Raw genomic sequence first — 46842 nt, forward strand, 5'->3', positions numbered from 1 at the left:
CACTAGGAAAACTCCAGGCATGCGCACGGAGTGCCCGCAAACCGCGGAAGAAAAAATATACTGTACGAAATTACAGCACTCTGAGCGGGGCGCAACATCTTCGCACCAGCCGCTGGCTGTTCTTGCCGCCCATGCAAGCGCTCCATACAACCGCTCCATGCAACCGCTATCACCCTGCCCCAAAACCTACGGGCAAAGAGGCCGCCATGATCAAGCCGCTGCCGTCAGTCAAACCTCGCCGCGCCCGGCAAAGGGTATCGCCTGCCGCCCATCGCCGCCATTTGTCCGCAAGTTCTTGCATACGCAGCCGTGATGACCTCTCGTTTACCCGCCGGGATGCCAGCGGCCGCCTGGTCAACTGGATGGTGCCGCAACGTGCCGGGGAATGGCATGTGCACTATGGCATAGGGGAAAGCTGGTTCGACGAGGTCGTGCAACTGGCGCGCCATGACCCGGAGGAAGCCTACACAGCGTTGCGCATGGCTGGGCCTTTGTTGCTGCCTTATATGAATGTTGGCCACGCGGAAGGTTTCTTCAACCGCATGGCGCAGTGGGCAGTAGGCGGCATACTGGCCGCCGATGGTCAGCTTGCCCTGCCCTTCGAACTGCCCTCACTGGGCGAAGCCGCGCACCCCGGGATGGCGTTTTATCGTCAGCCGCCGCCAGATCCGAGCATCGGATAGCACGCCTGGCACTTCCGCTTGCCGGGCTGGCCTAGCTGTTTTTATCGGTGGTCGCGCTTGCGACTGCCGCAACCAGGCCGTCCACAATCCCGGCCAGTGATCCCGCCCATTCCGGCAACGGTTCTTTCGAGCGCCGCAATACCAGTTGCGCCAGCTTGCGCTGCGCTTCACTGGCGCTGTCGTAATGATCCAGCAGATCATCTTGCTCAGGCGTCAACGGGAACCGGCTGCTGGCGCTGGCTTCCTCATGCTTCACGCCGTGCAGCAGCCAGCGGATCGGGACCCGGTACAACTCCGCCAGACGAGGAATGAAAGTGGATGTCGGCTGTTCGCCAGTTTCCAGCGCAGACAGCGTGGATTGCGCCATGCCGGCCCGGTCGGCTGCCTGCTTTTGCGAATAGCCCGCTTCCAGCCTGGCGTCGCGCAGGCGTTGTCCAAACTTGGTCATATCGGAATCCTGATCGAAATTTCCGAAATCATTGATATCGGGATTCTGATAGGAACAAAAGCCGCAATGGCGATTGGATGATAATCATTATTCCGATAGCATGGGGAACGCAATTCAGTTAGAAACCGTTCCGGGCCACCATGTCATCCACTTCTTCTCTGGCGATGTCTGCCGCTCCCCTGTTCAAATCCCTTGCGGCGCTGACAACCGCCGCGCTGCTCGGCGCGCCGCCACAGGCACGGGCGCAAGCCGCCGCACCCGGCCACGCCGGTGATACGGGCTTGAGCTCGCCCGCCACTCCTGCCCCGGCGCCAGGCAGCAGGACACCTGCTGGCGCATCCGCCCGCTCAACAGACTCTGGCGTGACGGAACTGGACAGCGTCACGGTCGAAGGTCTCTATGAAAAGCGGCAAACAACCGGGCAATCGGTGATTTCCGCAAAAGACATACGCAAGATGCCAGTGACCAATGACCTGGCTGAAATCATCCGCAAGCAACCCGGCGCGGCGCTGACCACGGCCTCAACCTCGGGCCAATACGGCAACAAGCGGCAGATCTCCTTGCGCGGCATGGGCCCCGAAAACACGCTGATCCTGATAGATGGCCGCCCGGTGCTGAGCCGTAATGCCGTGCGCATGGGCTGGCGCGGCGACCGCAATACCCGGGGCGATACGAACTGGGTGCCGGCGGAAATGGTCGAATCCATCCGCGTCGTGCGCGGGCCGGCCGCCGCGATTTATGGCAACGGCGCCGCAGGCGGTGTCGTGAACATCATCACCAAGAAAGCAGGCGACGCCTGGAATACCTCGCTTTCCACCACGCAAACGCGGCCTCAGGATGGCAAGGAAGGCAATGGGCAACGCTACAACCTGAGCCTGATGGGGCCGCTCTCAGAGACGGTATCGCTACGCCTTTACGGCAACTACAACCGCATCGAGGAAGACGCCTGGGATATCAATCGCGACCATGAAGGCGACCGCAGCGAATTGCTCAGCGGTTCACATTGCGATGTCTATGGCAATCATTGCCGCACCGGCTATTACTCCTACGTCAAAACCTTTACCGCTGGCCGGGAAGGCCTGGTCAACAAGGATGGCGATATTCTCTTGAGCTGGCGCCCTTCCCCGCAGCAGACGCTCTCCGCCGGTTTTACCTATGGCCGCCAGGATAATCTGTACTCCGGGGAGTCGGCCTACAACAATATTCAGAACGGCCAGATTGTCATCGACGGCTTCAAGGACCCGCGTTATTCCCAGTATGGCGGCAAGCAAGTCTATTACATGGGCACGGATGTGTCCGAACTACTGGGCAAAACCACCAACAGCACGACGCGCAAGGCCTATTCGCTGAGCCACGATATGCATTGGGATCGCGCCAGCCTGCGCAGTTTCATCCAGCTGGAAGACACCGGCATCGACCGGCTGGTCGAAGGACTGGCTGGCGGCGGCGCCGGTTCACTGCTATCCAGCACGACCAGCATCAGCCAGAAAGCGCTCAGCTCGCATACCCGGAGCAGCCTGCGCAGCACGACGCTGAAAAGCGAGTGGTCCAGGCCTTTCGCTTTGCTGGGCATGGGGCACTTTCTGACGGCAGGCATTGAATACCAGCACAGCCGTCTCAGCGACCCGGAATCCATGTCGCAAAGCCTGCAGAGTCTTAAATTCAGTTTCAATGTGCCTGGCTTCGATCCTGATAAGGCCCGCAGCCCGCATAGTTCAGCATCCATCTGGTCCGTTTTTGTCTCCGACGAAATCGAACCCTGGGCAGGCGCCTTGCTCACCCCGGCAGTGCGCTATGACCATCACAGCCTGATCGAAAGCGCCATCAGCCCGTCACTTAATTTGCAGCAGGAAATCGGCGGCGGTTTTACCTTGCATACGGGGGTCGGCCAGACTTACAAGGCCCCCAATCTGTACCAAATGAATCCCGATTACCTGCTCTACAGCAATGGCAATGGCTGCTTCCATCTGCAACGGCGCTCTTACGCCGGCCAGGAGCAAGTTTACCGCTCGCCCTGCTTCCTGCAGGGCAATGACAAACTCAAGCCGGAAGCCAGTATCAACATGGAGCTTGGCCTGGAATACCAGGGCGAACGCCTGGCCGGCACACTGACCTATTTCCGTAATGACTACCGCAACCGCATTGAGGCCGGCACCAATCGGCGCCACTCCGAAAATACCTACACCCCGGATGGCCTGCTCGATACGCTCAGCATAGATATCTACCGCTGGGTCAATGTCCGCAAGACCTTGCTGGAAGGCCTGGAAGGCTCCTTGCAATGGGATATCACGGATAGCCTGCAATGGAACAATGCATTCAGCTACATGCATCGCTTCGAAACCTTCGATAAGGACTTGAGCAATGCCTACTACACCGCAGCGATAGAAAACACCGCCAATGAAGCCCGCGTCTCGGACCTGATTGCTGTCTTGCCCAAATACACCCTGGTCAGCAATCTGAGCTGGCAAGCCACGCCCGCGCTGATGCTGTCCGTGACAGGCAGCTTCTATGGCAAACAGAAGCCGGCGCAGCTCAATGAACATAATGTCGCAGAAGGCTTCTTCGCCAGAGACCTGGGCCGGGACGACCGCGGGGCGTACATGATTCTGGATATCGCAGCCTCTTATGACTGGAACCGCTACATGACGATTTCCGCCGGCATCAAGAATCTGCAAGATCGCCGCCTGTACCGCCTGGGCAATGCCAACAGCTATAACCTTGCGTCAGTGCGCGGCGCCGGGGCCAATACCTATAACGAACCGGGCCGGGCTTTCTATCTGGGTGTGAACGCGCAGTTCTGAAGCATGGCCCTGCCACGCGCCAAGACGGTGCCGAATGCGCACGGAATCCGTGCCGCATTGCCGCATCCTGGTGCCTGGCGGGGAATTTGCTGCGGCCGCGCCGGAATGTGCCGGATTGCGCCGAATCACGTCATACCCCGCCCGGCGCACTGCTTTATGATGACAGGCATGTCGCGCCCGGAATCTGCCACCATGCCTGCCCAGCCAGACCTGTCACCCATCAAAACACGCCTGCTCGCCCGCCGGGCCGCCGCGATTGCCTCTTACCGCGAACACCGCCGCCCCGACGACCTCTTGCATGAATTGCGGCTGATTGTGGACCAGGCGTTGCGGGCGTTGGCGAAGGTCTGCCCTTTGCCTGCCGACGCAACCCTGGCCGCCGTCGGCGGCTACGGGCGTGGCGAACTCTACCCATTTTCGGATGTGGACCTCTTGCTGCTATTGCCCCAGGCAGCCGGCGCGGAAGATGAAGAAAAGCTCGCGCATTGGGTGGCCGCGCTGTGGGATATCGGCCTGGAGCCCGGCCATAGCGTGCGTACGGTCGAGGAGTGCTGTAAAGAAGCCGCCAGCGACATCACGATTGAAACGTCGATGCTGGAATCCCGCTTCCTGCTGGGCAGCCGCACGCTGATGCGCCGCTTTGAAGAAGCGATTCAGCGGCAACTGGATCCAGGCCGTTTTTTCCAGGACAAACAGCTGGAAATGGAGCAGCGCCACAGCCGCTATCAGGACACGCCTTATGCCCTGGAACCCAACTGCAAGGAATCCCCTGGCGGCTTGCGTGATCTGCAAGTGATTCTCTGGATGGCCAAGGCTGGCGGCTTTGGCGACAACTGGCGCGCCATTGCCCGCAATGGCCTGCTGACCGACACAGAGGCCCGCGATTTGCGGCGTGCGGAACTGGCCTTCAAGGAACTGCGCATAGAACTGCACCTGATCGCCGGGCGCCGGGAAGACCGCGTACTGTTCGATTACCAGGCCAAGCTGGCAGAAGCCTATGGCATTGGCCCCAATGGCATGCGTCGTGCCAGCGAAGTGCTGATGCAACGTTATTACTGGGCCGCGCGCCTGGTCACACAGCTCAACACCATCCTGGTGCTGAATATCGAACAGCGCCTCTTTCCGCCGGCCAGCCAGGTTTCCATTCCGATAGACGAAGACTTCAGTAATGAGAACGGGCGCCTGGCGATGCGCCGCCACGACGCTTTCGAACGCAAGCCAGCCCTGCTGCTGCGCGCTTTCCTCTGCCTGCAGCAGCACCCCGAGCTCAATGGCATGACAGCAGCCACGCTGCGGGCAATCTGGCACAACCGTGACCGCATAGACGCGCAGTACCGGCGCAATCCGGTTAACCGCCGCCTGTTCCTGCAGATTCTGCAACAGCCCCGCGGCATCGTGCATGCGCTGCGCGCCATGACCATGCTGAATATCCTGCCGCGCTACTTGCCGGTATTCCGCCGCATCGTCGGGCAAATGCAGCATGATCTTTTCCACGTTTATACCGTTGACCAGCACACCCTGGCCGTGATCCGCTATGTCAGGCGTTTCACCATGGCCGAGCATGCCCAGGAATATCCGCTGGCCAGCCAGTTGATCGCCACGCTGGACCGGCACTGGCTGCTATATGTCGCGGCCCTGTTTCATGACATCGCCAAAGGGCGCGGGGGGGATCACTCCGAACTGGGCGCTCGCGATGTCCGGCGTTTCGCCATCGATCATGGCCTGGAATCCGAGGATGTGGATCTGGTGGAATTTCTGGTCAAGCAGCACTTGCTGATGTCCACCGTTGCACAGAAACGCGACCTTTCCGACCCGGACGTCATCCGTGACTTCGCCCAGCAAGTCGGCTCCGTCCGGCGTCTCAAGGCGCTCTATCTGCTGACGGTTGCCGATATCCGCGGCACCAGCCCGAAAGTCTGGAACGCATGGAAAGGCAAGTTGCTGGAAGACCTCTATTACCGTACGCGCGAAGCCTTGGGCGGCAAGGATCCTGGCGACCTGGACGCCGCCCTGGCGCGCCGGCGCCAGACCGCCATCAGCATGACACAGGCAGCCGGGCTGGCCGATGCCTCCCGCGAAAACTTCTGGCGCCAGCTGGATGTCGCCTATTTCCTGCGCCACGATGCCGATGAAATTGCCTGGCACGCCATTCAGCTGCACAACCATGTGACACAGACGCACAGCATTGTGCGAGCACGCCCGGCAACGGGTGATGAAGGTCTGCAAATTCTTGTTTACACCCCAGACAGCAATGACCTGTTCATGACCTTGTGCGCCTATTTCGATGCCAGCAACTTCAGTATTCAGGATGCGCGCATTCACACCACACGCCAAGGCTGGGCCCTGGACAGTTTCATCGTGCTGTCCGCCTTCCCGGAGCATGACCTGCAGGCCCAGGCCAAACATGTGGAAAAGGAACTCTCGGCCTGGCTCTCGCGCCGGCGTCACGAAGACCTGGCCGCGCCCTCATGTTCCCTGCATGGCAGCCTGCGGCAATCACGCCGCTCACAGGCGTTTCCGCTGCGGCCCCATATCGAGTTGCAGCCGGATGAACGCAGTCAATCCTGGCGCTTGAGCCTAGTGGCGGCAGACCGCCCCGGCCTGCTGCATGACTTGGCGCAGGTGTTCAGCCGCCATGAAATCAATCTGCAAACCGCGAAAATCATGACGCTGGGGGAACGTGTGGAAGATATCTTTGTCATTGACGGTGCGGCGCTGGAAAGCCCGCGCAGCCAGATGCGCTTCGAACGTGATTTGCTGGATATGCTGGGCGGCCGCCCACATACTCCGTCACAGGAAACCGCGCTGCATCAGCCTGACACACGTTAAGCTGCATCCTTGATCCGCTGTCTGGCCTGCCACCGTCTTGTGACTGGCGCCTATCCACCCAACTTTCGTGAACTATGAAACTCTCCTCGCGCTGCCTTCTGCTTCTTGTGGCCTTGTTATCGTTTGCCGCGATCGGCGCCGCGCTGATCGCGCAATACCTGTTCGATCTGCAGCCTTGCGCCTGGTGCTCCATGCAGCGCCTGATTTACCTGGTAGTGGGTGTCTTTGCCCTGATCGGCGCCGGCATGCCCGGCCAGGGCGCGGGGCGCCGTCTGGCCGCCACGGCCGCCGCGCTGCTCAGCATTGCCGGCATCGTGGCAGCCTGGTATCAGCACAGCGTGGCGGCGCAAATGTTTTCCTGCGACCGCACCTTTGCCGACCGCCTGATGATTGAATCTGGGCTGGAAGAAGGCGCCAGCTGGTTGTTCGGCATTTATGCCAGCTGCATGGATGCGACCGCCTATATCTTCGGTATCGAGTTCTCGCTCTGGAGCTTGGGCCTGTATATTGTGCTGGCGCTCGCGCTGCTCTGGGCCATTTTCAAGCGAAATTGATCAGGCCTTGAGCGGAATCTGCAAACCCAGCTTCAGGCAGCCTAGCGCCACCGATGTCCGGAAACGCCGCACGTTTTCATCCCCATCGAACAGACGGCTGCTAATCGCCTCATAATCCGCCATGGTTGCCGCCGTCAGCACCAGCAGATAATCCGCTTCCCCCGTGATGCTGTAACACTGCTGCACCGCCGGTTCCGCCTGGATCCGGCGGCGCAGGCCGGCAGTGCGCGAGGGCTGCTCATCATGGACATGAACCTCGACCATGATAGTCAGCGGCCGCCCGAGCAGGCTGGCATTCAAGACTGCCGTTTCCGACAGGATCATGCCGCTTTCACGCAAACGCTTGATGCGCCGCTGCACCGCCGGTGCAGACAAATTCACGGCCTGGGCGATTTCACGCTGCGCGGTCGTATTGTCGCGCTGCAAAATATCCAGAATGGCAAGATCGAAGCTGTCCAGAACGGGGCTGGCGCTTGCCTTGGCAGCCGTGTTCAAGGCGTCTTGCCGCGCCGCCGCGGAAGCGCGCGCAGAACCATTGCGTATAGTGGCCATAATCGAGTGAAAGTTGCGTTATGCAGCCGTAATAAGAGCCGATATTTCCATTATGACGCAATAAAATTGCATCATGTCTTCATCCCGTTATTCTGCCCTATTCCCCTTGCTGGCTATTCTGGGCTCTGTCGCCTGTCTGGGCATAGGCACCTCATTGGCCAAGCGTACCCTGTTTCCGCTGATAGGCGCCCAGGGAACTACCGCCATCCGCGTGGGTTTTGCCGCGATGCTGCTGCTTTTGTTCTGGCGCCCTTGGCGCTGGAAACTGAACCGCCATGATACCCGGGCCATTGTGTTGTACGGCGTAGCGCTGGGCGCCATGAATCTGTGCTTTTACCTGGCCCTGCGCAGCATTCCATTCGGCATTGCCGTCGCCATTGAATTTGCCGGCCCGCTGACTATTGCCCTGCTGGCCTCACGGCGGCCCCAGGATTTCTTCTGGGTCGCGCTGGCAGTCGGCGGCCTATGGCTACTGCTTCCGCTGGGGCACGAGGCCAGCACCCTGGACCCCGCCGGGGTGCTGTATGCCCTGGCAGCCGCTTTTTTCTGGGCCAGCTATATTCTTTTTGGCAAGCGCGTCAGCCACTTGCACGCAGGCCTATCCGTGCCGCTGGGGCTCGCAGTCGCCACGCTGCTGGTCGTTCCCGTGGGCGTTTCCCATGCGGGTATGGCGCTGCTTTCACCCTGGGTTTTGCTGGTTGGACTCGGTGTCGCGCTGATTTCCAGCGCTATTCCCATGATGCTGGAAATGGTCGCGCTCAAACGGCTGCCCTCCCAGGCCTTCGGCATCATGATCAGCATGGAGCCCGCTGTCGCGGCATTGCTGGCGCTGATCCTGCTGAACGAGTATTTGACGGCCGCCCAGTGGCTGGCCATTGGCATGATTATGGCTGCATCCATGGGATGCGCCTATTGCGCCCACCAGCAGCGGCGCAAGCCCATGCAAACGCCGGGCCTGTCAGCCCCTTAACCTTAATGGAATCAAAACAAAACCCGGCAAGACTAGGCAGCCTTGCCGGGTTTTTTGTGCCGCGCCGTGATGCCGCGCTGCCTTGCGGCGCAACAGCACAACAGCACAACAGCGCGGGCCAGAGCGGTATCAGGCAGCCAGCGGCGCCGGTGCCAGGGACACCAGCAATTCACGCCAGGCAGCCAGTTCGGGCTTGCCCGGTTTGCGGGCGCCGAAGAACTGCGCAATGATTTCGCCGTTGTCTGCGTACAGTTCCAGCGAAGTAACCCAGCCATCGCTGGTCGGCTTGTTCACGATCCAGGCCGAAGCAATCGCCGAGGTCTTCAGGTGCAGGTTGAAATCGGGATCCAGCACGTTGTACCAGTCGCCCATCGTTTTCAGGTTCTTCACCGGGCCGCTATGGATCTGGATCATGCCGTGGTTGCCCACGAAACACATGATTTCCGTCCCCGCAGCTGCCGACCCTTCCAGCACGCGCTGCAAGGTGTCGGCCGGCACTTCCTGGGCCAGGTCATTGCCAGCGGCGCGCAGCGCGCCCAGACGGCTGACCTTGAAGCGCTTGAGCAAGGGGAAGAATTCGTGCGTATCCTTCATCGCCAGCCAGGCGCTGCGCAAGGCGGCGGCATCACTGACGGTTTCCGGCTCAACCGGCGTTTCAATGGCGGACAATTGCGGCCAGACCGGCTCGGCGGCGCGGAACTTGGCAACCAGCGCCTCATAGGCTGGCACGTCGCTTTGCGCTTGCAGATAAACCTTGTGCACCGCAACGCCAGCGCGGTCAAAGAATTGCAGGCTGCGCAACTCACCGTGCTTGACGTCCCAGGCAGATGCCCAGTCCTTGAAAAAGACGCGCAGGTCGATATCGGGTCCAAGCACCAGGCCAACCGGGCCCTCGGCCTTGACATCCAGGTAGCTGCCCTTGCGCTCGTGGACGCACCAGTCATTGCGTGTCAGCGCCATGACGCGGCCCAGGCTGCCCAACTCGCGGAAAATATCTTGCGGGCGCTCATAGGACAGCATGGCGCTTTCAACGCCACCGGCGCCCGCAGCAACCAGCTCGACTTCGGTCACGCCCAGCTCGGCCGCCATATCACGCGCGCGCAATTGCGGCCGCGCCTGTTTGAGTTCGTCGTAACGGGCACGCAGCGCCTGGGCGCGTGAGGAAAAATCAGTATTGGTCATAGGATTTCCTGAAACAAACACAGCGGGGATGGGCGGGACACCGGCATGCCAATGCCCCGCTTCCGGCCCATGCCCTGAAGATGGCATGGCAGCATTCTACCCAAGTAATCAGCACCGGCGGCGTTCCTGATGAACCGCGCGTCCGATACGGCGAACCCGGCAAGGCATCCGGCCGCAAAATCGTCCGTGGCCAGCCTGCACGGGGATGGCCGCCTCCTTATTCCCTGCGGGCGCCGTCCGACTCGGCGTTGATGGCGGTAGCCTGCGTGATATTGCTGCCTGGCGGCACGCTGTGCGTCAACCAGACATTGCCGCCAATCACAGAGGCCCGGCCCACGGTAATCCGCCCCAGCACGGTGGCGCCGGCATACACCACCACATCATCTTCCAGAATGGGGTGGCGCGGCAGGCCTTTCTTAAGCGCGCCGTCCGGGGTGGCCGGAAACCGCTTGGCGCCCAGCGTTACCGCCTGATAAAGCCGTACCCGTTCACCAATGATGGTGGTTTCGCCTATGACGACACCCGTGCCGTGGTCGATAAAGAAACTGCCGCCTATTCTGGCGCCAGGATGAATATCTATGCCGGTATCCGCGTGCGCGATCTCGGCAATGATGCGGGCGACCAAGGGGGCATCCAGGCTATACAGCACATGGGCCAGCCTGTGGTGAATGATGGCCTTGACCCCCGGATAGCTCAACAGGACTTCGTCCACGCTGCGCGCTGCCGGGTCGCCCTGATAAGCGGCGATGACATCGGTATCTATCATCCTACGCACCTCTGGCAGGCTGGCCGCGAACTTGCGGGCAACATGATGCGCCTGATGCGCCAGCTCTTCACAGGGCGCATGGCGTTGGCGGGCCAGATAGCTCAATTCCAGCAGTACCTGGCGCTCCAGCTGTCGCATGGCATTGGCCAGCGTCAGCTGGACATAGGCATCTTCATTGTCTTCATGCAGGTCCAGCGGCCCCAGGCGCATGGGGAACAAGGCGCCGCACAGCATGTTGACGATGCCGCGGATTTCTTCCACAGAGGGGAATTCCCGTGCCCCGCCCACTTCGCGCAGGCGGCCGCTGCGGCTGCGCCAATCACGGCGCGCATCACGCAGGCTGGCGACAATACCCTGCAACTCCCAGCCAGCATCTTCCTGGCAGGGTGATGGCCGGATATCCTGTTTATCGGTCGATACACTCATGGGTATATCGTGCTCCCTATTCTGCAACTCGGGCCAGTCGGCCATTATGGATTACCGCTTGCCAGGCCGAAGCGGGCAAGCGGCCGGAACAGCCATCGTAATGACTCCCCTGCCGCCCGAGGTTTGAAACCCTGCCGCCGGCAAGGACAAGCCGCCCGCATCAGGCCCCTAGATAAGCTTTGCGGACCTCATCGTTGGCAAGCAAATTGGCGCCGCTATCCGCCAGCACGATACGGCCGTTTTCCAGGACATATCCGCGATCCGCAACCTGCAGCGCCTTATTGGCATTTTGCTCGACCAAAAAGACGGTGATGCCTTCGTCGCGTATGGTACGGATGATGTCGAATATCTGCGCAATAATCAATGGCGCCAGGCCCAGCGTCGGCTCATCGAGCAACAGCAATTTGGGGCGCGACATCAGCGCCCGGCCAATCGCCAGCATTTGCTGCTCGCCGCCAGACATCGTGCCAGCGCGCTGGCTGGCCCGCTCTTTCAGGCGGGGAAACAGCTTGAATGCGTGTTCTATGCCTTCCTGCATCTCATCGCGGTTGGAAAAAAAACCGCCCATTTTGAGATTATCCAGCACACTCAGGTCGGGAAAAACGCGCCGCCCTTCCGGGGAAATGGCGATGCCGCTGCGCATGATCCGGTGCGTCGCATCCTTGCTGATATCGCGGCCTTCAAACAGCACCTTGCCCGAGCTTGCCCTGGGCGTGCCGCAAATCGTCATCAACAGCGTTGTTTTACCCGCCCCGTTGCTGCCGATCAGGGTAACGATCTCCCCCTGGGCCACTTCGACACTGACTCCATCCAGGGCCTGAATAGCACCATAGTGAGTATGAATATTTTCAAGCTTTAACATCATTCCTCACCCAGATAAGCCTTGATTACCCGCGGGTCATTGCGAACCTCATCAGGCAGCCCGGTCATGATGGGCTTGCCGTGCTCCATCACCAGAATACGGTCCGACACACCCATGACCAGCTTCATGTCGTGTTCGATCAGCAGTACCGCCACATTGAACTCGCGGCGCAAACGGTTGACCAGGCCTTGCAATTCCACTTTTTCCTGCGGATTCAGGCCGGCAGCCGGTTCGTCCAGCATCAGCAGGCGGGGCTTGGTAATCATGCAGCGCGCAATCTCCAGGCGACGCTGGTGGCCATAGGCCAGATTGCCTGCTTCACGGTTGGCATAAGGCAGCAGGCCCATGAAGTCCAGCCAGTAAACCGCTCTTTCCTGCGCCTGCAATTCGGCGCGCCGGTAGGATGGCAGTTTCAGCAAACCTTTCAGCAGGCCGTTTTCCACTTGGGTATGCTGCGCCACCAGCAGGTTTTCCAGTACCGTCAATTGCTTGAACAGACGCACATTCTGGAACGTGCGCACCAGTCCATGACGGGCCACCTTATGGCTGGGCAAGCCTGCAATTTCCTGCCCCAGCATGCGCACACTGCCGCCAGACGGCCGATAGAAACCGCCGACGCAATTGAAAACCGTTGTCTTGCCTGCGCCGTTCGGGCCGATGATTGCAAACACTTCATCCGGCTGAACATCGAAGGCCACGCCATCGACTGCCAGCAAGCCGCCAAAGCGCATGCTCAAGTCTTGGACACTCAACAGGGGCGCGCTCATTTCTGCAACTCCACATGCGGACGCTTCACCGGCAGCAAGCCTTGCGGACGCCATACCATCATCAACACCATCACCAGACCGAACAACAGCATGCGGTACTCGGCAAACTCACGCGCCACTTCCGGCAGAATCGTCAGAATGATGGCTGCCAGGATGACGCCGATCTGCGAGCCCATCCCGCCCAGCACGACCACCGCCAGAATCAGCGCGGATTCGATGAAGGTGAAGGATTCCGGGTTGACCATCCCTTGGCGCGCCGCGTAAAACGCCCCGCCAAAGCCAGCGAATGCCGCGCCCAGTGTAAAGGCCGACAACTTGATGCGCGTCGGATTCAAGCCCAGCGAACGGCAGGCGATTTCATCTTCGCGCAAAGCTTCCCAGGCGCGCCCAACCGGCATGCGGACCAGGCGGTTGGAAACATACAAGGTGATCAGTGCCAGCACCAAGGCCATGAGATACAGATAGATCATCATGTGCTGCGAGTCGAAATCCCAGCCCATCATCTGATGAAAACTCTGGCCCTCGCCCTTGACCCGGCGCGTCATTTCATAGCCGAAGACGGTAGGTTTGGGGATGCCGGAAATACCATCGGGGCCGCCGGTGAGGGTCGTCATATTGACGAGCAGCAGGCGGATGATTTCCCCGAACCCCAGCGTAACGATGGCCAGGTAGTCGCCGCGCAGCCGCAGTACCGGAAAGCCCAGCACAAAACCGAACAAGGCGGCCATCAAGCCGGCAAAGGGCAAGGCCTCCCAGAACCCCCAGCCATAGAAGTGATACAGCAAGGCGTAGGTATAGGCGCCCACGGCATAAAAGCCGACAAACCCGAGATCCAGCAGGCCAGCAAAGCCCACCACAATATTCAGGCCCAGACCGAGCATGATGTAGATCATCACGACGGTACCGATATCCACCTGGCTGCGGTTGCCGAAGAACGGCCAGACAATGGCCAGAAGAATCAGCAGAATCCCCAGCCAGCGCTGGCTGCCGGCGGGCAGCGCTGGCATATCAGGAGTCTTGATGCCGCCAAACAAGCGGGCCAGCAGCGGCTTGAACAGGTGAAAGACGAAAACAATACCGCAGCCCAGCAGAACCAGGTCCCACTGCGGGTCCAGCGTCATGCTGGCCCCTTGCCGTACCAGTTGCAGGCCAAATACCGGCGTAATAATGACCGCCGTCATCAACGCCGCAATAATTGCGTTCTTGAAAGAGTTTGCCATCAGACTTTTTCCACTTCCGGTTTACCCAGCAGTCCGGTAGGACGGAACAGCAACACCAATACCAGCAGTCCGAAAGCGACAATATCTTTGTACTGCGACGACAGGAACGCAGCGGCAAAAGTTTCCGCCAGCCCCAGGATGACACCCCCCAGCATGGCGCCAGGAATACTGCCGATTCCGCCCAGCACGGCCGCCGTAAACGCCTTGATACCGGCAATAAAACCGATATAGGGATTGAGCTTGCCAATGGTAATGGCGATCAGCACACCGCCGACGGCGGCCAGCATGGCCCCCAGCACGAAGGTGAAGGAAATGACCCGGTTGGTATCTATGCCCAGCAGATTGGCCATGCGCATATCTTGCGAGCAGGCGCGCGACGCGCGGCCCATGCGGGAATGCTTGATGAAGAGCGTCAAGCCGACCATCATCACAACCGTGACCACAATGATCAGGATGCGTGAGTACGGCAACATGACATCGAAGCCGGACAAATGGAACTCCAGGCCGCCGGATATCAGCGACGGCACCGCCATATCGCGCGACCCCTGCCCCAGCGCTACCCAGTTCTGCAGGAAGATGGACATACCGATCGCGGAAATCAGGGCCACCAGCCTGGGGCCGCCGCGCACGGGGCGGTAAGCGATACGCTCGACGGCAAAACCGTAGGCGCCCGTCACCGCAACCGACACGATCAGCATGATGGCGATCACCAGATACAGGGGCATGCCTGTCTGTGTGCCAATGGCCGTCAGGGTGACCAGACCGACATAGGCGCCGATCATATAGATTTCGCCATGGGCGAAGTTGATCATGCCGATGATGCCGTACACCATGGTGTAGCCGATGGCGATCAGGGCATAGATCGCGCCCAGCGATAAGCCGTTGAACAGCTGCTGGACAATTTGTGGAAGAAGGTCGGACATAGGATAACACTCAGCCTGCGCAAGCCCCGGCACAGTGTTGCGCCACAGCTTGCGTGCAGATGGAAACGATTGGAAGCAACGCCTGCGGCGCTGCCAAAACGGCAATTCTACATTCCCCTACTATCATTGCCGTCTTTCAAACGGCCTCTGGCGCGCAGGTTTAGTAGAAACCCTTAAACAAACGTTCCCTAGGCACCCTGGCTGAGCTCTTCGGCGCGGCGGGCGGCTGCCGCCATGGCCTCGGCAACAATCGCCGGCAAGCCGCGCTGCTCAAAAACCTGCAGCGCCGCCGCCGTCGTGCCGCCAGGCGAAGTCACCCGCTGACGCAATACCGCAGGGGTCTCGCTGGAGGTTGCTGCCAGTTGCGCCGCGCCACGCACTGTCTGGATCGCCAATGCCTGGGCGTCTTCCGGTTTCAGCCCCAGGCGCTCACCGCCGGCTATCAGGGCTTCGATCAGCAGAAACACATAGGCCGGGCCGCTGCCCGACAAAGCCGTGACGGCGTCCAGCTGTTCTTCTTGCTCCACCCAGGTGACAGTCCCGACAGCGGCCAGGATGGCTGCGGCCAGCTCACGCTGGGCCTGCGGCACAGAGTCTGCGGCATACAGGCCTGCAGCCCCCATCCCCACCAATGCCGGGGTGTTGGGCATGCAGCGCACCAAACGCGGCGCCTGGGCACCCGCCAGCCATTGTTCAAAACGCGCCAGAGGAATACCGGCAGCAATACTGATTACCAGCGTGTCCGGCGCCATCCAGGGGCGGGTCGCTTGCACGACTTCCGCCATGACCTGCGGCTTGACGGCATACAGCCACACATTGCAGGCGCGCAGGGATTCATCGGCGCTGGCTGCCGCCGTACTGCCCTGGGCTTGCCAGCGCGCGCGGATATCCTCATTGATATCGACAATATGAATCTGTTCCGCCGGGCACAGTTTTCCCGCCAGGCCTGCGCCCAGCGCGGCTGCCATATTTCCGCCGCCGATAAAGGCAATTCGCAAATTGCTAAACATGAAACACTCCCCCTCTTCCTGCCCCCTGGCAGGCGCTGGTGTTATCCCAGCATGGTTTCCAGGAAAATCCCGGCAAAGACAGCAAAGCCGAACCAGGTGTTATTGAGAAACGCCCGGAAGCAAGCCGCGCGATCGCGATGGCGTATCCAGATCAGGTGCCGCAGGGCGATCATCGCCGCGACCGCCAGGCCGGCCCAGAACCAGCTCTGGTAGCCCAACATGCCGCCAAACACACCCAGCAGTGCCAAGGTTGCCGCGTAAAAAAAGGCCACCATGGCGACATCCCAGGAGCCAAAGGTGACAGCCGATGTTTTCAGGCCCAGCTTGATGTCGTCTTCACGGTCCACCATGGCATATTCGGTATCGTAGGCAATCGCCCAGCAGATATTCGCGCCCAGCATAATCCAGGCTTCCAGCGGCAGCGCATTCAGCACGGCGGCATAGCCCATGGGAATGCCGAACCCGAAGGCGATGCCCAGATAGGCCTGAGGAATCGCGAAAAAGCGCTTCATCAAGGGATAGGTCACGGCCAGGAACACGGCAGGCAGTGACAGCCAAAGCGTCAGCGCATTCAGCGGCAGGATCAGGATCAGAGAAACCAGCGCCAGTGCGGCAGCCACCAGTAAGGCTTCCTTGGCGCTGATCTGGCCGGTGGTCAGCACGCGTGCCTGGGTGCGGTCAACATGCAGGTCGTAATCGCGGTCAAAGTAATCATTGATGGCGCAGCCTGCCGAACGCATCAGCACCGTGCCGATAATGAATACCACCAGGATGTACCACGAAGGCCAGCCTCCGCTGGCGGCCCAAAGCGCCCAAAGCGTTGGCCACAATAACAGCAACGAACCAATCGGTTTGTCCAGACGCGTCAGGCGGGCGTACAGGCGCAGCCGCTGGAAAAAGTCAGGCTTCAAGGCTTCCATGGTCATCGAATCAATTTCCCTTCGGCGCACCACGGCCCGCAGCGGTAAAGTGCTGCCCCGTGCGGCCCGTCTTGGCGAATCGCACATTGTAGCGGTTGCCCGGCAATCGTTCAGCCCCGGGCCAAGGTGCGCCAACGCGCGCCAACGCGCAGATTGACGCGGCGGCAGCCGCGCCCGGCAGGCGCAGTTGCGCATTTCACCGGCCAGAATCGGCCACAATCCAGGGCATAAAGAAAGGCCGGCACACCTCAGACAGGCAGCGTGCCCGGCCCCCGACCAGGAGAGAGATAGATGTCCAGACTGCCCACCCTATTTGACCGGCTGCGCCTGCCCGTCATTGCGTCACCCATGTTTATCGTCAGCACGCCCAAGCTGGTCATTGCGCAGTGCAAAGCCGGCATCGTCGGTTCCATGCCAGCGCTCAATGCCAGGCCGGCCAGCCAGCTGGATGAGTGGCTGGCGGAAATCACCGAAAGCCTGGATGCCTACAATCAGGCTCACCCCGACTGCCCGGCGGCGCCATTTGCCATCAATCAGATTGTCCACCGCAGCAATCAGCGGCTGGAGCACGATATGGCGCTGTGCGTGAAATACAAAGTCCCCATCATCATCACTTCGCTGGGCGCGCAGCCTGAAATCAACCAGGCCGCACACCAGTATGGCGGCATCGTCCTGCATGATGTCATCAATGACACCTATGCCCGCAAGGCCATCGCCAAAGGCGCGGATGGCCTGATCGCTGTCGCCAGCGGTGCCGGCGGCCACGCCGGTACCAAACATCCCTTTGCGCTGGTGGAGGAAATCCGCGCCTGGTTCGACGGGCCGCTGGCGCTATCAGGCGCCATTTCCACCGGCAATGGCATTCTGGCAGCGCAAGCCATAGGGGCGGATTTTGCCTATATCGGCTCAGCCTTTATCGCCACGGAAGAAGCCCAGGCATCAGCCGCCTATAAGCTGGCCATTGTGGAGGGCAGCTCCGACGATATCGTCTATACCAATTTTTTCACCGGCGTCCATGGCAACTACCTGAAGCCTTCCATCATTGCCGCCGGTTTCGATCCCGACCACCTGCCCGTCAGCGATCCGGCGCAGATGAATTTCGGTGAAGACCGCGCAGCCAAGGCCTGGAAAGATATCTGGGGTTGCGGCCAGGGCATCGGGCCCGTCGGGCGCATTCAGCCTGCGGCGGACTATATCGCCCAACTGCACCGCGAATACACCCAGGCGCGCCGCCGACTGGCCCTCTGACGCCTCCGGCCGTGCTGGCCGCGGGCAGCACGGCCAGCACGCAGGCCGGTCATCTCGCCCCAGCCTGCGCCGGTCTCACTTCAGCCTCTGCTGAGCGCCGTTTGCCCGCCGTCGGCCAGCAAATGGCCAGTAAATGGCCAGTAAATGGCCACCAAACGGCAGCAAATGGCAGACCGGAGCCTGAGTATTCCAGAAAACTATTGCCTGGCCAGCAAGCCGCGCAGCAATAGCTCCAGTGCGGCACTGCCCCGCGCCAGCCGCTCATTGCCATCCTCGCCATCGGCGATCCAGAAGGCCGCTTCGGCCAGGCTGCCGTAAATCAGCGATGCCAGCGCCTGAGCATCGGCTTCAGCCACTATGTTTTGCTGAATAAGGGTGTCGATCAGGCGCCGCATCGACTCAACGCAATGGCGTTGCGAGTCGGGCGACGCCCCGCCCAGCACCGCTCTGGCGTCACGCAGCACGATGCGCTGAATTTCAGGTTCCAGCGCCATTTCCAGATAGGCATGACAGCGTTTGCGAAAGCCTTCCCATGTGTCTGTCGCGCTGTCCGAAATCGCTTGCAGGCGTTGATCCATCTCGGCATCTATCTGATCCACAACGGCCGCCAGCAATCCCTTCTTGTCGCCGAAATGATGGTAAAGCGCGCCGCGGGTCAGGCCCGCCTTGGCGGTGAGTTCGTCCATCGCGGCGGCAGCGTAGCCGTGCTCTGCAAAGCACTGCCGCGCAGTTGCCAGCAATACGCTGCGGGTTTCTTCCATCTCGGCGCGAGTGCGGCGAACCATTCCCCTCTCCTTACATACGAAACGTATGATTATTTACAAACATAACGTATGAATATATGATTCTATTCATACGCACTGTTTGTATTGTCGCCGCGCCACCTTGCCGTGGCAAGCCAATGCTGCCGAATTTCCGTTCCTCCGGTTCCGCCCATACACCCGGTGTCTTCACCTCAAGGATTCACGCCATGCCTGCCCCATCACCCATGCCCGCCAGCCCATCGGCACGCCACCCTTGGCTGGCGGTGGCTGCCGTCGGCCTGGCCATTTTCTCTGTCGTGACAACCGAAATGCTCCCCATTGGGCTGCTGACGCCGATTGCGAACACCATGGGTACCACGACCGGCACCGCCGGCCTGATGGTTTCGCTACCCGCATTGCTGGCGGCCTTATTCGCGCCGCTGGTGGTGCTGGCTTCTGGCGGCATGGATAGGCGCCGGATTCTCTGCTGGCTGCTGGGGCTGCTGGTGGTCGCTAATATGGCGTCGGCAATGGCGCCCAGCCTGGCCTGGATGCTGGCCGCGCGTGTGCTGGTCGGTTTCTGCATGGGCGGTATATGGGCCATCGCTGGCGGTTTGGCCTCGCGTCTCGTGCCTGACCATGCCGTCGGCCTGGCGACCGCCATCATTTTTGGCGGTGTGGCTGCTGCCTCTGTATTGGGGGTGCCCATAGGCGCATTGATGGGCGATTTTGCCGGATGGCGCTGGGCCTTTGGCACGATGGCGTTGTTCAGCGGCCTGGTCCTGGTGCTGCATCTTGCCATCATGCCGGCATTGCCCGTCGCCCGTTCAGCCACTGCGCGCCAGTTTGGCGCGCAACTCTCCAACCGCAAGCTTCAAGCCGGATTGCTGCTGACACTGCTATTGGTCGGCAGCCATTTCATCGCTTTTACTTTTGTGCGTCCCTTGCTGCTGTCCGTATCGGGATTCGATGGGCATTGGGTCGGCGCGCTGCTGTTCGCGTATGGCATCGCGGGAATGATTGGCAATTTTCTGACCGGCATCATCGCAGCGCGCCGCACCGCATTGACCTTGATGGCGATTGCTGCGGGGCTACTGCTGACGCCGGTATTGTTCCTGACGATAGGCGGCTCACCGATTGGCGGCGGTGCGGTGCTGCTGGCCTGGGGCCTGGCCTATGGCGGCGTCTCCGTCGGTTTGATGACCTGGATGATGAAAGCCGCGCCACGCGCCATAGAAATCGCCACCGCGCTGTATGTCGGCGTTTTCAATATCGGCATTGCCTTGGGTTCGTGGAGCGGCGGCCAGATGGTGGACCGTTTCGGGCTCATTGCCAATCTTTGGCTGGCGGGAAGCCTTGCCGCCATGGCGCTCTTGCTGATTGCCGGCATTGCCGTGCTGGGACAAAAACATGCTGCTCCCGCCCTGTCCGCCAGCGCGGAAACCCGCTGACCGCGGCGAACACGCCATGCACGCAGCCTGATCGCGGTCATGCTGATAAAACCGCGGTTTGCGTCCAGCCCCTTCGTGCCGCGGCGGATCTCAAGGGATCAGCCTGTGCGCTAACGAACCCGGGCGCTCAAACCCAGGCGCCCGCCAGCGAAACTCAGCGCTGGCAGATGGCGAAAGAAAAAAACCCTCTGCCGCACTGAACAGGCGGCAGAGGGGTTTTGGCTGCCAGGCGTATTCGCCCGGCACAGCGGATGCTTACTGAACCAGCTTCTGGCTGCCGTCAGCATGCCAGGAATAGACCGAGAACTTGAAGTCGTTCAGGTCGCCCTGCTTGTTCCAGGAAATTTCGCCGATCGGCGTCTTGACGCTGTTGGCATGCAGATACTTGGCGACCACTTCCGGGTCTTCGCTCTTGGTCGCGTTGATCGCATCAAACAGCGCCTGCGTGGCGGCGTAAGCCTGCAATTGGAACGCGCCGCTGGCATTGCGGCCCTTTTCCTTGAAGAGGCGGACGACTTCCGCGTTAGCGGGATCAGAGCTGAAATCAGCCGGCAGCGTCAGCAGCATGCCTTCCACCGCCGGGCCTGCGATGGCGTTGATGTCCGGGTTGCCTGCGCCTTCCGGCCCCATGAAGCGTGCCTTCAGGCCTTGTTCGGCCGCCTGGCGCAGCAGCAGGCCGAGTTCAGGGTGGTAGCCACCGAAATAAACGAAATCGACACCGGCGGACTTCAGCTTGGTAATGACGGCGGAGTAATCGGTATCCCCGGCATTGATGCCTTCAAAGACAGCGACGTCAATACCGCCAGCCTTGACCGTATCGCGCACAGCCGTGGCAATGCCCTGGCCGTAGGACTGCTTGTCGTGCAGCACGGCAACCTTCGCCGGCTTGAGCGTTTCGACAATGAACTTGCCGGCGGCCGGGCCCTGTTGGTCATCACGCCCGATGGTGCGGAAAATGAACTCGTAATCCTTGCCGTCGGTCAGCGCGGGCGCCGTCGCCGAAGGCGAAATCATGACCACGCCTTCGCTGTCATAGATATCAGCTGCCGCAATGGTCGCGCCCGAGCACACATGGCCCACCACGAAACCGATACCGGCATTCACCACGTTATTGGCCGCAACCGGGCCTTGCTTGGGTTCGCAGGCATCGTCGATGACTTGCAGTTCAACCTGCTTGCCGTTCACGCCACCCTTGGCATTGTATTGTTCGACCGCCGTGAAGACGCCTTCACGCACCATATCGCCATACTGCGTTACCGAACCCGTCACCGGGCCGACAACGGCGATTTTCAGCGTCTCCGCATTCGCGGCTGCCGTCAGAGCAAACAAAGAAAACGCAATCGGTGCCAGTTTGAATACAGCTTTCATGTAACGGTTCCTCTAGTCATGCAATAGGGATCGGTGAAAGGGCCGCTGCCGCCAGCGCCATAGCGCGCCATGCGGCGTCCCGCCTCATGGCCTGAGCATACACGATGCCAGCGCGCTGCGGACGCCCGGCCTAACCCTAATACTGTCCTTTTCATGTAAAGCCCGGCCCATCCTGCTTGCCTCACCGGGCTGTCCCGCACTGGCCGGACACGGCGGCAGCATCGCCCAAGCATGTGCCCGCGGCTTGTCCCCGCACTGAGGAAATCGCGCTGGGCCGCGGCGTCTCATATTTCTTTGAAGCATATACAAAGGGCGAATTATTCGTTTGAGTTGCGTTCGCTGCCCTGCATCATGAGCACCATGCGACTTCAGACCATCATCATCCCCGGCTGGCGCAACTCTGACGCCGGCCACTGGCAAAGCCTCTGGGAAAGCCGACTTTCCAATGTCGTGCGCCTGCAGCAGGCCGACTGGGAAACGCCATCACCGGCCGCCTGGGTGGAAACACTGGCGCGCGCCATCAGCGACGCTTCCACGCCTGCGCTGCTGGTAGCGCACAGCCTGGGCTGCATTACCGTGGCCCATTTGCCTGCCAGCCTGCAACGCCGCGTGGCCGGTGCGATGCTGGTGGCGCCTGCCGATATCGAACGGCCAGGCGCGCACGAAGCCCTGCGCGGTTTCGGCCCGATTCCGCTAAACCCCTTGCCGTTCCAGAGCGTGGTGGTCGCCAGTGATGACGACCCCTACTGTTCACTGGACCGCGCCCGCCTGTTTGCCGATTCATGGGGCAGCCGTTTGAATATCCTGCCCGAGGCAGGACATATCAACAGCAGCTCGGGTTTCGGCAACTGGCCCCAGGGCTTGAAGATTCTGACGGCGCTGCGCCGCCGCGCCAGCTGGCGCCTGGTACCCCCGGCGCCCCGGATTCCGCCTGTGCCCGAACGCACGGTGCGCACCTGAAAACCAACTGCGCCACCCCCTGATTCCCTTTTTTTTGGCTCCGCCTACCTGCTTCTAGACTGGATCACCGACATGCTGAAACGATTTCTGACCCGCAGCCTCGCCATCGCCCTGCTTGGCGCCACTGCCGCCGCTGGCGCTCAAACCAAGCTGGGCACGGCATCCTATGATATTTCCCGCGAACTGTTCGGCGCCATCAATCCGCTGTTCGTCGCGCACTGGAAAGAAACCAAAGGCGAAGACCTGAATATTGAGCCTTCCTTCGGCGGTACCACCGCCCAGGCCAATGCCATTCTGCAAGGCCTGCCCATCAGCGCGGTCAGCTTCAACCAGGTGACGGATATCAATCTGCTGGCCAATCGCGGCTTCGTGGCCAAGGACTGGCAGCAGAAATTCGCCAACAACAGTTCGCCGTACTACAGCACCATCGCTTTCCTGGTGCGCAAGGACAACCCCAAGAACATCAAGAATTGGGATGATCTGGTGCGCGAAGACGTCAAGCTAGTCTTCCCCAACCCCAAAACTTCGGGCAACGCCCGCTACACCTATCTGGGCGCATGGCTCTATGCCAATGAAAAATTCGGCGGCGACCAGGCCAAAACCCGTGAATTCGTGAGCCAGCTGCTGGGCAACGTCGAGACCTTCCCCACTGGCGGCCGCGGCGCCACGACGGCTTTTGCCAACGAGCAAGGCGATGTGCTTCTGACCTTCGAATCGGAAGTCAACAATATCGCCAAGTCGGATGAGTTCAAGGACAAGGAGTTTGAAATCGTGGTGCCGCCGGTCAGCGTGCTGGCCGAATTCCCGGTCGCCGTGGTGGATCGCGTCGCCAAGCGCGAGAAAACGGAAGATGTCGCCCGCGAATTCCTGCAATTCCAGTACAGCCCGGAAATCCAGGCCCTGCTGGCAAACTACAATTACCGTGTGCACGACCCCGAAGTCGTCAAGGCCAATGCCGACCGTTTCCCGGAAGTCCGCCTGCTGAACCCGCAGGAAGTGCTGGGCGATTGGGATAGCATCCAGAGCACTCACTTCGCTTCGGGCGGCGTGCTCGATGAATTGCTGGCGCAGGCTGCCAGCCAACGCTGATCTCCGTACCGTCTGAAAGCCGATACTGACAAGGCGCCGCGTCATGCGGCGCCTTTGCGCCTTACATGCTGCCAAAATTCTTCAATCGTCCCCCCTCACTGCCCGGTTTCGGCCTGAGCTTCGGCATCAGTGTCCTGTATCTGTCGCTTATCATTTTGCTGCCCATCGCCGGCCTGCTGATCTATGCCTCGGGCATGAGCTGGGCCGAGTACTGGCGCGCCATCAGCGACCCTCGCGTGGTAGCCAGCTACCGTGTCACGCTTTATGGCGCATTCCTGTCCACGATTTTCGCTACGCTCTTCGGTCTGTTGCTGAGCTGGATCATCGTGCGTTATGAGTTTCCCGGCAAACGGGTGCTGGACGCCCTCGTGGACCTGCCCTTCGCGCTGCCTACCGCGGTGGCAGGCCTGACACTTGCGCTGCTGTTGTCGCCGCCGGGCTGGCTGGGGCAATATTTCTCGGCCTGGGGCATCAAGGTGGCTTATGCCTTCCCCGGCCTGGTCGTGGCCATGGTGTTCACCAGCCTGCCATTTGTCGTGCGTTCGGTGCAACCCGTGCTGGCCGATGTCGGCCCGGAATATGAAGAAGCCGCCAGAACGCTGGGCGCGCGTGATGGCCAGATTCTGCGCCGCGTGATCCTGCCCGCGCTGCTGCCCGCCATCATGACAGGCGCGTCGCAGGCCTTCATCCGCAGTCTGGGCGAGTTCGGCGCGGTCGTCATGATTGCTGGCAACCTGCCATTCCGTACCGAAATCACCTCGCTGATGATCTTCATGCGGCAAGCCGAAAACAATTATCCGGCAGCGGCGGCCATCGCCACCGTCGTGCTGTTTGCTTCCCTGTTGTTGCTGTTTGGTTTGCGCATGGCGCAGAAATGGCTACTGCCCTGGTACCGGACGGAGGTTTAAGCCATGCGCCGCAATCAACAAGGCTGGAAAGCCTGGACGCTTATCACGCTGGGCATTACCGGCGCAGTGCTGTTGCTGGTGCTGCCCCTGGTCCTGATTTTCACGCAAGCCCTGTCACTGGGCTGGCAGACCTTTGTCAGCAATGTGCTGGCGCCGGATACCGTGCATGCCATCAAGCTGACCTTATTGATCGCCGCCATTACCGTGCCGGTCAATCTGATCTTCGGCGTCATGCTGGCCTGGTGCGTGACGCAATACCGCTTTCGCGGGCGCCAGTTCCTGATCACGCTGACCGATATTCCCTACGCCATTTCGCCTGTCGTTGCCGGTCTTTGCTACCTGCTGGTCTATGGCCTGGAAGGCTTGTTCGGGGAGTGGCTCTACGAGCACGATATCCAATTGATTTTTGCCTGGCCAGGCATGGTGATGGCCACCATGTTCGTCACCGCCCCTTTTGTGGCCCGCATTCTGATCCCCCTGATGCAGGCGCAAGGCAATGATGAAGAACATGCGGCGCTGACACTGGGCGCCAGCGGCTGGCAAATATTCCAACGCATCACGCTGCCCAAAATCAAATGGGGCCTGCTCTATGGCGTGGCCATTACCAATGCCCGGGCAGTCGGCGAGTTCGGCGCGGTGTCGGTGGTGTCCGGCGTCATCCGGGGCAAAACCCTGACCTTGCCGCTCCTGATCCAGCAGCTCAATGACGACAACAAGGCTGTGGCGGCCTTTACCGCGGCGGCATTGCTCACGACGATTGCGCTGGTGACCCTGACCGCCAAGATCATCATGGAACGCAAGGATGTCCTGCTGCGCGCCCGCAGCCCCGGCAAATAAAAGCATGCCCTGACGGCATTGGCTCTATAGGCGAAAGAAGCGCCAAAGAAAACGCCCCGGCCCTGTGTGAAACCAGGGCCGGGGCGTTTATTTTCCCAAGGCTGTCTAGCTGCGCCGGGATGCTGGGATACCGATATCAGCTTCCCAGCCCGCAGAACAGCCCCGCAAAACAGCCCCGAACACTGCGTGCAGGGCTGCGCGAAGATTATTGCAGCAGGCTGCGCAGCATCCAGGCATTCTTTTCATGAATGTCCAGGCGCTGCGTCAACAGATCGGCGGTAGGCTGGTCATTGGCTTCGTCGGCCACGCTGAAAGCCTTGCGCGCCGTTTTGGCGACGGACTCATTGCCCTTGACCAGCAAGCGCACCATTTCCAGCGCTTCCGGCACATCCTCCGGCTCGGCAATGGATGCCAGCTTGGCGAATTCGCGAGTCGTGCCCGGCGCATAGACGCCCAGCGCGCGGATACGCTCGGCGATATCGTCCAGCGCATTCCATTGTTCCGTGTACTGATCCATGAACATGGTGTGCAGCGTGTTGAACAGCGGCCCAGTCACGTTCCAGTGGAAATTATGCGTCATCAGGTACAACGCATGGGCATCCGCCAGAACTTTGGAAAGTTCCTGGGCGACGGCCAGACGATTTTTCTCAGAGATACCGATATCAATGCCGGGGGCTGCAACTTTTTTGGAACTGGACATGCGTTTCTCCTGTTTCAGATGGCGTTTCCGCCGTTGGGCGCGCGACTAGCAGGCTGCCCGTCCCGCGCTCTGATGACAGAAACAGCATAGCAGAAAGCCCGGCCCGCCGGCTTAATACGGCGCAAGCCGGTTAGCGCGCACGGGCCAAAACCGCCGTGAAATCAGACTTGTTCGATCTCGCTTTCTTCCAGCATTTTCACGTTGGGCATCCCGCACTCATAGACGGTACGCGCCAACGCATCCACCGCCGCCTGGCGCGGGAAACTGCGGCGCCAGGCCAGCACGACCCGGCGGTCAGGCACCGGCGCGCGGAACGGTATGTAACGCAACAAGGGAGTGCTGGCGGTATCTTTGGGCACCGACGTGATCGGCAGCACAGTAATGCCTATGCCCGAGGCCACCATATGGCGGATGGTTTCCAGGGAAGACCCTTCAAAGGATCGCTGAATGCCGTCTGCCGCTGCGGAAAAACGCGACATTTCCGGACAGACGCCCAACACCTGGTCACGGAAGCAATGCCCATGCCCCAGCAACAGCATAGTTTCCTGTTTCAAATCATTGGCATCTATCGACTCTCGGCCTGCCCAGGGATGGCTGACCGGCACAGCAACCACGAACGGCTCATCGTACAGCGGACGCGTCATCAGGCCGGTTTCCGGCAGCGGCAAGGCCATGATGGCGCAGTCGATTTCCCCCTGGCGCAACAGTTCCACCAGGCGTACCGTAAAGTTTTCCTGCAGCAGCAGGGGCATTTGCGGAATGCTGGAGATATGGCGCGGCACCAGATAAGGCAACAGATAAGGCCCGATGGTATGGATCACGCCAACGCGCAGCGGCCCGGAAAGCGGGTCATGGCCTTGCTGCGCGATTTCCTTCAAGTAGGCGCTTTCTTCCAGCACCTTCTGTGCCTGCGCGACAATCCGCTCACCCAGCGCCGTCACGCCGACTTCCGAACTGCCACGCTCGAAAATCGCCACGCCCAGCTCATCCTCCAGCTTGCGAATCGCCACGGACAGCGTGGGCTGGCTAACGAAGCACGCCTCGGCCGCACGCCCGAAATGACGCTCTCTGGCAACTGCGACGATGTACTTCAACTCGGTCAAGGTCATTGAAATTTCCGCTATTTAATACTTGATCGCCCATGAAACGGCGCCGCGATCACTGGTATCGCCGTTTCCTCTACACATGATATGGCATCTGGCGCCGTCGGGCGCCAGGATTGCTGCCCTTGCCCGCCCAAGCGCCCTGCCCCCGGCACCTCAAGTCCTAAGAAAGTCTTCCCGTCCCGACATCCAGCGCTCCAAGTGCTCATGCGCCACGCCGGGCGCTTCCCGCAACAATTGGCGCGCTGCATCCCGTGCCTGTTCCGCCAGCTCCGGGAATTGTTCGGTATCCCCGTAACGCAGCATCGCCATGCCGGATTGCCGGGTGCCCAGGAACTCGCCCGGGCCCCGCTGCTCCAGATCGCGCCGGGCAATCTCGAAGCCATCGTTGGTTTCATACATGGCTTTCAGGCGGTCCCGCGCATGCGCCGACAAGGGCCCCTGGTACAGCAATACACAAACAGACTGCGCCGCGCCGCGGCCCACCCGGCCGCGCAGCTGATGCAGCTGCGCCAGCCCAAAGCGTTCGGCATGCTCAATCACCATCAGCGAGGCATTCGGCACATCTACCCCCACTTCAATCACCGTCGTCGCCACCAGCAGATCTACCTCGCCAGCCCGGAATGCGTCCATGACCACGGCTTTTTCCGCCGCGCTCAGACGGCCATGCACCAGCCCCAAGGCCAGATCCGGCAGCGCGGCGCTCAGCGCTGCATGGGTATCGACAGCAGTCTGCAAGGCCAGGGCTTCACTTTCTTCCACCAGCGGGCAAACCCAATACGCCTGGCGGCCTTCGCGCACAGCCTGGGCGACCAGGGCGATGACCTCTTCACGCCGCCCCTCTTCGACCAGCTTGGTGCGTACCGGCGTACGGCCCGGCGGCAACTCATCAATGACAGACACATCCAGGTCGGCAAAATGCGCCATGGCCAGGGTGCGCGGAATGGGGGTCGCGCTCATGTTCAGCAGATGCGGCACTTCCGCCGCTGCATCGTCTTCCCCCTTGCGGCTGAGCGCCAGACGCTGGCCCACACCGAAGCGGTGCTGCTCATCGACAATCACCAGGCCCAGACAATCAAAATCCACATGATCCTGCACCAGCGCCTGCGTGCCCACGACCAGCGGCGCCTGGCCCGCCGCAATGGCCTGCAAGGCTTCGCGCCGGGCTTTGGTTTTCTGGCTGCCGCTCAGCCAGGCAATCGGCACGCCCAGCGGTTCCAGCCAATCCGCCAATTTCCGGAAATGCTGTTCCGCCAGCAGCTCGGTCGGCGCCATCAGGGCGACCTGAGCGCCTGCGTCTATCGCCTGCGCCGCAGCCAGCGCCGCCACCACCGTCTTGCCGCTGCCGACATCGCCCTGCAACAAGCGATGCATGGGGTGGGTACGGCCCAGATCCCCGGCAATCTCTGCCACAACACGCTGCTGCGCCTGCGTCAAGGCAAACGGCAAACGGGCCAGCAAACGGCGGCTCAGGGAATCGTCTTCCTGGCGCAGCGGCAGCGGCCGCGCCCGCTTAGACAAGCGGGCCGCCCTGGCTGCCGCCATGGACAGCTGATGCGCCAGCATTTCATCGAACATGACCCGGCGCCAGGCCGGATGCGTCCGGAATTCCAGCGAGGCCAAAGGCGCGCCTGGCTCGGGCGCATGCAGGAACATGACGGCTTCGTGCAAATCCATCAAGTCCAGCGATTCCCGCAGGCGGGCAGGCAAAATGTCATCCAGGCGCGCGCGCGGCAATGCCTCGGCAATCGCTTTACGCAATACCGGCTGCGACAAGCCTTCCGTCGTGGGGTACACCGGCGTCAGTGCTTGCGGCAACTCACGCCCGGCCGCGACGATGCGCGGATGGATGATTTCCTTGCCGAACAGGTTGCCCCGCACCTCGCCTATTGCCCGGACTTGCGCTCCTTCTTCGACCTGTTTGCGCTGATTCGGATAAAAATTGAGCCAGCGCAGGGTCATGCTGCCGCTGTCGTCCGTCAGCGTCACGCTCAACTGGCGGCGCGGCCGCAGCAACACTTCATTGCGGGTGATTGTGCCCGACACCTGCGCCACTGCGCCAGGGCGAGCCTGAGCAATGGCGACGATCTGGGTTTCATCTTCATAGCGCAGCGGCAAATGCAGCGCAAAATCTTCAGGACGGCGTAAGCCCAGGCGCTCCAGGCGCCCGGCAACCGTCGCCGCCGACGGGCGCCCACCCCGGGCGCCCTGGCGTCCCTTCTTGCCAGACGGTGCTTCTGTCTGCATGGAAACGGCGGCGGCTCCCCGTTCAGATGACGAGAATCGCCTCAACTTCGAATTGCGCGCCCTTGGGCAGACTGGCCACCCCGACGGTAGAACGGGCCGGGAACGGTTGCGGAATGATTTCCGCCATAATGGCGTTGGCTGCCGCAAACCGGCTGAGGTCAGTCAGAAACAAGGTCAGTTTGACAATGTTGTCCAGCGTGCCGCCAGACGCTTCGATCACCGCCGACATATTGGCAAAGGCCTGCCGGACCTGGGCTTCGAAATTTTCCGAGACCATTTCGCCGGTACCCGGTTCAAGACCGATCTGACCGGACAGGAATACCGTACGCGTGCCGCTGGCAGCCACTGCCTGGGAATACGGGCCGACCGCTGCCGGGGCGGCATCGGTGTGAATGATTTGCTTGCTCATGTTGTTCTCTCGCGTGGCCGCAGGACTCCCCCCGGGAGCCTGACAGGATAGACACCGCCGACAAGGCCGGCGGCGTAACGATTATATATAAGACCGGCGCAAGGGCCAGCGCGCAAGCGGGCTGGCAGGCCTATTTCTCGACGAAGGCCCGTTCCACGACATAATCGCCGGGTTGGCCTACCCCCGGGGAAATGACAAAGCCCCGGCTGTCCAGCATGGCGCTGACGTCCTGCAGCATCGAAGGGCTGCCGCAAATCATGGCGCGATCCACCGCAGGATCCAGCGGTGGCAGGCCGATGGTCTCGAACAATTGACCGTTTTCGACCACTTCCGTCACACGGCCCTGGTTGCGGAACGGTTCGCGCGTGACCGTCGGATAGTAGATCAGCTTTTCGCGCACGATATCGCCGAAGAATTCGTTGTCCGGCAATTCTTTCTCGATGTAGTCAGCATAAGCCAGCTCGCTGACCCAGCGCACGCCGTGCAGCAGCACGACCTTTTCAAAGCGCTCATAGACGTCAGGGTCTTTGATGATGCTCATGAACGGCGCCAGGCCCGTGCCTGTGCCGAACAAATAGAGGTTCCGGCCATTGGGGCGCAGATCATCCGCCACCAGGGTGCCGACCGGCTTTTTGCTGACCAGCAGCGTATCGCCCGGCTGCAAGTGCTGCAGGCGCGAGGTCAGCGGGCCGTTCTGCACTTTGATGCTGAAGAACTCCAGATGCTCTTCATAGTTGGCGCTGGCAATGCTGTAGGCACGCAGCAGGGGCTTGCCCTCGACTTCCAGACCAATCATGACGAAGTGGCCGTTGTGGAACCGCAAGGCGGGATCGCGCGTGGTGCGGAATGAGAACAGGGTGTCGTTCCAGTGATGCACACTGAGCACGCGCTCATTGTTGAAGGCTGCCATGTTGTAGATGAATAACCTTTGCTGCCATACAGCGAATTGATGAAAGTGCGGGCATTTTATCAACTTACGCGCCGCCGGTTGGGAATAAGAATGGTGCGCAATAAGCATATGCCCCTGGCATCTAAGGATGCCGCCCGCCCCGGCTGCCGCGCCGGTGGTCCGCGCCGGTTGTCCATGCCGGTAGTATGATGCTGTCTTGAACCACACAGACACGACACCAATCATCATGTCAGCATTGCTCAAAGCCCGGATCATGGATGAAATCAAGGCGGCCATGCGCGCCAAGGATAGCGCACGCCTTGGAACCCTGCGTTTTCTGCAGGCTGCCATCAAGCAGGTGGAAATCGACACCCGCGAAGAACCCGATGATGCCGCGATCCAGCGCATCGTTGAAAAGCAGGTCAAGCAGCGCCGTGAGTCGATAGCCGCTTTCTCGCAGGCCGGGCGCACCGAATCCGCCGAGCACGAAGAAGCGGAACTTGTGGTGCTGCAGGAATTCCTGCCGCAGCAAGCCGATGCCGCCGAAATCGAGGCTGCCGTGGATGCCGCCGTCAAGGACGCGCTGGCTCAGGGCGCAAGCGGCCCCGCCGCCATGGGCAAAATCATGGCGCATCTCAAGGCCGCGCTGGCCGGCCGCGCCGATATGGCGCAGTTGTCGGCGATGGTGAAAACCAAGCTGGCTGAGCAAGCCTGATTCGCCCGCAGCGGCACGAATCATTGCGCCAAAAAGAAAAAGCACCCTCAGGGTGCTTTTTCTTTGCCGCGCCTGCTTGCGCTCTGCTCGCTGCGCGGCATCGACATCGGCATCGGCATCGGCATCGGCAGGCAGGCAGGCTTACAGCAGCCCCGTTTCTTCCCAGTCCTTGAGCTTGCGCGTCAGCGTATTGCGCCCTATCCCGAGACGGGCAGCGGCCTCGATGCGCCGGCCCCGGCAAGCATCCAGCGCTGCTTGCAGCAGGATTTCCTCAAACTGCCGGGTCAGCACGGCCATGATGTCGAACTCGCCGCGCGCCAGGCGTTGCCGGACATCCTGGCGCAAGCCGGTGTGCCAGGTATCTGCTGCCAGGGGGTCTGACGCCGGCCCCGGCTGCCCGCCCTGCACTGGCGGGGCCATGCTGGCCCCCTGAACCCGCTGTTGGGCCTGCTGCGCCCGCGCCGCGCTGATTTCCGGCGGCAAGTCTTCCAGGCCCACCATTTGTCCGGGCGCCATGACGGTCAGCCAATGGCAGAAATTTTCCAGTTGCCGCACATTGCCGGGAAAATCAAAACGGCAAAACGCATGCATGGCATCATGCGTCAGTGTCTTGGACGCCACGCCCAAGGTGCGCGCGCTCTGGGCCAGGAAATGTTCGGTCAATGCCGGAATATCTTCACGCCGTTCACGCAGCGGCGGCAAACGCAGCCGTATCACATTCAGGCGGTGAAAGAGATCCTCGCGAAACCGGCCCTGCGCCACCAGCTGTTCCAGCGGCTGGTGCGTCGCGGCGATAATGCGCACATCAACTTTGACCGGCTGCGAGCCGCCAACACGGTAAAAACTGCCTTCGGCCAGCACCCGCAGCAAGCGCGTCTGCAATTCCAGCGGCATATCACCGATTTCATCCAGAAACAGCGTGCCGCCGTCAGCTTCTTCAAAGCGACCCCGGCGCAGCTGGCTGGCGCCGGTAAAGGCGCCGCGCTCATGGCCGAATAGCTCGGCCTCCAGCAGATCACGCGGAATTGCGGCGGCATTCAGCGCCACGAATGGCGCCGCGGCACGCGAACCGTGACTATGCAATGCGCGCGCGATCAATTCTTTGCCAGTGCCGGATTCGCCTGTAATCAGCACGGTGGCGCGTGATTGCGCCAGGCGGCCGATGGCGCGGAACACCTCCTGCATGGCCGTTGACGCGGAACGCATCATCATGACCCGCTGATCCACCGGCAAGGTCGCCGCTTCGCCCAGCGCCGGCTGCGCCCGCTTGCTGTCCTGCGTGGCGCGCTGGATCAGGGCGACCGCATCATTGACATCGAAAGGCTTGGCCAGGTAATCGAAAGCGCCATGCTGAAATGCCGACACGGTGCTTTCCAGATCCGCATAGGCAGTCATCACGATGACCGGCAAAGCCGGATGGCGCGCTTTGATTTCCCCCAGCAGGCCCAACCCGTCGCCGCCCGGCATGCGGATATCGGAGACCAGCGCATCGGGCTGTTCCTGCGCCAGCGCCTGCAGCACGCGTTCCGGCCCGGGAAAGCTGCGCGTCACGATTCCGGCGCGCGCCAGCGCTTTTTCCAGCACCCAACGAATCGCCTGGTCGTCATCTACTATCCAAACCGATTTCATCACGCTAGCTCCATGGGTAATACCAGGCAGAACTCGGTGTTGCCGGGTTCGGAACGGAACTCGATCACACCATCATGCTGCTGAAGAAAATCCTGCGCCAGGCTGAGCCCCAGCCCGGTGCCGCTGGCCCTGCCCGTCACCAGGGGGTGAAAGACCCTATCCTGAATGCTGTCCGGCACACCCGGGCCGTTGTCGATGACGGAGACTGCCAGGGCCATGCGTTCCTGCCGTCCTCCTATCATGACGCGCCGCATGACGCGGGTGCGCAAGGTAATGCGCGCATCCGGCACCTGCAAGGGCTGCGTCAGCGCCTGCGCGGCATTGCGCATCACGTTGAGCAAGGCCTGTATCAGGCGCTCCGCATCTGCCATGATTTCCGGCACGGACGCGTCATAATCGCGCTGCACCAGGACAGCGTCGCGAAACTCGGCGCTTATCAGCGCGCAGACCCGCTCACAGACTTCATGAATATTGGTGGGCCTGCGCCTGACGGCGGCAATACGCTGGGAAGCGGCAAGACGGTCCACCAGCGCCTGCAGGCGATCGGCTTCGGAAATAATGACCTGGGTATATTCCTGCAAGGCAGGATCCGGCAGTTCGGCCTCAAGCAACTGCGCAGCGCCGCGCAGCCCGCCCAAGGGATTCTTGATTTCATGCGCCAGATTGCGCAGCAGCTCGCGCTGGCCCTGCAAACTGGCATGCAGCTGATTGCTGCGGTCAGCAAGCTGCGCCTGGGTGACCTCCCGCACTTCGATGAGGGTCGGCCAAGGCTGGACGGCCAGGGTCAGCACCGTGACCGCAACCGCAGGCGTTTCCGTCAGCCCCCGGCGGGCCTGCAGATGCAAACGCAGATCCGCAAAACCATCGGCCTGGGAGGCCGTCACTGCCGCCCGGATATCCGCCGCCTCGACAAACAGCTGCTCTACGGGCATGCCGGCCAGCCGTCTGCGGGCGCGCCCAAAGACATCCTCTGCCGCGCCATTGGCATGCGCCACCCGCCCCTGCGCATCAATCAACAAGACGGAGCAGGCCAACAGATCCAATGCATCGAGATTCATGATGGACGGCTCCCCGGGGCGATGGCGCAGCGGCATGCGAAGCGCATGCCGCCTGCCGTGTTTACAGGCTGTAGTACATATCGAATTCGACCGGATGCGCCACCATGCGCAAACGGTTGACCTCGCCCTGCTTCAAGCCCAGGTAGGCATCAATCATGGCATTGCTGAACACCCCGCCGCGCGTCAGGAATTCGCGGTCGTTATCCAGCGATTCCAGCGCTTGCTCCAGCGAGACGCAAACCGTCGGGATCTTCGCGTCTTCTTCCGGCGGCAGATCGTACAGATTCTTGTCGGCGGGATCGCCGGGGTGAATCTTGTTCTGCACGCCGTCCAGGCCCGCCATCATCAGCGCGGAGAACGCCAGGTACGGATTGGCCAGAGGATCCGGGAAGCGCGCTTCGATGCGGCGGCCCTTCGGGTTGGCGACGTACGGAATACGGATAGAAGCGGAGCGGTTTCGGGCCGAGTAGGCCAGTTTGACCGGCGCTTCGTAGTGCGGCACCAGGCGCTTGTACGAGTTCGTGCCAGGGTTGGTGAAGGCATTCAGCGCACGGGCGTGTTTGATGATGCCGCCGATGTAATACAGCGCGAATTCCGACAGTCCGGCATAGGCATTGCCCGCGAACAGGTTCTGGCCGTCTTTCCAGATCGACTGGTGAACGTGCATGCCGGAGCCGTTGTCACCCATGATGGGCTTGGGCATGAAGGTGGCCGTCTTGCCATAGTTGTGCGCCACGTTGTGGATCACATACTTCATGATTTGCGTCCAGTCGGCGCGTTGCACCAGCGTGCTGAACTGAGTGCCGATTTCCAGCTGGCCGGGGCCTGCGACTTCGTGGTGGTGCACTTCCACCGGCACACCCAGCTCTTCCATCAGCATGCACATTTCGGCGCGCATGTCGTTGAAGGAATCCACCGGGGCCACCGGGAAATAGCCGCCCTTCACGCGCGGACGGTGGCCGTAGTTGCTGCTGGCATCATTGGCGCGGGACCAGGCGCCCTCATCGGAAGCAATCTTGTAGAACGCGCCGGAAGGACCATCATCCCAGGACACGCCGTCGAAGACGAAAAATTCGGGCTCCGGGCCAAAGAAGGCGGTATCGCCCAGGCCGCTGGATTTCAGATAGGCTTCGGCACGGCGGGCCAGCGAACGCGGGTCGCGGTCATAGCCTTTCATATCGGCCGGGTCGATCACATCGCAAGTCAGGATCAGCGTGGTCTGTTGCGTGAACGGATCAAGGTGAGCCGTCGATGCGTCCGGGATCAACACCATGTCGGAGGCTTCAATCCCCTTCCAGCCCGCGATCGACGAACCGTCGAAAGCCTGGCCCGTCTCGAAGGTTTCTTCTTCTACACGATGCGCCGGCACCGAAACGTGTTGTTCCTTGCCCAGCGTATCGGTAAAACGGAAATCGACGAACTTGACGTCGTATTCCGAAATTGTCTTGAGCACATCTTGAGGCGTAGCCATGTTATCTCCAATGAGGTGAGTACCGCGCGCCGCCACGCTGCGCGTTCAGTCCCTATCAAGCAATTAGCGTGCCAGCTTTTTGCGCTGGCCGCACTGATATTCGTGTATCAAAACGCACCATATCAGTGCAAAACCAGCACCAATATGGATCACTGCACCGGATTGGATCACTCCGGCAAAAACATTTCCAGTAAATCGTTCAAAAATTGCCACCCTAACGGGGATGCGCGCAACACCGAGGGGTCCGCATCCAGCAAACCTTTATTCATGGCGCGGCGCAAGGCCGCGTGAATGCTTGCCAATGGCAGGCCCGTCCGCGCACTGAAGCTGGCGCTGGGCACCCCGGCGCGCAGGCGCAAGGCATTGAGCATGAACTCGAATGGCAGATCAGCGGGCGACAGCACCTCGCTGCTGGCAATATGCGAGCCATCTCCCGCCAAAGCGCGCTGCATCCATTGCTCCGGGCTGCGGGTGCGCGCTTCTCTCAGGATACGGTCGTGAAAAGAGACTTTCGCGTGCGCGCCCGGCCCTATGCCCAGGTAATCGCCAAACTCCCAGTAATTGGTATTGTGCTGACAGCGCTGCCCTGCTTTCGCATAGGCCGAGACCTCATATTGCTCATAGCCGGCTTGCGCCACACGCTGTTGCAACATTTCCTGAATGGCCGCCGCCGCATCGTCATCCGGCAAAGGCGGCGGATACTTGGCGAAAACCGTATTGGGTTCCAGCGTCAGGTGATACAGCGACAAGTGCCCGGTGCCAAATGACAGCGCCGTATCGATGTCGCGCCTGGCACCGTCCTCATCCTGCCCTGGCAGCGCAAACATCAAGTCCAGATTGACGCGCGGCACCGCATCCATCGCCAGCGCAATGGCCGTGCGCGCCTGTTTGCCGTCGTGAATGCGCCCGAGGGCGCTCAGACAGGCATCATCAAAGCTCTGCACTCCCAGTGACAGCCGGTTCACCCCGCTGCGCGCATAGGCATTGAAGCGGCCCGCCTCTACCGTGCCGGGGTTCGCTTCCATCGTGATCTCGGCGTCCGGCAACAGCTTCAGGTAGGCGCGTATCATGCCCAGCATTTCATCGACGGCGCCCGCCGACAGCAAGCTGGGCGTGCCCCCGCCTATGAATACGGAAATGACTTGGCGGCCCCAGACCTGCGGCAGCGTCTGTTCAAGGTCGCTGCGCAGCGCGGCCAGATATTCCGCTTCCGGCACGACCGCCGGCGCATGATGCGAGTTGAAATCACAGTACGGGCATTTGCGCACGCACCAGGGAACATGGATATACAGCGCCAGCGGCGGCAAGGCCTGCAGCACTGTGGCCTGCGCCTGCCGCAGCTCTCGCCGCGACAGGCCCGCAGGCATAATGGGTATAACAGTAGCCATGAAGATGAATGCTTGCCGTCAGCGGCTCAGGCAGCGGCCAGCTTGGCCGCCAGGGCCTGCCAGGCCAGCGCGCGATGGCTGATGCTGTTCTTGAGTTCTGGCGCCATTTCAGCGGCCGTCTGTTGTTGCTGCGGCAGGAAAAAATGAGGATCGTAGCCGAATCCGTGCTCACCCCGCGGCGTATCGACCACTTCCCCGTACCAGACGCCATCGGCGATCAGCGGATGCGGGTCTTCCGCATGACGCACCAGCGCCAATACCGCAACGTAAAAGGCGCGCCGGTCCGGTTGCTCCGCCAGGGCCTGCACCAGGCAGGCGTTATTGGCCGCATCGTTTTTTTCGCCGCCCTGCAGTTGGGCGTAACGCGCGGAAAACACGCCAGGCGCGCCATCCAAAGCCGGCACGCACAGACCGGAATCATCCGCCAGCGCGGGCAAGCCCGTTAGTTTGCTGGCGTGGCGGGCTTTGGCCAGCGCATTTTCAATAAAGGTGCAATGCGGCTCCGGCGCTTCCGGCACATCCAGCTCCCCTTGGGGAATCAGCGTAATGCCATAAGCATCGAACAAACGGCGGAACTCCCGGATTTTTCCGGGATTGCCCGACGCCAGAACCAAGCGGCTCAGGCCGCCGGGGCCTGGCGCGCCATGACGAATGTCTGCAGCGGTATCACGGGTGCTCATACGGCGCTCCTGGACTGGCGCTGGATCTCAAACAACTGGCCGATGCCGAGCTCGGCCAGATCCAGCAATTCATTGAATTCTCGGCGGTTAAAGGCTTCGCGCTCGGCGGTGCCCTGCACTTCTACCAGGCAACCCTGCCCAGTCATCACCACATTGACGTCGGCGTCGCAGCCTGAATCTTCCGGGTAGTCCAGATCCAGCAAGGCCCGGCCTTCCACCCGGCCCACCGATACGGCAGCCACTTGGCTCGTCACGGCCATGCGCTCGATCTTGCCTTCGCGCAACAGCCAGTCCACCGCATCGGCAGCCGCAATCCAGGCGCCGGTAATGCTGGCGCAACGCGTGCCGCCATCAGCCTGGATGACATCGCAATCCAGATGCAGAGTGCGCTCGCCCAGGGCTTCCAAATCAAACACCGCGCGCAGGCTGCGGCCAATCAGGCGCTGAATTTCCTGCGTGCGGCCGCTTTGCTTGCCGCGCGCCGCCTCACGGTCACCGCGCGTATGGGTCGCGCGCGGCAGCATGCCGTACTCCGCCGTCACCCAGCCACGGCCCTGGCCACGCAGGAACGGCGGAACCTTATCCAGCACGCTGGCGGTGCACAAAACATGCGTCCCGCCCATGCGTATCAACGCAGAGCCTTCCGCATAAGGAGAAAAGCCGCGCTCGACGGAAACCGGACGCAGGCTGTTTGCCTCCCGACCCACAGGACGGCGCACCAACAGGGAAGACGATATCTCTGACACCAGAACACTCCAACAGATAGAATTCCCTACATTGTAGAAGCCCCTGCTCCTGCTGGCACCCGGCCAGCCCGACAGGCCATGCATTTTTTCAAGGTTGTCCCGCATGATTCAAAGTATGACCGCGTTCGGCAGCGCCAACGCTGAAGCCGCCACCGCCACCCTGTCGGTCGAACTCCGCAGCGTCAACAGCCGTTTTCTCGACCTGCATTTCCGCATGCCGGACGAACTGCGCCAGATCGAAGCGCCGCTGCGCGAGCAGATCGGCAAAGCGCTGCAACGCGGCAAAGTCGAAATCCGTGTCGCCTATGCCCGCCGCAGCACGCAGCGCCACAGCGTGCTGGACCCGGACTTTCTGGCGCAGGCCGCCGAACAGCAGCAACAGGCGCGCCGCTACTTCCCTGGCTTGCGCGAACCTGGCCTGAACGACCTCTATGCCTTGCAGAATCTGCTGCACGCCCCGGCGGCGCCCGACGAGCAGGATTGGCCTGCCGCCGCCCTGGCCGCGGCAGCCGACGCCTTGGCGCAGCTCAGCCAGAACCGGCAACGCGAAGGCGAACGCCTGCGGGCCGTCATGCAGCAAAATGCCGCTGCGATACGAACCATCGTCGGCCAGGTGGAAGCTGCCATGCCCGGCATTCTGGCCAACTACCGCCAGCGCTTGAGCGACAAATTGCGTGAAACGCTGGAAAGCGCGGCCCCCGGCGGCTTTGCGCAAATCACCGGCGCCGAACTGAGCGAACGCCTGGCGCAGGAAACCACGCTCTTCAGCCTGCGTGTGGACGTCGCGGAAGAACTGGCCCGGCTGAATACCCACCTGGCGGAGCTGGAAGACATGCTGGCAGGCCGCCAGGACAGCACCAACAAACGCGGCAGTCTGGGCAAACGGCTGGATTTTCTATTCCAGGAAATGAACCGCGAGGCCAATACACTGGGTTCCAAAGCGGGCGACATCAGCGTGACTCGCGCCGCCATGGATCTGAAACTCTTGATCGAACAACTGCGCGAACAGGCCGCCAATCTGGAATAATCCGCTGCCCCTGCCAGCCGCTAGCCTCAAACCGCCACATGAATTGCCGCTAGCGGCGCTGTTGGCCATCGCCAGCGCCTGCCGACTGGCTGGCAGCAAGCGGGAAACTGTCTTTTTCTTCTGTTATGTTGTTGGCCGACTTCATCTTCCTTGGCCTCATTCGCCATTTTGCTATCTTGCCTGCTCTCTCTTTCGATTCACGCCTGACTTTCGCTGCCAAGCCGCGCCACAGTATCGCGCCCAGGCACCCGGCCCTCCCTCATTGCATAACCCGCCAGACGGTTTCTGCCCTTGCCGCGAAGGCTCTGCCCACTGGGATTCTGCCCGCCGAGGTTTTGACAACCGAGGCGCTCTTCAAGGCGCGTCTGCCATGACCGCACTCTCCTCCCTGATGCCTATTGTCGGCGCGTTGGCGGGCGGCTGGGCCGCCAGCCACGTTCTGCCGCACATGCTGCGCCGCGGCCTGATACGCCTGATCGGCCCGCTGGTCTGGCTGCTGCTGTTTCTGATCGGCATGGAATTCGGCGCCGTGCTCTCGTCCGTGCAGGCACTGGGCAGCGCACTTTACAAGGCGAGCGTGCTGGCGCTGTTCACTACCCTGGTGCCGTGCCTGCTCATCTGGCTGCTGCTGCGCCGGACCCGCAGCCAAATACCGGCGCCGCGCCCTGAAGCGCAGACTCAGACCGCCACATTCTGGCAACCGGTCAAAGAATGCGGCATCGCCTTGTCCATGGTGGCCTTGGGCGGGCTGGCATTCGTCTGGATGCCCGCCAGCGTTGCCGACGCCCATCCCCTGCCTTCGAGCTGGACACTCCTGCTGATCCTGATTGTGCTGGTCGGCGTTGACCTGGGCCAAGTGGATCTGAAAGGCCGGCTCTGGTCATTCAAGGCCTTCGCCACTCCTTTGCTGGTCGTGCTTGGGTCGCTGCTGGGCGCCTGCGCCGCCGCCTGGGTCACAGGCGAAGCGCTCCAGACCGCGCTCGCGCTGGCCTCGGGCTTCGGCTGGTTTTCACTGTCCAGCGTCATGATAGGCGATGCGCTGGGCCAGGATTACGGCACCATCGCCCTGATGACAGACCTGCTGCGCGAGTTGCTGGCCATCGTTATCCTTTATATGGCCGGCATGCGTTATCCGCTGCCTGCCGTCGGCAGCGCCGCCGCGACTGCCTTGGACACGACCCTGCCTATCGTCAAGCAGACCTGCGCCCCGGATATTGTCCCCCTGGCGCTGGTCAGCGGTTTCATCCTGACGGTGCTGGCGCCCTTGATGATCATGGCCTTTCTGGCGGGCTGACCCCTCTGCCGCCGCACTGGCACGGGCGGCTAAGTGCAGCCCGTGCCAGTGCAGATGTTGTTGGCAGACGTGCTTGGCGCCTGCCCCTGAGCCTAGAGATTGGCCACGCCGCCATCGACCAGCAGCTCGGTCCCGACCACGAAACGCGATTCATCGGCAGCCAGGAACACGGCCGCCTGCGCCAGTTCCCACGGCGTGCCCATGCGGCCTATGGGCACCAGCCTGCGGATCTCTTCCTGCATGGCGCTTTGCTGTCCTGCGGAAAGCCCCAATTTTCCCAGCGCAGGGGTTTCCGTCGGCCCCGGGCTCAGCCCGTTCACACGGATGCCGCGCGGCGCCAGCTCTGCCGATAAAGTGCGGGCCAGTGACAACAGACCGGCCTTGCTGGCGGCATACGCGCTGCTTTGAGGCAAACCGATATGGGCGCTGGTCGAACCGCACAGAATGACGGATGCCGGATTGGCCAGCAAGGGCAACAAGGCCTGGATCAGAAAAAACGGTCCCTTGAGATTCGTGGCCATGACACGATCCCAGGCAGCCTCATCCCAGTCCGCCAGCGGCCGATGAGTCACATCGCCAGCATTGGCATACAGCACATCCAGACGCGGCCACGATTGCGCCAGGCGATCCGCCAGCACCGCCTGACTCTCGGCCTCCCCGGCATCTGAAACCAACGTCAGCACTTCGTCTCCCAGCGTCTGCCGCGCGAGCGCCAGCGCCTGGGCATGACGCCCGGTAATGGCAACCTGAGCCCCTTCCGCCAGAAACTGCCGCGCCGTTTCCAATCCAATCCCGCTGCTGCCCCCGGTAATCAGGGCATATTTCCCTTGCAGCCTGTTCATGTGCGCTTCCTTTTCAATGAATGGAGACGCTATTTTTCCTCCATTAGTATCCTTTGCATAGTAGGCACCAATTTGATACTAAAATACCGGAAAGCTACTTTTGGAACATACCGCCATGCCCGTAAGCCCTGAAATCCGCACCCCTGCCCTGGACGCGCCGGACGGCATGCCTGCGCCCTGCCCGATGGTGAATTTCGTCAAATTAGTCTCCGGCAAATGGGCCATTCCCATTCTTTACCGGCTGATGATCATCGGCGGCGCAGTCCGTTTCAGCGAACTGCAACGCGCTGTTGCCCCCATTACGCAGAAAGAGCTCACCCGGCAATTACGCCTGTTTGAACACCGCGGCCTAGTAGAGCGCCGGGTGTACGCAGAAGTGCCGCCCAGAGTCGAATACCGCATTACCGAGCTGGGCCTGTCTTTGCGCCCCACGCTGGACTCACTGGCTGGCTGGATGCGTGAAAACGGCCACAAACTGGCGGAGGAAAGCCTGAACTAAGGCAGCTAGCGACGCGTATCACAGGGAGGCGCTGCAGACCCGGCCGCAAGCAAAGTGAAGAAAGCAACGATAAAAAAACGGCCCTCTCAGGGCCGTTTCAAATGCTTTGCCACCTGGCCCGGTTCCCCGGGCCAACCCTTGGCCAAGCTTATTGCTGTACCGCGTACAGATATATCTCCACACGGCGGTTGGCGGCCCGGCCTTCCGGGGTGTCATTGCTGGCGACCGGATCGCTGAACCCGCGGCCTTCGACGGTGAGGTCTTGCTGGACGACGCCACGCTGCTGCAGATAGGTGGAAACGCTCTGGGCGCGCTCGACCGAGAGCTTCTGGTTATAGGCGGCAGCGCCCGTGTTATCCGTATTGCCGATGATTTTGGCGCGCACTTCGGGGTGCTGCACCAAGGCACGCGCTACGCTATCCAGCACTGGCAGCAAAGCCGGCTGCAAAGCTGCGCTGCTAGAGGTAAAACCGGCGCTGGCCGGAATATTGACCTTCAGCGTGCCGTTGGGCTGCTCCGTCACGTCTATCCCCAGGCCGGTGGCGCCCGACTGCTCGACATCCTGCTTAATGCCGCCCCAGTTATAGCCGGCCACGCCGCCCGCGACCGCGCCAATGCCGGCACCGATCAAGGCAGCCTTGCTGCTATCGCCGATCAGCGCGCCAACACCCGCGCCCAGCGCAGCGCCCGCGCCCGAACCGAGCAAAGTATTGTTCTGCTGCGACGAGGCACATCCGGCCAGCAGAATCGCAGCCAGCGCCGCCACGGCGAATTTACGGTTATGGTTCTGTTTCATCTCGTGGATCTCCTTAGCCAATCAAACCGGCATGCAGGCCTGCGCACCGGCAGCAGATGCTTGCCAAGGATAACCTGATCCACCTGCCCCCAGCGCAGCCTGGGCCTGGTGCTTTCACCAAGTTTCACATTTACGCGTAATCCTGGCGAACCAGCCAGGCCCGCCTCAACCGCCGCGCTCTTTGATGCGCTGCCGGTTCAAGGCCAGCGCCTCGGCATCCGGGCACCAGCCCCCCCAACAATCTGCCGGGATGTCCGCATGCACCTCCCGCAAACTGGCGGTGAAATTGGGTTTATAGCCCCGCGCCTGCATTTCACGCACCAAGGCATCGTAGCGGTCCGCCAGATAGCCCAGGCGCCGGTAGAAAAACAGCACATGCCCTGTCCCCAGGACATAACGATCCTGGCGACGCGGATCATTGCGTTCGCGCGCCTTGCGCGCCAGACCGAAGACACGCGGCAATTCCCGATATTCGGCAACCAGATGCTGCTGCGTCAGTTCCTCGGCCGGCACACAGTTGATGCGTGTCATGCCTCTTGCTCCTTATCCTGCCAATCGTCGGCGCCAAACAAACGCGCCAGCTCCACCACATTGCGCGCGCCCATTTTTTCCAGAATGCGGGCCCGGTGAACTTCCACGGTACGCATGGAAACCCCCAGTTCATCCGCCACCTGCTTATTGAGCAAGCCCGCCAGTATTTTCTCCAGCACTTCACGCTCACGCATGGAAAGCGTGGCCACTTTCTGGTCTCTGTCCAGCGCCCTCAGACGCTGCTCACGTTGCCGCCGGCCATGTTTGATGGCATCCAGCATGCGGTCCACCAGATCATTATCATTAAACGGCTTTTCAATGAAATCGACCGCGCCGCGTTTCAACGCGTCCACCGCCATGGGCAAATCACCGTGGCCCGTCAGAAACACGACCGGCTGCAGCGCGCCCCTGGCCTGCAAATGATCGAACATTTCCAGCCCCGACATATTCTGCATGCGGATGTCCAGCAGAATGCAGCCTTCCAGCATCGGCGACCAGGCATCCAGAAACGCTTCGCCCGAACTCCAGGTCCGGGTCGCGATGCCCCGCGAATAAAACAGCCAGGCCAGCGAATCACGAATGGCGGCGTCGTCATCCACGATATGTACCAACACATCCTTCTCCTCTGGTGTCGCGGGCGGCAGGCTCGCGCCGCTTGCGGCATCGCTCTCCTGTCTGTCTTGTGCCCCGGTATCATGCATCTGCCCCGCCTCCTGTCGTGCCCGTCACGGGCTCATGCGGGCTTGCATCCGCTGCCGCCATGTCTTCCTGCCAGGCCGGCAATGAAAACAAAAATACGGCTCCGCCCCCTGCCCTGGCTTCAAACCAGAGCTGTCCATGATGCTGTTCCAGAATGGAACGGCAAATATTGAGCCCCATGCCCATACCGGCTTTTTTTGTGGTCGCAAAAGGCGTGAAAATCCGTTCCATCATTTCCGGCGCCACCCCCGCGCCATGATCTGCCACCGAGACGATACAGCAATCGTCCTGATACTCCAGCGCGATATCCACCACCGCATCCTGGCAGCCATGCTCCAGCGTGGCTTCAATGGCGTTACGGATCAGGTTCAGCAGCACCTGCTCAATCAGCACCGGATCAACCCGGACCAGGATGGCTGGCTCGGCGCGTGCTGTGCAGCGCAGCCTGACCCCCTGGCGCAAGGCATCCGCTTCGGCAAACCCTACCGTATCGCACACCAGGCGGGTGAGATCGCCTTGCTCGCGCACGGGCTCGCGTTTGCGCACGAAATCATGAATACGGCGGATGATGAGGCCTGCCCGCCGGTTCTGCGACGCCAGGTTTTCCAGCAGAGTCGCCAGCAACTGGCGATCCGCCGTGCCTTTGGCCAGCAGATTCTGGCAACTGGCGCAATAACTGGCAATGGCAGCCAGCGGCTGATTCAATTCATGCGCCAGCGTGGAGGCCATCTCGCCCATGGTAATCAGCCTGCCGGTCTGTTGCAGGCGGTCTGCCTGGCGGCTGGCCTGGGCCTCGGCCTGGCGCCGGTCAGAGATATCCAGAATGGATGCCATCCAGCCTACATGCACACCTTTATCGTCGATCAGCGGGGCTTCATACACCATGACCTGAATAGAAATGCCGTCGCGGCGCTGAAACACGGTTTCAAAGCTATGAGCTCTAGGCACCGTGTGCTGGGCCAGATGGCGCTGCTGAATCTCATTGAGCATATCGGGGCGCCACCATGGCATGGGCGGCATCATGCCGATGATTTCCTCCGCCGGCCAACCCACCATACGGCAAAACGCCGGGTTGGCAAACAGCAGCCGCCCGTCCAGCGCGCGCGCCCGCAAACCGACGGTCACCGAATCCTGCATGGCTTGCCGGAACAGCTGTTCATTGCGCAATGCCTGTTCTGCCTGGCGGCGGCGCTTGAAATGCATGGCCAGCAGGCCCAGATTGACGATTGTCAGCAAGGCCAGCCCGACAATGCCGGCCACCAGCAGCATGTGCAGTGGATTGCGCGGCGCCCGGTACGGCGCCAAGGTCAGGAAGATGCCATGAAACGGCGGGTCGAAAGACATGGAATGCTGCTGGTTGCCGGTCTGTTCGCCAACCGCATTGGATTTCTTGACCAATGGCTCGCCGTCCAGTCCTGTCAAAGAAACTTGGTAGTGCTCGGCAATCCACCACGGCACCTGAGTGGCCAGCAGCTCGTCTAGCGCCAGCGTGGCTTCCAGCAATTCCGTGCTGCCGTCCTCACGGTTGACGGGCAGGCGCAGGAATGACAACAGCCTGCCATCCTGCTTGCTTGGCGGGCTCCAAGCCGGCGCGGCGACCCCCAGCAGCGGCCAGGCCTCTTGCGCTGGCCGGTTGCCGCTGGCGCCGACATCGGCCTGCCCATGCGGTGGTATGGCTGCACGGACTTCGCCGTCACTATCCAGCCAGGTAATCTGCAGAAGTTCCGCATGGTTGGCAACCAGGTGGCGCATGCGCGACAGGGAATCCTTGTCGATCACCGGCGCCTGCACCGCCAGATCCGCCGCCAGCCGCAGTAAATTGTCCTGGTGCGTGCCCAGCTGAAAGCGCAGCGCCTGTTCCACCCACAAGGTATCGCGCAGCAAATTGATGTGCAATTCCTGGCGCCGCTCTTTTTCCGTCATCCAAAGAAACAAGCCTATCAGCACCCCAATCATCAGGATTGCCACCAGCGGCGCAGCCGACGCCAGCCCGTCCATGGGCCGGCGCCCCAGCCAGCCGGACAGCGAGGGAAACAAGGGGTCTTGTTTAGACACTTCGGAAATCCACAATAGCGACGGAAAAGTGATCCTTCTATTCTCCCCCACTATCCCCGTTTGTTTCAAAAAATAAATTCAGGGAAACCCGTCACCGGGAACAATAACCAAGGAGGAAACAATGAAAACTCGTCTTTCCATCGCCTTTGCTGCGGCCATGATGTTCGCCAGCGCGGGCGCTTATGCCCAGGCCCCCATCACCCTCAAGTTCAGCCACGTCGTCGCCCCCGATACCCCCAAGGGCAAGGGCGCTGACCGCTTCAAGGAACTGGCCGAGAAATACACGGATGGAAAAGTAAAGGTCGAAGTCTATCCCAACTCCCAGCTCTACAAGGACAAGGAAGAACTGGAAGCGCTGCAACTGGGTGCGGTGCAGATGCTGGCGCCGTCGCTGGCGAAGTTCGGCCCGCTGGGTGTGCGCGAATTCGAAATCTTCGACCTGCCGTATATCTTCCAGAGCAAGGATGACCTGCGTAAGGTCACCGATGGCGAGGTGGGCAAGGACCTGCTGGCCAAGCTGGAGCCCAAGGGCATCACCGGCCTGGCG

General features: G+C 61.3%; 44 protein-coding genes. 16 read left to right on the forward strand and 28 right to left on the reverse strand.

From position 1 onward, the window contains the following. Positions 1–206: 206 nt before the first annotated feature. Positions 207–683, forward strand: coding sequence for a hypothetical protein (locus ACTJGZ_RS06220; protein ID WP_441662078.1), 477 nt, complete (start codon positions 207–209; stop codon positions 681–683). A gap of 31 nt (positions 684–714) precedes the next feature. Here ACTJGZ_RS06220 and ACTJGZ_RS06225 read toward each other — a convergent pair whose 3' ends face one another. Then, positions 715–1131 carry a helix-turn-helix domain-containing protein gene (locus ACTJGZ_RS06225; protein ID WP_068372330.1) on the reverse strand — a complete coding sequence of 139 codons (417 nt, stop codon included), beginning with the start codon at positions 1129–1131 and terminating at the stop codon, positions 715–717. A 140-nt stretch (positions 1132–1271) separates the two neighbouring features. Here ACTJGZ_RS06225 and ACTJGZ_RS06230 point away from each other — a divergent pair, with 140 nt between their 5' ends. The 3 genes from ACTJGZ_RS06230 (at position 1272) to ACTJGZ_RS06240 (ending at position 7315) form a co-directional block, all read left to right on the forward strand. Further along, entirely contained in the window at positions 1272–3932 is a 2661-nt protein-coding gene (locus ACTJGZ_RS06230) for a FepA family TonB-dependent siderophore receptor (RefSeq protein ID WP_441662079.1), read from the forward strand. A 192-nt stretch (positions 3933–4124) separates the two neighbouring features. Beyond that, positions 4125–6761 carry a [protein-PII] uridylyltransferase gene (locus tag ACTJGZ_RS06235; RefSeq protein ID WP_441662080.1) on the forward strand — a complete coding sequence of 879 codons (2637 nt, stop codon included), beginning with the start codon at positions 4125–4127 and terminating at the stop codon, positions 6759–6761. A 74-nt stretch (positions 6762–6835) separates the two neighbouring features. Then, positions 6836–7315 (forward strand): disulfide bond formation protein B, encoded by a 480-nt coding sequence (locus tag ACTJGZ_RS06240; protein WP_441662081.1) that lies wholly within the window; start codon positions 6836–6838, stop codon positions 7313–7315. Here ACTJGZ_RS06240 and ACTJGZ_RS06245 read toward each other — a convergent pair whose 3' ends face one another. Continuing rightward, positions 7316–7867: an Lrp/AsnC family transcriptional regulator gene (locus ACTJGZ_RS06245; RefSeq protein WP_441662082.1), complete on the reverse strand. Its 552-nt coding sequence runs from the start codon at positions 7865–7867 to the stop codon at positions 7316–7318. It abuts the gene before it with no gap. Positions 7868–7940: 73 nt separating this feature from the next. Between ACTJGZ_RS06245 and ACTJGZ_RS06250 the strand changes: the two genes are divergently transcribed. Then, on the forward strand, positions 7941–8837 hold the full coding sequence (locus ACTJGZ_RS06250) for an EamA family transporter (protein WP_441662083.1): 897 nt from the start codon (positions 7941–7943) through the stop codon (positions 8835–8837). A gap of 129 nt (positions 8838–8966) precedes the next feature. Here ACTJGZ_RS06250 and ACTJGZ_RS06255 read toward each other — a convergent pair whose 3' ends face one another. From ACTJGZ_RS06255 to ubiA, 8 genes are all read right to left on the reverse strand, one after another. Continuing rightward, a complete protein-coding gene (locus ACTJGZ_RS06255; protein ID WP_441662084.1) occupies positions 8967–10019 on the reverse strand; it encodes a hemin-degrading factor in 1053 nt (350 codons plus the stop codon). 217 nt (positions 10020–10236) lie between these two features. Beyond that, on the reverse strand, positions 10237–11211 hold the full coding sequence (gene epsC, locus ACTJGZ_RS06260; protein ID WP_441662085.1) for a serine O-acetyltransferase EpsC: 975 nt from the start codon (positions 11209–11211) through the stop codon (positions 10237–10239). A gap of 160 nt (positions 11212–11371) precedes the next feature. Next, complete coding sequence (locus tag ACTJGZ_RS06265) at positions 11372–12073, reverse strand: ABC transporter ATP-binding protein (protein ID WP_441662115.1); 702 nt, start codon at positions 12071–12073, stop codon at positions 11372–11374. After that, positions 12073–12840, reverse strand: a complete 768-nt coding sequence (gene livG / locus ACTJGZ_RS06270; protein WP_441662086.1) for a high-affinity branched-chain amino acid ABC transporter ATP-binding protein LivG — start codon at positions 12838–12840, stop codon at positions 12073–12075. The genes ACTJGZ_RS06265 and livG overlap by 1 nt, the downstream gene beginning before the upstream one ends. After that, the gene (locus ACTJGZ_RS06275; RefSeq protein WP_441662087.1) at positions 12837–14060 is read right to left on the reverse strand and encodes a high-affinity branched-chain amino acid ABC transporter permease LivM; all 1224 of its coding nucleotides are present in this window, start codon (positions 14058–14060) and stop codon (positions 12837–12839) included. The genes livG and ACTJGZ_RS06275 overlap by 4 nt, the downstream gene beginning before the upstream one ends. After that, complete coding sequence (livH, locus tag ACTJGZ_RS06280) at positions 14060–14983, reverse strand: high-affinity branched-chain amino acid ABC transporter permease LivH (RefSeq protein ID WP_441662088.1); 924 nt, start codon at positions 14981–14983, stop codon at positions 14060–14062. The genes ACTJGZ_RS06275 and livH overlap by 1 nt, the downstream gene beginning before the upstream one ends. Positions 14984–15171: 188 nt before the next feature. Next, the gene (gene proC, locus ACTJGZ_RS06285) at positions 15172–15993 is read right to left on the reverse strand and encodes a pyrroline-5-carboxylate reductase (protein ID WP_441662089.1); all 822 of its coding nucleotides are present in this window, start codon (positions 15991–15993) and stop codon (positions 15172–15174) included. 41 nt (positions 15994–16034) lie between these two features. After that, positions 16035–16913 (reverse strand): 4-hydroxybenzoate octaprenyltransferase, encoded by an 879-nt coding sequence (ubiA, locus tag ACTJGZ_RS06290; RefSeq protein WP_441662090.1) that lies wholly within the window; start codon positions 16911–16913, stop codon positions 16035–16037. A gap of 291 nt (positions 16914–17204) precedes the next feature. Between ubiA and ACTJGZ_RS06295 the strand changes: the two genes are divergently transcribed. Continuing rightward, on the forward strand, positions 17205–18161 hold the full coding sequence (locus ACTJGZ_RS06295) for an NAD(P)H-dependent flavin oxidoreductase (protein WP_441662091.1): 957 nt from the start codon (positions 17205–17207) through the stop codon (positions 18159–18161). 197 nt (positions 18162–18358) lie between these two features. On the opposite strand, the gene ACTJGZ_RS06300 is transcribed toward ACTJGZ_RS06295, so the two are convergent. Further along, a complete protein-coding gene (locus ACTJGZ_RS06300) occupies positions 18359–18946 on the reverse strand; it encodes a TetR/AcrR family transcriptional regulator (RefSeq protein ID WP_441662092.1) in 588 nt (195 codons plus the stop codon). A 185-nt stretch (positions 18947–19131) separates the two neighbouring features. Between ACTJGZ_RS06300 and ACTJGZ_RS06305 the strand changes: the two genes are divergently transcribed. Further along, a complete protein-coding gene (locus ACTJGZ_RS06305; protein ID WP_441662093.1) occupies positions 19132–20355 on the forward strand; it encodes an MFS transporter in 1224 nt (407 codons plus the stop codon). 255 nt (positions 20356–20610) lie between these two features. On the opposite strand, the gene ACTJGZ_RS06310 is transcribed toward ACTJGZ_RS06305, so the two are convergent. Then, a complete protein-coding gene (locus tag ACTJGZ_RS06310; protein ID WP_441662094.1) occupies positions 20611–21723 on the reverse strand; it encodes a high-affinity branched-chain amino acid ABC transporter substrate-binding protein in 1113 nt (370 codons plus the stop codon). A gap of 360 nt (positions 21724–22083) precedes the next feature. On the opposite strand from ACTJGZ_RS06310, the gene ACTJGZ_RS06315 reads away from it, so the two are divergent. From ACTJGZ_RS06315 to cysW, 4 genes are all read left to right on the forward strand, one after another. Next, entirely contained in the window at positions 22084–22683 is a 600-nt protein-coding gene (locus ACTJGZ_RS06315; RefSeq protein WP_441662095.1) for an RBBP9/YdeN family alpha/beta hydrolase, read from the forward strand. Between the two features lie 72 nt (positions 22684–22755). Continuing rightward, positions 22756–23772 carry a thiosulfate ABC transporter substrate-binding protein CysP gene (cysP, locus tag ACTJGZ_RS06320; protein ID WP_441662096.1) on the forward strand — a complete coding sequence of 339 codons (1017 nt, stop codon included), beginning with the start codon at positions 22756–22758 and terminating at the stop codon, positions 23770–23772. 65 nt (positions 23773–23837) lie between these two features. Beyond that, on the forward strand, positions 23838–24680 hold the full coding sequence (gene cysT / locus ACTJGZ_RS06325; RefSeq protein WP_441662097.1) for a sulfate ABC transporter permease subunit CysT: 843 nt from the start codon (positions 23838–23840) through the stop codon (positions 24678–24680). A 3-nt stretch (positions 24681–24683) separates the two neighbouring features. Further along, the gene (cysW, locus tag ACTJGZ_RS06330; protein ID WP_441662098.1) at positions 24684–25517 is read left to right on the forward strand and encodes a sulfate ABC transporter permease subunit CysW; all 834 of its coding nucleotides are present in this window, start codon (positions 24684–24686) and stop codon (positions 25515–25517) included. Between the two features lie 205 nt (positions 25518–25722). Here the strand turns inward: cysW and ACTJGZ_RS06335 are convergent, their stop codons facing one another. The 5 genes from ACTJGZ_RS06335 to ACTJGZ_RS06355 form a co-directional block, all read right to left on the reverse strand. Further along, on the reverse strand, positions 25723–26217 hold the full coding sequence (locus ACTJGZ_RS06335; RefSeq protein ID WP_441662099.1) for a Dps family protein: 495 nt from the start codon (positions 26215–26217) through the stop codon (positions 25723–25725). A gap of 161 nt (positions 26218–26378) precedes the next feature. Then, positions 26379–27326, reverse strand: a complete 948-nt coding sequence (locus tag ACTJGZ_RS06340) for a LysR substrate-binding domain-containing protein (RefSeq protein ID WP_441662100.1) — start codon at positions 27324–27326, stop codon at positions 26379–26381. 150 nt (positions 27327–27476) lie between these two features. Beyond that, positions 27477–29567, reverse strand: coding sequence for an ATP-dependent DNA helicase RecG (gene recG, locus ACTJGZ_RS06345; RefSeq protein WP_441662101.1), 2091 nt, complete (start codon positions 29565–29567; stop codon positions 27477–27479). A 22-nt stretch (positions 29568–29589) separates the two neighbouring features. Then, positions 29590–29976 (reverse strand): Rid family detoxifying hydrolase, encoded by a 387-nt coding sequence (locus ACTJGZ_RS06350; RefSeq protein ID WP_415831992.1) that lies wholly within the window; start codon positions 29974–29976, stop codon positions 29590–29592. Between the two features lie 130 nt (positions 29977–30106). Then, positions 30107–30886 (reverse strand): ferredoxin--NADP reductase, encoded by a 780-nt coding sequence (locus ACTJGZ_RS06355; RefSeq protein WP_441662102.1) that lies wholly within the window; start codon positions 30884–30886, stop codon positions 30107–30109. 226 nt (positions 30887–31112) lie between these two features. Here ACTJGZ_RS06355 and ACTJGZ_RS06360 point away from each other — a divergent pair, with 226 nt between their 5' ends. Beyond that, on the forward strand, positions 31113–31580 hold the full coding sequence (locus ACTJGZ_RS06360) for a GatB/YqeY domain-containing protein (protein ID WP_441662116.1): 468 nt from the start codon (positions 31113–31115) through the stop codon (positions 31578–31580). 141 nt (positions 31581–31721) lie between these two features. On the opposite strand, the gene ntrC is transcribed toward ACTJGZ_RS06360, so the two are convergent. From ntrC to rph, 6 genes are all read right to left on the reverse strand, one after another. Continuing rightward, entirely contained in the window at positions 31722–33209 is a 1488-nt protein-coding gene (ntrC, locus tag ACTJGZ_RS06365; protein ID WP_441662117.1) for a nitrogen regulation protein NR(I), read from the reverse strand. Beyond that, positions 33209–34267, reverse strand: a complete 1059-nt coding sequence (gene glnL, locus ACTJGZ_RS06370) for a nitrogen regulation protein NR(II) (protein WP_441662103.1) — start codon at positions 34265–34267, stop codon at positions 33209–33211. Before glnL ends, ntrC begins: the two co-directional genes overlap by 1 nt. 61 nt (positions 34268–34328) lie before the next feature. Beyond that, positions 34329–35738, reverse strand: coding sequence for a type I glutamate--ammonia ligase (gene glnA, locus ACTJGZ_RS06375; protein WP_441662104.1), 1410 nt, complete (start codon positions 35736–35738; stop codon positions 34329–34331). 167 nt (positions 35739–35905) lie between these two features. Continuing rightward, complete coding sequence (gene hemW / locus ACTJGZ_RS06380) at positions 35906–37126, reverse strand: radical SAM family heme chaperone HemW (RefSeq protein WP_441662105.1); 1221 nt, start codon at positions 37124–37126, stop codon at positions 35906–35908. A 26-nt stretch (positions 37127–37152) separates the two neighbouring features. Continuing rightward, positions 37153–37806, reverse strand: a complete 654-nt coding sequence (gene rdgB, locus ACTJGZ_RS06385) for an RdgB/HAM1 family non-canonical purine NTP pyrophosphatase (protein ID WP_441662106.1) — start codon at positions 37804–37806, stop codon at positions 37153–37155. Next, positions 37803–38543 (reverse strand): ribonuclease PH, encoded by a 741-nt coding sequence (gene rph / locus ACTJGZ_RS06390; RefSeq protein WP_441662118.1) that lies wholly within the window; start codon positions 38541–38543, stop codon positions 37803–37805. Before rph ends, rdgB begins: the two co-directional genes overlap by 4 nt. Before the next feature lie 112 nt (positions 38544–38655). On the opposite strand from rph, the gene ACTJGZ_RS06395 reads away from it, so the two are divergent. Together ACTJGZ_RS06395 and ACTJGZ_RS06400 are read left to right on the forward strand one after the other, a co-directional pair. Then, positions 38656–39579, forward strand: coding sequence for a YicC/YloC family endoribonuclease (locus tag ACTJGZ_RS06395; RefSeq protein ID WP_441662107.1), 924 nt, complete (start codon positions 38656–38658; stop codon positions 39577–39579). A 370-nt stretch (positions 39580–39949) separates the two neighbouring features. Further along, the gene (locus ACTJGZ_RS06400) at positions 39950–40873 is read left to right on the forward strand and encodes a lysine exporter LysO family protein (RefSeq protein WP_441662108.1); all 924 of its coding nucleotides are present in this window, start codon (positions 39950–39952) and stop codon (positions 40871–40873) included. Between the two features lie 92 nt (positions 40874–40965). Here the strand turns inward: ACTJGZ_RS06400 and ACTJGZ_RS06405 are convergent, their stop codons facing one another. Then, complete coding sequence (locus ACTJGZ_RS06405; RefSeq protein WP_441662109.1) at positions 40966–41715, reverse strand: SDR family oxidoreductase; 750 nt, start codon at positions 41713–41715, stop codon at positions 40966–40968. Positions 41716–41830: 115 nt separating this feature from the next. Between ACTJGZ_RS06405 and ACTJGZ_RS06410 the strand changes: the two genes are divergently transcribed. After that, on the forward strand, positions 41831–42214 hold the full coding sequence (locus ACTJGZ_RS06410) for a winged helix-turn-helix transcriptional regulator (protein WP_441662110.1): 384 nt from the start codon (positions 41831–41833) through the stop codon (positions 42212–42214). A 148-nt stretch (positions 42215–42362) separates the two neighbouring features. Here the strand turns inward: ACTJGZ_RS06410 and ACTJGZ_RS06415 are convergent, their stop codons facing one another. The 4 genes from ACTJGZ_RS06415 to ACTJGZ_RS06430 form a co-directional block, all read right to left on the reverse strand. Further along, on the reverse strand, positions 42363–43010 hold the full coding sequence (locus tag ACTJGZ_RS06415) for an OmpA family protein (protein WP_441662111.1): 648 nt from the start codon (positions 43008–43010) through the stop codon (positions 42363–42365). A gap of 165 nt (positions 43011–43175) precedes the next feature. Next, a complete protein-coding gene (locus ACTJGZ_RS06420; RefSeq protein ID WP_441662112.1) occupies positions 43176–43541 on the reverse strand; it encodes a pyrimidine dimer DNA glycosylase/endonuclease V in 366 nt (121 codons plus the stop codon). After that, complete coding sequence (locus tag ACTJGZ_RS06425) at positions 43538–44152, reverse strand: response regulator transcription factor (RefSeq protein ID WP_441662119.1); 615 nt, start codon at positions 44150–44152, stop codon at positions 43538–43540. Before ACTJGZ_RS06425 ends, ACTJGZ_RS06420 begins: the two co-directional genes overlap by 4 nt. A gap of 82 nt (positions 44153–44234) precedes the next feature. Beyond that, positions 44235–46295 carry a sensor histidine kinase gene (locus tag ACTJGZ_RS06430; RefSeq protein ID WP_441662113.1) on the reverse strand — a complete coding sequence of 687 codons (2061 nt, stop codon included), beginning with the start codon at positions 46293–46295 and terminating at the stop codon, positions 44235–44237. A gap of 121 nt (positions 46296–46416) precedes the next feature. On the opposite strand from ACTJGZ_RS06430, the gene dctP reads away from it, so the two are divergent. Next, positions 46417–46842: TRAP transporter substrate-binding protein DctP (dctP, locus tag ACTJGZ_RS06435; protein ID WP_441662114.1), on the forward strand; the 426-nt coding region annotated here is incomplete at its 3' end.

Source organism: Kerstersia sp., assembly GCF_052103615.1.
In the GTDB taxonomy this organism is placed as follows: domain Bacteria; phylum Pseudomonadota; class Gammaproteobacteria; order Burkholderiales; family Burkholderiaceae_B; genus Kerstersia.

Bases quoted from the DNA above. Each gene is read 5' to 3' on its own strand.
- ACTJGZ_RS06220 (WP_441662078.1), top strand. From the start codon at position 207: ATGATCAAGCCGCTGCCGTCAGTCAAACCTCGCCGCGCCCGGCAAAGG.
- ACTJGZ_RS06225 (WP_068372330.1), bottom strand. From the start codon at position 1,131: ATGACCAAGTTTGGACAACGCCTGCGCGACGCCAGGCTGGAAGCGGGC.
- ACTJGZ_RS06230 (WP_441662079.1), top strand. From the start codon at position 1,272: ATGTCATCCACTTCTTCTCTGGCGATGTCTGCCGCTCCCCTGTTCAAA.
- ACTJGZ_RS06235 (WP_441662080.1), top strand. From the start codon at position 4,125: ATGCCTGCCCAGCCAGACCTGTCACCCATCAAAACACGCCTGCTCGCC.
- ACTJGZ_RS06240 (WP_441662081.1), top strand. From the start codon at position 6,836: ATGAAACTCTCCTCGCGCTGCCTTCTGCTTCTTGTGGCCTTGTTATCG.
- ACTJGZ_RS06245 (WP_441662082.1), bottom strand. From the start codon at position 7,867: ATGGCCACTATACGCAATGGTTCTGCGCGCGCTTCCGCGGCGGCGCGG.
- ACTJGZ_RS06250 (WP_441662083.1), top strand. From the start codon at position 7,941: ATGTCTTCATCCCGTTATTCTGCCCTATTCCCCTTGCTGGCTATTCTG.
- ACTJGZ_RS06255 (WP_441662084.1), bottom strand. From the start codon at position 10,019: ATGACCAATACTGATTTTTCCTCACGCGCCCAGGCGCTGCGTGCCCGT.
- epsC (WP_441662085.1), bottom strand. From the start codon at position 11,211: ATGAGTGTATCGACCGATAAACAGGATATCCGGCCATCACCCTGCCAG.
- ACTJGZ_RS06265 (WP_441662115.1), bottom strand. From the start codon at position 12,073: ATGTTAAAGCTTGAAAATATTCATACTCACTATGGTGCTATTCAGGCC.
- livG (WP_441662086.1), bottom strand. From the start codon at position 12,840: ATGAGCGCGCCCCTGTTGAGTGTCCAAGACTTGAGCATGCGCTTTGGC.
- ACTJGZ_RS06275 (WP_441662087.1), bottom strand. From the start codon at position 14,060: ATGGCAAACTCTTTCAAGAACGCAATTATTGCGGCGTTGATGACGGCG.
- livH (WP_441662088.1), bottom strand. From the start codon at position 14,983: ATGTCCGACCTTCTTCCACAAATTGTCCAGCAGCTGTTCAACGGCTTA.
- proC (WP_441662089.1), bottom strand. From the start codon at position 15,993: ATGTTTAGCAATTTGCGAATTGCCTTTATCGGCGGCGGAAATATGGCA.
- ubiA (WP_441662090.1), bottom strand. From the start codon at position 16,913: ATGGAAGCCTTGAAGCCTGACTTTTTCCAGCGGCTGCGCCTGTACGCC.
- ACTJGZ_RS06295 (WP_441662091.1), top strand. From the start codon at position 17,205: ATGTCCAGACTGCCCACCCTATTTGACCGGCTGCGCCTGCCCGTCATT.
- ACTJGZ_RS06300 (WP_441662092.1), bottom strand. From the start codon at position 18,946: ATGGTTCGCCGCACTCGCGCCGAGATGGAAGAAACCCGCAGCGTATTG.
- ACTJGZ_RS06305 (WP_441662093.1), top strand. From the start codon at position 19,132: ATGCCTGCCCCATCACCCATGCCCGCCAGCCCATCGGCACGCCACCCT.
- ACTJGZ_RS06310 (WP_441662094.1), bottom strand. From the start codon at position 21,723: ATGAAAGCTGTATTCAAACTGGCACCGATTGCGTTTTCTTTGTTTGCT.
- ACTJGZ_RS06315 (WP_441662095.1), top strand. From the start codon at position 22,084: ATGCGACTTCAGACCATCATCATCCCCGGCTGGCGCAACTCTGACGCC.
- cysP (WP_441662096.1), top strand. From the start codon at position 22,756: ATGCTGAAACGATTTCTGACCCGCAGCCTCGCCATCGCCCTGCTTGGC.
- cysT (WP_441662097.1), top strand. From the start codon at position 23,838: ATGCTGCCAAAATTCTTCAATCGTCCCCCCTCACTGCCCGGTTTCGGC.
- cysW (WP_441662098.1), top strand. From the start codon at position 24,684: ATGCGCCGCAATCAACAAGGCTGGAAAGCCTGGACGCTTATCACGCTG.
- ACTJGZ_RS06335 (WP_441662099.1), bottom strand. From the start codon at position 26,217: ATGTCCAGTTCCAAAAAAGTTGCAGCCCCCGGCATTGATATCGGTATC.
- ACTJGZ_RS06340 (WP_441662100.1), bottom strand. From the start codon at position 27,326: ATGACCTTGACCGAGTTGAAGTACATCGTCGCAGTTGCCAGAGAGCGT.
- recG (WP_441662101.1), bottom strand. From the start codon at position 29,567: ATGCAGACAGAAGCACCGTCTGGCAAGAAGGGACGCCAGGGCGCCCGG.
- ACTJGZ_RS06350 (WP_415831992.1), bottom strand. From the start codon at position 29,976: ATGAGCAAGCAAATCATTCACACCGATGCCGCCCCGGCAGCGGTCGGC.
- ACTJGZ_RS06355 (WP_441662102.1), bottom strand. From the start codon at position 30,886: ATGGCAGCCTTCAACAATGAGCGCGTGCTCAGTGTGCATCACTGGAAC.
- ACTJGZ_RS06360 (WP_441662116.1), top strand. From the start codon at position 31,113: ATGTCAGCATTGCTCAAAGCCCGGATCATGGATGAAATCAAGGCGGCC.
- ntrC (WP_441662117.1), bottom strand. From the start codon at position 33,209: ATGAAATCGGTTTGGATAGTAGATGACGACCAGGCGATTCGTTGGGTG.
- glnL (WP_441662103.1), bottom strand. From the start codon at position 34,267: ATGAATCTCGATGCATTGGATCTGTTGGCCTGCTCCGTCTTGTTGATT.
- glnA (WP_441662104.1), bottom strand. From the start codon at position 35,738: ATGGCTACGCCTCAAGATGTGCTCAAGACAATTTCGGAATACGACGTC.
- hemW (WP_441662105.1), bottom strand. From the start codon at position 37,126: ATGGCTACTGTTATACCCATTATGCCTGCGGGCCTGTCGCGGCGAGAG.
- rdgB (WP_441662106.1), bottom strand. From the start codon at position 37,806: ATGAGCACCCGTGATACCGCTGCAGACATTCGTCATGGCGCGCCAGGC.
- ACTJGZ_RS06395 (WP_441662107.1), top strand. From the start codon at position 38,656: ATGATTCAAAGTATGACCGCGTTCGGCAGCGCCAACGCTGAAGCCGCC.
- ACTJGZ_RS06400 (WP_441662108.1), top strand. From the start codon at position 39,950: ATGACCGCACTCTCCTCCCTGATGCCTATTGTCGGCGCGTTGGCGGGC.
- ACTJGZ_RS06405 (WP_441662109.1), bottom strand. From the start codon at position 41,715: ATGAACAGGCTGCAAGGGAAATATGCCCTGATTACCGGGGGCAGCAGC.
- ACTJGZ_RS06410 (WP_441662110.1), top strand. From the start codon at position 41,831: ATGCCCGTAAGCCCTGAAATCCGCACCCCTGCCCTGGACGCGCCGGAC.
- ACTJGZ_RS06415 (WP_441662111.1), bottom strand. From the start codon at position 43,010: ATGAAACAGAACCATAACCGTAAATTCGCCGTGGCGGCGCTGGCTGCG.
- ACTJGZ_RS06420 (WP_441662112.1), bottom strand. From the start codon at position 43,541: ATGACACGCATCAACTGTGTGCCGGCCGAGGAACTGACGCAGCAGCAT.